Source organism: Pelomonas margarita (assembly GCF_043555875.1).
GTDB lineage: Bacteria > Pseudomonadota > Gammaproteobacteria > Burkholderiales > Burkholderiaceae_C > Pelomonas > Pelomonas margarita.
The window spans coordinates 1-57671 of sequence record NZ_JBIGHW010000007.1 but is presented as its reverse complement, the minus strand read 5'-3'; the positions used below and the strand labels follow the sequence as shown (position 1 = coordinate 57671).

The following is a 57671-nucleotide window of genomic DNA, read 5'->3' as shown; positions in this document are numbered from 1 at the left end:
ACACACCCAGCAGCTGCCAGCGATGGACGAACCAGCGACTGGCGATGGAAGACAAGAAGGCGGGCGACATGCGCAGTGAACTTAGGCGAACAACCCCGCGTACTGCTCCCTCAGCAACTTCTTCTGCACCTTGCCCATCGCGTTGCGCGGCAGCTCGGGCAGCACGACGATGCGCTTGGGCACCTTGAAACTGGCGATGCGGCCTTTCAGCGTGCGGATCAGTGCGTCCGGGTCGGGCTGACCCGCCGCTGTGATGACGGCCACCACGGCCTCGCCGAAGTCCGGGTGTGGCACGCCGATGACGGCGGACTCGCCCACGCCAGGCAGCTCGTTCAGGAAGCCTTCCACTTCGGCAGGGTAGACGTTGAAGCCGCCGCTGATGACGAGGTCCTTGCTGCGGCCGATCAGCGTCAGGTAGCCGCGCGCATCCAGCCGGCCGACGTCGCCGGTCTTGAACCAGCCGTCCGCGGTGAACTCCTCGGCCGTCTTCTCGGGCATCTGCCAGTAACCGCTGAATACGTTGGGCCCGCGCACCTGCACATGGCCGATCTCGTCTGCTGCACAGGGCTGGCCATCGTCGCGCAGCACGCGCAGGCCCACGCCGGGCAGCGCCGGGCCCACGGTGCCGCCCACGCGCTCGCCGTCTTCGGGGCGGCAGGGGTTGGAGGTCAGCATCAGCGTCTCGCTCATGCCGTAGCGCTCCAGGATGAGGTGGCCGGTGCGGTCCTGCCACTCGCGCCAGGTGTCGATCAGCAGCGGCGCCGAGCCGCTGACGAACAGCCGCATGCGCCGGGCGTCCAGCACCGGCTCCTGCAGCAGGCGCACATACATGGTCGGCACGCCCATGAAGAGCGTGGCCTCGGGCAGCCGCGCGGCGACAGCCTTGGCCTCGAACTTGTTCAGCCACAGCAGCTGGCTGCCATTCAGCAGCGCGCCGTTGATGGCGACGAACAGGCCGTGGATGTGGAAGATGGGCAGCGCGTGCAGCAGCACGTCGTCGGCCCGCCAGTCCCAGTGGCGCTGCAGCGTGCGGGCGCCCGACAGCAGGTTGCCGTGGCTGAGCATGGCGCCCTTGCTGCGGCCGGTGGTGCCACTGGTGTAGAGGATGGCGGCCAGGTCGCCCGGTGCGTTAGTAGCCGGCGTGTGCACATCGCTCATCTGGGCGGCGCGGTCCAGCAACGTGCCTGAGCGGTCGTCGTTGAGCGTGAAAACCCAGCGCACGCCGCGCTGGAATGCCAGCTTGCTGACCCAGCCGAAATGCTTGCCCGCGCAGACGACGACGCCCGGCGCCGCGTCTGTGATGAAGTGCTCCAGCTCGCTGGCCTGGTAGGCCGGGTTCAGCGGCAGGTACACCAGGCCTGCGCGCAGCACGGCGAGGTACAGGATCAGGCCCTCGACGCTCTTGTCGGCATGCACCGCGACGCGGCTGCCGGCGGGCAGGTCCAGCCGGCCCAGCCAGTTGGCCAGCATGGCGCTGCCGCGCTCCAGGTCGCGCCAGCTGTAGAGGGCGCCGTCGTGGTCGACGGCGGTGGAGTCCAGGTCGGCTGGAAAGCCGGCGCGCAGGGCCGCGTACAGGTTCATCGGGGATCAGTCCAGCTTGGCGTTGGAGCGCTTGACGACCTCGGCCCAGCGCTTGGTCTCGGCGCTGACGAACTGGCCAAAGGCGTCGCCATAGAGGTTGGGTGTCTCGGCGCCCAGGCCATGCCAGAGATTGCGGATCTCGTCGGTGGCGAACACCTTGCGCAGCTCGGCCTGCATCGTGCTGATGGCCTCACGCGGCGTGCCCTTGGGCGCCCAGAGGCCGTACCAGGTGGCCACCTCGTAACCGGGCACGCCGGCCTCGGCGACGGTGGGCACGTCCGGGAAGCCCACGGCGCGCTTGCTGCCGGCCACCGCCAGTGCCTTGACGCGGCCGGCCTTGATGTGGGCGGCCGACGAGCCCAGGCCGTCGAACATCAGGTCCACCTGGCCCGCGATCAGGTCCTGCAGCGCCGGGCCGGCACCTCGGTAGGGGATGTGCGTGATGAAGGTCTTGGTGTGCAGCTTGAACAGCTCGCCCGCGAGGTGGTGCGAGGTGCCGTTGCCGGCGGAGCCGTAGTTCAGTCGGCCGGGCTTGGCTCGCACGTCGGCAAGGAAGCCCTTGAGATCGGCCACTGGCACCTTGCCTGGGTGGACGACGATGACCTGCGGCACGCTGGCCAGCAGCGCCACGGGGATGAAGTCTTCCTCCAGCCGGTACTCCAGCCGGGGGTACATGGCTGGTGCGATGGTGTGGTGCACCGCACCCATGAAGAAGTTCGTGCCGTCCGGTGCCAGCTTGGCGGCCAGACCGGCGCCCACCGTGCCGCCGGCGCCGCCCTTGTTGTCAATCAGCACCTGGCGGCCCATCTGGCGCGTCAGGGCCGCCGTCAGCGGGCGCGCGAAGGCGTCGGTGCCGCCGCCGGCCGGGAAGGGCACGATCCATGTGTGGGGTTTGGTGCCCTGGGCCTGGGCCAGCCAGGGGCTCAACAGCACGGGCAGCAGCGTGCGGCGCTTCATCGGCTTGTCTCCGGTGGTTTTTGCGCACGATTATGGGCACGTGCCCCGGGCGGGCCGTCAGGGTTTACCGGCCGCGCCCGCTTGCGTTGAGCAGCGAGGCCCGGCGGGAGCTCAGTTCGGCTCGGGCAGCTTCAGCCAGCGCTGCAGGCGAGTGCGCAGCGCGACGAAGTCCAGCGGCTTGGTGAGGTGCTCGTCCATGCCGGCCTCCATGCTGGCGGCCACGTCGGCGTCCAGCGCGTGGGCGGTCAGGGCGAGGATGGGAAAGGCGGGCAGATGGCCGTCGCGCTGTTGCGCGCGCAGGCGGCGGGCACATTCCAGCCCGTCCATGCCGGGCATCTGGATGTCCATCAGCACGAGGTCGGGAGCAGACTCTGCGCAAGCGGTCAATGCCTCGATGCCATTGCGTGCCAGGCGCGACTGCACACCCATCAGCGCCAGGAACTCCAGTGCGACGACCTGGTTGATGTGGTTGTCTTCGACAAGCAGCACCTGGGGCTGGCGCTGCGTGGGCATGTACTCGTTGCCGGTCGATCGTGATGCGCCGGTTCCAGCAGCGTCGCCCGCAGCGTTCAGCCAGAGCGGTTGCGGCGGCACTTGATTCAGTTGCCTAGAGTTGTCCATCCCATGTCCTTGATTTGCGCTTTTTTCTTATGTCCCCTGGTGGGGGGTGGGCGATTGTTGCCGCAGGCGCTGCTGCCGCGCAACCACAGGGGCCGTCAAAATCACCGAGCCTTGGTCCGGCGCGTAGGCTCGGCAAGCGGGTCGTGCTGACAGTTTTCGTCGAAGCGCGTCCCTACACTGCTGGCCTTCGTCGTTTTGGCCCCCTTCCATGTCTGACGGTCTGATCCGCATCCGAGGCGCTCGACAGCACAACCTCAAGAACCTCGATCTCGACCTGCGCACGGCCGAGTTGACCGTCGTGACGGGCCCCAGCGGCTCGGGCAAGTCCAGCCTGGTGTTCGACACGCTCTATGCCGAGGGCCAGCGTCGCTATGTGGAGACCTTCTCCGCCTACGCGCGCCAGTTCCTGGATCGCATGGACCGCCCGGCGGTGGACAAGGTGGATGGCGTGCCGCCCGCCATCGCCATCGACCAGACCAACCCGGTGCGCACCAGCCGCTCCACGGTCGGCACCATGACGGAGCTCAACGACCACCTGAAGCTGCTGTACGCCCGCGCGGCGGAGCTTTTTGACCGCCAAACGGCGCTGCCCGTCAGGCATGACACCGCGCAAAGCATTTATGCGGAACTGATGGCGCGTGCCGAGGCCGCATCGGACCCCAGGATGGTGCTGACCTTCCCGGTGGAGCTGCCGGCCAACACGACGGCGGCGCAGGTCGAGCAATGGCTGTCGGCCAGCGGCTTCACGCGCGTGCAGGCCGAGCGAGAGGTCGACGGCAAGAAGGTGCTGGACGTGGTGGCCGACCGCTTCCGCATCCTGGGCGCCGGCAAGCAGCGGGCCATGGAGGCCATCGAGCTGTCGCTCAAAAGAGGGTCAGGCCGGCTGAGCGTCTACGTGGGTGACGAAGGGGCCACGCTGTGGCGGTTTTCCACGGGTCTGCACTGCCCGGAAAGCGACATCCGCTACGCCGACCCGCAGCCGGCACTGTTCTCGTTCAATTCGGCGTTCGGCGCCTGCGAGGCCTGCCGCGGCTTTGGCCGCGTCATCGGTGTGGACCTGGGGCTGGTCATTCCCGACGAGCGCAAGACGCTGCGCAACGGCGCCATCAAGCCCATGCAGACGCCGGCGTGGAAGGACTGCCAGGACGACCTGCTGAAGTACGCCGGCGAGGCCGGCATTCCGCGCGACACCGCGTGGAAGGACCTGAGCGCGGAGCACCGCCGCTGGGTCATCGACGGCACGCCGAACTGGAACGGCAACTGGAACAAGCAGTGGTACGGGGTCAAGCGCTTCTTCGACTACCTGGAGAGCAAGGCTTACAAGATGCACATCCGCGTGCTCTTGTCCAAGTACCGCAGCTACACGGAATGCCCGTCGTGCCGCGGCGCGCGTCTGAAGACCGAGGCGCTGCTGTGGCGCGTGGGTGCCAAGGCGCTGGCCGACGCAGCGTTGCCGGCCGGCCAGCGTTTCCTGCCCGTCGGTGTGGACTGGACGCGTGATCAACTGGAAGCGCTGCCGGGCCTGAGTCTGCACGACCTGATGCAGCTGCCCATCCAGCGCCTGCGCAATTTTGTCGACGGCCTGCAACTGCCCAGCACCATGCTGGACGAGGCACTGAAGCTGCTGCTGGACGAGATCCGCCACCGCAGCCGCTACCTGTGCGATGTGGGCCTGGGCTACCTGACGCTGGACCGCCAGAGCCGCACGCTGTCGGGCGGCGAGGTGCAACGCATCAACCTCACCACTGCTTTGGGCACCAGCCTGGTCAACACGCTGTTCGTGCTGGACGAGCCCAGCATCGGCCTGCACCCGCGCGACATGAATCGCATCGTGCAGGCGATGCAGCGGCTGCGCGATGCCGGCAACACGCTGGTGGTCGTGGAGCACGACCCCGCCGTCATGCTGGCGGCCGACCGGCTCATCGACATGGGCCCCGGCCCTGGCGAGCGCGGCGGGCAGATCGTGTTCGATGGCACGCCCGAATCCATCCGCGCAGCGGACACGCTGACCGGCGCCTACCTGGGCGCCCGCAAGCATGTGGGCATGGGCTTGAAGCGCCTGGTGGAAGACAGCACGCCCAAGCTCATCCTGCAGGGCGTGCGCGAGCACAACCTGAAGGACGTGTCGGTCGAGTTCCCGCTGCAGCGCCTGGTCGTCGTGACCGGCGTGTCGGGATCCGGCAAGAGCACGCTGATGCAGGACGTGCTCTACCCCGCGCTGGCCCGCCAGTTCGGCAAGGCCACCGAGACGCCCGGCACGCACGAATCGCTGCTGGGGGCGGACTTCCTGGCCGACGCGGTGTTCGTCGACCAGTCGCCCATCGGCAAGACGGCGCGCTCCAACCCGGCCAGCTACGTGGGCGCGTTCGACGAGATCCGCAAGCTGTTCGCCGTGGCCCCGCTGGCGGTCGAGCGCAGCTACAGCGCCGGCATGTTCAGCTTCAACGCCGGTGATGGCCGCTGCCCCACCTGCGGGGGCTCGGGCTTCGAACACGTGGAGATGCAGTTCCTCAGCGACGTCTACCTGCGCTGCCCGGATTGCGATGGCAAGCGTTTCCGCGCCGAGATGCTGGACGTGAAACTGTCGCTGAAGGATCGGGAATTGAGCGTCTCCGACGTGCTGGAGCTGACGGTGGCCGAGGCGGTGCACCTGTTCAGCGAGCACCGCGCCGTCCTGACCAAGCTCCAGCCCATCGTTGACGTGGGCCTGGAGTATGTGCGCCTGGGCCAGCCGGTGCCCACGCTGTCGGGTGGCGAGGCGCAGCGCCTGAAGCTCGCCGGCTTCTTGGCCGAGGCGGCATCCAACCCGCGCTTCGGCGTGGCCAAGAAGGGCACGCTGTTCCTGTTCGACGAGCCGACCACCGGCCTGCACTTCGACGACATCGCCAAGCTGATGCGCGCGATGCGCAAGCTGCTGACAGCGGGCCATTCGCTCATCCTCATCGAGCACAACCTGGATGTGATCCGCGCGGCCGACTGGCTCATCGACTTGGGCCCCGAGGGCGGCGATGCGGGGGGCGAAGTCGTCTGCGTCGGCACGCCGGAGGCCGTGGCCCAGCATCCCACCTCTCACACTGCGGCGGCGCTGCGTGACTACGCACTGCACATGGACCGCCCCGCCATGGCCGTGGAGGAAGGGCGCCCGCTGCAGCAGCTGATCCAGGCGCGCCGCCAGGCCGACGAGGCCATCAAGATCGTCAACGCCCGCGAGCACAACCTCAAGGGCGTGACGGTGGAGGTCCCGCGCGGCAAGTTCAACGTGGTGACCGGTGTGTCCGGCTCGGGCAAGAGCACGCTGGCCTTCGACATCCTGTTCAACGAAGGCCAGCGCCGTTACCTCGAATCGCTGAACGCCTACGCGCGCAGCATCGTGCAGCCGGCCGGCCGGCCCGAGGTGGACGCGGTGTGGGGCATTCCGCCCACCGTTGCCATCGAGCAGCGCCTCTCGCGCGGGGGGCGCAAGAGTACGGTCGCCACCACCACCGAGGTCTGGCACTTCCTGCGCCTGCTGTACGTGAAGCTGGGCGTGCAACACTGTGTGCACGACGGCGCGCCGGTGCGCCCGCAGAGCGTGGAAAGCATCGCCGCACAGCTGATGCGCGACTACCGGGGGCAGCACGTGGGCCTGCTGGCGCCGCTGGTGGTCAACCGCAAGGGGGTCTACACCGACCTCGCCAAATGGGCCAAGGGCCGGGGCCACACGCACCTGCGCGTGGACGGCGAATTCCTGCCCACGTCGCCGTGGCCGCGCATCGATCGATTCAAGGAACACACACTGGAGCTGCCGGTGGGCGATCTGGTGATCAGCCCGGACAAGGAGCCCGAGCTGCGCGAGCTGCTGGCCAGGGCGCTGGACGCCGGCAAGGGGGTGCTGCACCTGCTGGCGCCGCTGGATGGCCTCAACCTGGAAGACGGCGGCACGGGGGCCGGCGTCGGCAGCGTCAAAGTGTTCTCCACCAAGCGCGCCTGCCCGGCCTGCGGCACCAGCTACCCCGAGCTGGACCCGCGCCTGTTCTCGTACAACTCCAAGCACGGCTGGTGCCCCAGCTGCGTGGGCACGGGCCTGAGCCTGACGCGCGAGCAGCGCAAGGCGCTGGACGACAGCGCGCCCGCCGACGACAACCGTGGTCGCGAGCAGAGTTTCCCGTCGGAAGAGGCCGAGCTGGAAGGCCTGACTGACGCGCCGTGCCCGGATTGCCATGGCACGCGCCTGAACGCGACGGCGCGCTCGGTGGAGTTCGAGGACAAGGCCATTGGCGAGGTGGCCTCGTGGAGCGTGGGCCAGGCGCGCGCCTGGGTGCAGAGCCTGCACCTGGAAGGCCGCGACGCTGACATCGCGCGTGACGTGGTCAGCGAGATCCTGGGCCGGCTGGAGTTCCTGGAGGAGGTGGGCCTGGGCTACCTGACGCTGGATCGTGCCGCGCCGACGCTGTCGGGCGGCGAGGCACAGCGCATCCGCCTGGCCGCGCAACTGGGCAGCAACCTGCAGGGTGTCTGCTACGTGCTGGACGAGCCGACCATCGGTCTGCACCCGCGTGACAACCAGATCCTGCTGAAGGCCTTGTCCACGCTGGGTGACAAGGGCAACACGCTGGTGGTGGTGGAGCACGACGAGGACACCATCCGCCGCGCAGATCACATCATCGACATTGGCCCCGGTGCCGGCAAACGCGGCGGCCGCGTCGTGGCGCAAGGTACCGCCGCGGAACTGGCGGCGGTGGAGGACTCCACCACCGGCCGCATGCTGGCCCACCCGCTCATCCACCCGCTGCAGGAACGCCGCGCCATAGCCCCGACGGCGCCCAAGCTGACCGTTCTGAACGCCGCGCTGCACAACCTGCAGGGTGTGACGGTGGACGTGCCGCTGCACCGGCTGGTGGCGGTGACGGGGGTGTCGGGCTCCGGCAAGTCCACGCTGGCACGCGACGTGTTGCTGGCCAACATGGCGGTGGCGGTTCCGCTGCGCAAAGCGCCGGCCAAGTGGCAGGGCTGTGATGGCATCACGGGCCATGAGCAGGTCGACCGCGTGCTGGAGGTCGACCAGACCCCCATCGGCAAGACGCCGCGCTCCTGCCCGGCGACCTACATCGGCTTCTGGGATGCCATCCGCAAGCTATTCGCCGAGACCTTGGAGAGCAAGGCGCGCGGATATGCGCCGGGGCGCTTCAGCTTCAACACCGGCGAGGGCCGCTGCCCGGGTTGCGAAGGTCAGGGCATGAAGACCATCGAGATGAGCTTCCTGCCGGATGTGAAAGTGCCATGCGACCAGTGCCACGGCCAGCGCTTCAACCCCGAGACGCTGGGCGTGAGCTGGCGGGGAAAGAGCATCGGCGACGTGCTGCAGATGGAAGTGGACGAGGCGGTGGCGTTCTTTGCGTCCATGCCGTCCATCGCCCACCCGCTGCAGTTGCTGAAGGATGTGGGCCTGGGCTACCTGACGCTGGGCCAGCCGTCGCCCACCTTGTCCGGTGGCGAGGCGCAGCGCATCAAGCTCGTCAGCGAGCTGGTCAAGGTGCGCGACGACGTCACGCGTCGCGGCCAGAAGGCACCGCACACGCTGTACGTGCTGGACGAGCCGACGGTGGGCCTGCACATGGCCGACGTCGAGAAGCTGATCCGCGTGCTGCACCGGTTGGTGGCGGGCGGGCATTCGGTCGTGGTCATCGAACACGACCTGGACGTCATCGCCGAGGCCGACTGGGTGCTGGACCTGGGGCCGGAAGGCGGCACCGCCGGCGGCCGCATCGTCGTTGAAGGCACGCCGGAGCAGGTCGTGGCGAGCGGCAGCCACACTGGCGTTGCGCTGGCGCCGGTGCTGTCGCGCGAGGCGGGCTGAGGACGCTTCGGCTTTTCCGAAGCGGCGCTGCGAGGCCTGCTGCTGTCTAGGCCGGCCCGGCCCGCGCACACTGTGGGCTCTGTCATACGAAAGGGATGGCCATGATCTTGCTGGGATGGATGCTGGTGTTGCTGTTGCTGGCGCTGTGGAGCGGGCTGGTGTGGTCGGGCGAGGCGCTGCTGGCGGCGGTGCTGTCTCACGCCGGCAACCTGGGCTCGGGGGACTGGAGCCTGCCTGCCGCGTTGACGGCCTGGCTGCCCGTGCCGGTGACCGAGTGGCTGGCCGGCACGCTCGAAACGCTGACGCCCCAGTTGCAGGCACTGGTTGGCACGCTGCCGTGGCTGTCGGGCGGCGTCACCGTGCTGGCGTGGGTGGTGTGGAGCGTGGGCGCGCTGTGCCTGTTCGGCATCGGCGTGGCCATCCATGTCGGCGTGGCGCTGTGGCGCAAGTCGAGAAACTCCACGCTGCAGCCCTCTGTCATCGCGCTGCGCTGATGGCCGGCGTGACGAACGGGTTGGGCGACGCTCTTTCCTAGAATGCGTCGCCCCTAACCCTAGGGGGCAATTCAGGAGACCCCTTGAAGCCCGTGACTTTCGCTGCCGTTGGCAGCCTCGCCCTTGCATTGGCCATTGCGGCCGCCATGCCGCTGCAGGCGCAGACAGCGCCCGCCCAGGTTGTTCCCACCCTCGAACAGATCTTCCGCGCCCAGCCCTACCGCAACGATCCCGCCAAGGACGTCGCCTTCAGCCGCAGCGGCCGCTACCTGGCCTGGCTGTGGAGCCCCTTCGGCGAGCCCGGCAGCGACCTCTGGGTGCACGACACCCGCACGGGCAAGACCACGCGCATCACGTCGCCCGCCGTCATGGCGGCCTTCGACGCGCCGGAAGACCTGGCCCGCTTCGACAAGAAGCTGCAGCAGCGCAACACCGAATACGCCGAGCGCCAGGAGCGCGAAGTGGCGCAGCAGGCCTACCTGCGTGGCGAGCCGGTGGACCTGTCGCAGTGGGAAACCGCGGCGCTGGCCGTCGTGAAGCAGGAGCTGGCCGACAAGAAGGCCAAGGACGACGCGCAGAAGGCCGCCGAGAAGGCCGAGGCCGACGCCGAGAAGCATGCCGCCGCCGTTCTGGCCGCGCAGCGTGCGGGCAAGCCCATCCCAGCGGCGCCTGCCGCGTCTGCCGCCGACAAGAAGGCCGAGGACAAGCCCCGCGAGCTGTGGGAGCTGCGTGATGAGCTGAAGAAGAAGCAGGCCCGCGACAAGCTCAAGCCCACTGACCTCTACCCCGGCGCGGCGCAGTTCGCGTGGGCGCGCAAGGCCGACGAGTTGGTGTTCCAGTACCGCGGCGGGCTGTACCGTTGGAAGGCCGGCGACGCCGCGCCGGCGCAGGTGGTGGCCACGCAGCGCGACCTGCGCCTGGTGGGCTACACCGCCGATGACACGGCGGTGCTGTTTGCCGACGAGACCCGCGTGTTGCGGGCCGGGCTGCGGCAGCCGGGCGTGCAGGTGGTCAACCGCGAGCTCATCCATCCGGATGACGAGCAGAAGAAATACAAGATTGCCGAGACCGTGGTCAGCGAGGACGGTCGCTGGATGTCGCTGGTGGCGCGTGCGCTGGCGCGGGGCGCTGATGACAAGGCCCCGGCGCCGACCGGTCGGCAGGTGGAGATCATGAGCTACGGCGAGCGCTGGGCCACGGCTAAGAAGGTGCCGCGCGAAGTGTCGGATGACAAGCGCAGCGTGCCGCCCATGGCGCTGTACATCCGCCAGGTGCCGGCTGCCGGCGAGGCGCCGCGCCAGCAGCCGGCACCGGTGTTCACGAACAACGGCGGCGATGTGTGGTTCGAGATGAGCGACGTGGCCTGGGCGCGCGACGGTAGCCGCTACGCGTTCACGACCTGGGAGCGCGAAAAGGAGCTGCTGCGCGTCTACGTTGGCAGCGCGAGCGAGAACGCCAAGCCCGAGCTGGTGCTGGAGCGGCGCGGCGATGTCGGCCATGAGGTGGTCAACGTCATCAAGCCGCGCTTCACGCCGGACGGCAAGACGCTGGTGCTGGTGCTGGACGAATCCGGTTGGCGCCTGCCCTACGCCATCGACGTGGCCACGCGTGCGCTGCGGCCGCTGGTGAAGGGTGCGTTCGAGGCGCACCAGATTGCCGGCTTCACGGCCGACAGCAAGGCGCTGTTCGTGCTGGCCAACCAGGGCGACACGGCGGCAATGAACCTGCTGCGCGTGGACCTGGCCAGCGGCACCACGCAGGCGTTGGGCGCGGCCGGTGAGTTCCACCGCGCGGCCGCCGCGTCCGAGGACGGCCGCTGGGTGGCTGCCAACGCCGGCAACTGGGCGCAGCGCCCCGAGCTCAAGCTGCTGCCCACTGACGGCAAGGCCGCCGCGCGCACGCTGACCGACAGCAGCGACAAGGCCTGGAACGACCTGAAGCTGCTGCAGCCCGAGCGCTTCGCCTACACCAACCGTCACGGTGACCGCATCGAGGCCTATCTGTTCAAGCCCGCCGGCTGGCAGGCCACGGACAAGCGGCCTGGCGTCGTCTACGTCTACGGTGGCCCGCTGAACGACCGCCACATCGTGGAGGTGGACAGCTTCCAGAACACGGCCTACCTGTTCGGCCAGTACATGGCGGCGAAGCATGGGTTCGTGACCATTGCGGTTGACCCGCGCGGCCACAGCAACTACGGCCGCAAGTTCTCCGGCGCCAACTGGGAGCGCCCCGGCGAGCCACAGAGCGAGGACCTGGAAGACCTCGTCAAGCTGCTGCCCGGCTACGGCGTGGACACGGCGCGCGTGGGCCTGAACGGCTGGAGCTTCGGCGGCTTCCAGACCCAGTACACGATGTTCACCCGACCCGACCTGTTCGCTGCCGGCATTGCCGGTGCCGGCCCGACGGAATGGGAGAACTACAACAGCTGGTACAGCGGCCGCACCATTGGCAAGGTCGACCGGACCAAGCCCGTGCTGCGCAAGCATTCGCTGCTGCCGCTGGCCAAGGGCCTGCGCAAGCCGTTGCTGCTGGTGCACGGCATGCAGGACCCCAACGTGCTCTACCAGGACACCGTCAACGTCTACCGCGAGCTGCTGGATGCCGGCAAGGATGCTTTGGTTGAGCTCTACCTCGACCCCGACGGCGCGCACGCCATGGGCGGCGTCGTGAAGCCGGCCGGCTGGCACCGCAAGTACGAGTCGTTCTGGTTGAGGACTTTGGCCCCTCGTCCGGTCGAGCCGCGCTGAACGCGGGCTGGCCCGGTCGGCCCCCCGAGGGGGCGGCGATGCAAGCCGCATCGACCGGCTTGCACATCGCTCAACGGGCCGGCTTGGGGCGGCCCGGCGCTCGGCCCGCCTGAATCACCTGCGGCGGCGGCGCGCCGTGGCGCCGATGACGCCCAGGCCGCCCAGCAGCAGCGCATAGGTGCTGGGCTCGGGCACCGGTGCCAGTGCGAACAGCGCGGTGCCGGCGTTCACGCCGTCAGCACCCTCGGCCGACACGGCCAGGTAGTGCATGCCGTCCATGGTGAAGCCGGTGAGACCCTCGGGGGCGATGGCGCCGGTCATGGTCAGCATGCGCACGAAGCTGGTCTTGCTGGGGTCGTTGACGTCGATGTCGAACACCGCGACGGCGCCGGTCGTCGTGCGCTCCAGGCCGATGAAGGCGAAGGTCTTGCCGCCGATCTCCATCAGCACCACGCCCTCGGGCTCCACACCCTTGTCGCGGCTGCGGCCGTCGTTGTAGAGGCCCAGCGCATGGGCCTGGACGTCCAGGATGTTGCCGCTGTCGTAGACGAGGTTGCCGTCGGCATCGCGGATGGAGAAGGAGCGGGCTCCGGCGGCGTAGAGGTCGCCTGCCGACGAGTCCGTGGCGGAGACGCGCAGCGGATCAAGCACGCCCGTGGCGCCCAGTGACTTGCCGGTGATGCGGTCCTTGTCGTCCTCGCGGAAGTCGCCCTCGTTGGCCATTACGACATAGGTCTTGCTGCCGGACTGGAAGCTCGCCATGCCGTCGGGCATGTACAGGCCCTTGGCGGCAACGGTCTGGAAGCTGACCGTGCCGTTGTTGCTGGTGTCGATGGCATTGGCGGCCTGCGAGAAGTCCTTGGCGCCCAGGCCCACGACCTTGGTGAACTGGCCGCGTTGCAGGTCCAGCACGCCCATGGCGTTGGCTTCCTGCAGGCTGACGTAGGCCTGCGTGCCAGCCTTGTTGACGGTGATGTACTCGGGCTCGAAGTCCATGCCCGTGCCGGTGCGGATATGGCTGCCGGTCTGGGCCACGCCGGCCAGCGTCGCGGTGGCCGTGACCGTGCGGCTGGCGACGTCGATGATGCTGACACTGCCGACCGGGTCATTGGCGCTGCTGCCGAACACCTGCGGCACGCTGGTGCCGATGCGTGTGCCGTAGGTGGTGGGCGTGCCTTCGTTGGCCACCAGCAGGCGGCTGCCGTCCGGCGTGAAGGTCAACATGTCGGGCAGGGCGCCGACGGTGATGTTGTTGGCGCCGGCGAGCAGGCTGCGGCTGGCCGTGTCGTACAGCTGCACGAGGCCGGGCAGCGTGCGATCGCTGGCTTCGAGGGCGAAGGCAGCCACGCCGTTCTTGATGGCCACGCTGTTGATCGAGCCCCAGGCGCGGGTGTCGATGAAGCTCAGGGAGGTGCCGGTGCGGGCGTCCAACACATTGACGCCGCTGACGCCTGAGACCCACAGCGTCTTGGTCGCGGCGTCGAAGGCGACGATCTCGGACAGGAAGCCAGCCGGCGCGCTGGTGTGCGTGACGCCCCACAGCTGGCGGGCATCGTCGAGCAGGCCGGTCGCCCCGGCGGCGCTGGCGCCCAGCGTGAGGGCGAGGGAGGCGGCCAGGGCGGGGAGCGTGCGGGTGGGTTTCATGGCGAGGGCAGGGCTGGGGGCAGAACCGCGCATGCTGTGGCGTCGCCGTGACGCGCGCATGACACTGGCGAGCCGTCCCACCCGAAACCGGCGGGCCGGCGCGGCGCGCGGGGGCGGGCGGGCGTTCCTGTCGGGGTTTGTCCGCACAAATCACGGCGTTGCCATGTCGGTGTGCCGCTCAGAATGCCCGGGAGCTATCGTTTCTGCTGAAATTTCAAGTCGTTTGCGTCCGCCGGTTCTGCGCTGTCCGATCGGACGGCCGCTGGGCCCCGCGCGCCTTCATCAGAGGCTGTTCACCATGAAATTCTTGTGTCCCATCCCCCGCAGCAGGAGACAGCGATGAAGACGCTCGCCAAACGGTGGATTGCCGGCCCGTGCCTGCTGCGCGAGGCGGCTGGCGATGAGCTGGGTCAGGCCTCGCTGGCCGGCATCATGGGTGGCGCGTTGCTGAAGGCCCGGCTGGGCGACAGGCCGGTGGGCAGCGCGCTGGAGCCCCAGTTGCCGGGCAGGGGCTGAACTGCCCGTGCGACAAGCTGCAGCGCCGCGCGTCGGCGAGGTACGCTGTTCACCCCATTCACCTGCTTGTGCGTCAGCCTGAGCCATCTTGACCCGCAAGCCCTATTCCTCGTTGTTTGCCGCGCTGGCGCTGGGCGCCAGCATCGGCCTTCTGCTGCCGGCGCTCATCGTGGGCGGCCTGTTCATTGGCCTGCGCGAGTCGCAGGTCACGGAGCAGGCGCTGCAGCGCGAGGTCGACGCCAAGCTGGACGTGCTGGCCTCCAGCCTGCCCGAGCTGCTATGGAACCTGGATGCCGTGGCCGCGCGCGAGGTCGTGTCGGCCATCGTCAAGTCGCCCGAGGTGGTGCGCGTCAGCATCAGTGATGCCTCTCAGGGCGTGCCCTTCATCGAGAGTGAACTGCCCGAGCGGCGCCGTGGCCGCACGCTGACCGGCGAGCGCGACGTGATGCGTGGCGCCACGCGCATCGGCAGCATCCAGATCGAGATCGACGACCACCTCAGCCGCGCCGCGCTGCAGCGCCAGCGCCTGTTGTACGGCGCCACGGTGGGCGGGCAGCTGCTGGTGTCGCTGGCGCTGGTGCTGTGGCTGCTGAACTCGCGACTGTTCCGGCCGCTGCGCGAGCTGGGCGGCTTTGCCAACGACCTGGCACAGGGTCGCTTCAATGCCAAGCTGCAGCTGGCGCGGCATGACGAGATTGGCCAGTTGGGCGGTCATCTGGAGCACATGCGGTCGGCGCTGCAGCGCCAGTTCGAGGAGCAGCTCGCGCTGATCGAGCGCCTGCGCGGCATGGCTGAGACGGTGCCCGGCGTGGTGTTCCAGCTGCGGCTGGCGGCCGGCGGCGAGTTCTCGTTCGCCTACGTCAGCGAGGCGGTGCGCGAGTATTTCCCGGTGGGGGGCGCCGAGCTGGGGCGCAGTGCCACGCCGTGGTTCGATTGCATCAATGCCGATGACCGCGCCCAGGTGCGCGAGGGTCTGCTCGCGTCGGGGCGCTCGCTGAGCCCCTGGCAGCAGGAGTTCCGCACGCCTCAGCCCGACGGGGCTGAGCGCTGGATTTACGGCAACGCCATCCCGCGCCGCGAGGCCGATGGCGGCGTGCTGTGGCACGGCTTCCTGACCGACATCTCACGCGAGCGCCGTGACGCGCTGGAACTGGAGCGCTACCGCCACCACCTGGAGGAGCTGGTGGAGGCGCGCACGGCCGAGCTGGCCGAGGTCACGCAGGCCGCCCAGTCCGCGAGCCGCGCCAAGAGTGCGTTCCTGGCCAACATGAGCCATGAGATCCGCACGCCCATGAACGCGATCATCGGCCTGACCTACCTCGCGCAGAGCGACGCGGTCGAGCCGGAGCAGCAGACGCGGCTGCAGAAGGTGGCCAATGCGGCCGAGCACCTGCTGAGCGTCATCAACAACGTGCTCGACTTCTCCAAGATCGAGGCCGGCAAGCTGCTGCTGGAGCGGCGCCCTTTCACGGTCGACCAGGTGCTGGACAACATCGTCAACATGACGGCTCAGTCTGCCGCCGCCAAGCGCTTGCGCGTGGAGATCGACATCGCGCCCGAGCTCAGCGGCCGCACGCTGCTGGGCGACCCGCAACGCATCGCCGAGGTGCTGCTCAACTTCGCCGGCAATGCCGTCAAGTTCACCGAGCGCGGTTTCGTGCGCCTGGCCGTGCGCCTGGAGGGGCCGGCCGATGGGGCGTCGCTGCCGCTGCGCTTCGAGGTGCAGGACAGCGGCATCGGCATCTCGGCCGAGGCCCAGACGCGCCTGTTCCGGGACTTCGAGCAGGCCGACAGCTCCACCACGCGCCGCTACGGTGGCACCGGCCTGGGCCTGGCCATCTGCCGCCGGCTGGCGGAGTTGATGCACGGCCGCGTGGGTGTGGACAGCGAGTTGGGGCAGGGCAGCCGATTCTGGTTTGCCTTGGCGGTGCCGGCTGTGGCGCAGGCGCTGCCCGCACCGGTTGTGTCGCCGCGGCTGCACTCGGCGCGTGAGCGCCTGGCGAACCTGGCGCGCAGCCAGCCGCTGCGCATCCTGCTGGCCGAGGACAACGCGGTGAACCAGGAGGTGGCCGTGGCACTGATCGGCAGCGCCGGCCTGCCGGTGGATGTGGCGGCCGATGGCCGCCAGGCCGTCGACATGGTGAGCAGCGGCCACTACGCGCTGGTCCTGATGGATGTGCAGATGCCGGTCATGGACGGGCTGGACGCAACACGCGCCATCCGCCGGCTGCCGCAGGGCGCCGAGCTGCCCATCCTGGCCATGACGGCCAACGCCTTCGACGAGGAGCGCCAGCGCTGCCTGGAGGCCGGCATGGATGACCACGTGGCCAAGCCCGTCGTCGCCGAGCAGCTGTTCGCGACGCTGCATGACTGGCTGTCCGGCGCGCGCCGCACGGGCCGCGGGCCGGCTTAACCCACGGCGCCGAGCCGGCGCCTCACTGCGATTGTTTGATCAGGCGGCCCGAGCCGGCCTGCAGCGGCCGCGCGTTCATCGGGTACAGGCGCGCAAAGACGCTGATCTGCTGCTGCGTCACGGCCACCGGCTGGCGCATCACCATCCACAGCACGCCCTCGCTGCAGGGCGGCGTGGTCAGCGAGCCCATGTAGGTGTAGTAGCTGCGCTGCTCGGGCAGCAGCTGGTTCAGGTCGATCTGCCCCTGCGCCGGCAGGACCTCGTGCTTCTCCAGAGGCAGGTTGGCCCACACCGACTGCAGCACCGGCTGCGGCTTGTCGTCGGCGCCGCGCTCCAGCAGCACGGCCACCACGGCAAGGCGACCCTGGGCGTCGCGGTGAACCAGGTGGGCCACCATGTCGAACTGCTTGCCGCTGACGCGCTCCTCGGCCGGGCGGTGGAAGTGGAACTGCACCAGCTCGTAGCGGCGGCCCATCACCGTGAGGCCGTTGCCGGCGGGGACGTTGACCTGCACCGTGTGGCCGTTGTCCAGCACCGAGAAGCTGCTGGGCCGGTAGTCGAAGGCGATGGTTTCCAGCTCCACGGCGATGCCGTCGCGGATGTCGATGGGGCTTTGCCGCGTGCCGACGGCGCAGAGCTTGTTGTCGGGCGAAAGCTCGGCCCAGCGGTCCGGGCCGACCTCGCCCGTGTAGCCCCAGTGCGCATGCGCGGCCGCCGCGTGCGGCGTGGCCTTGGCCGGCGGGCGCGCAGCAGCACGTGCGGGTTTGGCGGCAGCCGGCGTCTCGGCCTTGGTGGCCAGTCGCTCGGCCAGCCGCTGGCGCAGCACGTCCACGGGCTCCTTGGCGTCGTGCTGCGCCTGGGCGGCCAGGGCGAGCATGCACGCCGCAACGGTCAGCGGCTTCTTCATGTTCATCCTGCAGATTTCGGCCATTGCGGCGTCAGCTTGAGCGCCCCGGCCTGACGGCGTCTCGGCGTGCAGGATGGGGGCACAGGCGTTCAGGCCGCGACGGAGCGCCGCACACCGTACCAGGCCAGCAGGCCCACGGCCATCATGGCGGCCGAGGCCAGCGCCAGCGCGACGGTGGAGTGCATGACCAGCGGCACCAGCAGGCCTGCCACCAGCCCGTTGGCCGCCGACCCGATGCTGGCCTGCAGCGACGACGCCATGCCGCGACGCTCGGGCACCTGGTCCAGCACGAGCAGCGTGACCACCGGCACCATCATTGCCCAGCCGAACGAGAACAGTCCGATCAGCGGCAGCGCCCACCAGGCGTTCAACGGCACGAACAGGTTCAGCGCCACATTCACCAGCGACACGGCCACCATGATGCGGAAGCCCCGCATGATCTGGCGCTTGGGTGCCATCTTGCCCGCCAGCCGCCCGCTGACCGCCGCGCCAGCCATGATGCCGCCGATGGTGGACAGGAAGAACCAGAAGAACTGCGTTGCCTCGAAGTGCAGGTGCTCGCCCAGGAACACCGGCGTGGCCAGCACGTACAGGAACATGCCGTTGAACGGGATGCCGCTGGCCAGCACCAGCATCATGAACTTGGGGCTGCTGCACAGCCGCCAGTAGTCGCGCATCAGCGCGCCGACCTGGAAGGGCTGGCGCATGTCGGCGTGCAGCGTCTCGGGCAGCAGCCGCCAGTTGGAGACGAACAGCGCCGCGCCGACGGCCGTGAGGAACCAGAAGATCGAGTGCCAGTCGGCATGCACGAACAGGAAGCCGCCCACCATCGGGGCGATGGCCGGCGCCACGCCGAAGAACAGCGTTACCTGCGACATCACCCGCTGTGCATCGGCGGGCGGGAACATGTCGCGGATGATGGCCCGCGACACCACGATGCCGGCGCCTGCCGACATGCCCTGCACCGTGCGCCAGAACACCAACTGGCCGATGCTGCCGGCCAGCGCGCAGCCCAGGCTGGCGCCGGTGAACACGGCCAACCCGATGAGCACGACGGGCCGGCGGCCGAAGCAGTCCGACAGCGCCCCGTGGAACAGGTTCATCAGCGCGAAGCCGAACAGGTAGCTGGAGAGCGTCTGCTGCATCTCCACCGGGGTCGCGTCCAGCGCTTTCGCAATGCCGGAGAAGGCCGGCAGGTAGGTGTCGATGGAGAAGGGCCCGACCATGGCCAGGCAGGCCAGCAGTACGGCCAAGGCCCAGCGGGGCGCGCGCCAGAGGCGGCTGGCGTCAGGATTCATCGGGGAGGCAGTCGGTGGACGAGCAAGGCGGTCGCGGGTTGCGGCCGGCGGGCAGTGTATCGACGGCGCCGCCGGCCCGCAGCCTCAGTGCCCCAAGCCCTTGCGCCCAGTCTTGAACTGCGCAATGACGTCCAGCAGTCCGGCCGCCTGCAACTTCAGGCTTTCCGCCGCCGCCGCGCTCTGCTCCACCAGGGCGGCGTTCTGCTGCGTGCCGCTGTCAATGGACGCGACGGCCTGGTTGACTTGTCCGATGCCGCTGCTCTGCTCTGACGCTGATGCATTGATCTCGGCCATCAGGTCGGTCATGCGCTGTACCTGCTGGACGACATCGTTCATGGTCGTGCCCGCTTCGCCGACGAGGCGGCTGCCCGTTTCCACCTTCTCGACGCTGGCTCCGATCAGGGCCTTGATCTCGCGCGCCGCCTGCGCGCTGCGCTGGGCCAGCCCACGCACCTCGCCGGCGACCACGGCGAAGCCGCGGCCCTGTTCGCCGGCCCGGGCAGCCTCCACGGCCGCGTTCAGCGCCAGGATGTTGGTCTGGAAGGCGATGCCGTCGATGGTGCCGATGATGTCGGCGATGCGGCGGCTGGAGTCGCTGATCTCGCCCATGGTCGCGACGACGCGTTGCACGACGTCGCCGCCGCGGCCGGCCACCTCGGTGGCGGCGCTGGCGAGCTGGCTGGCCTGGCGAGAACTTTCGGCCGTCTGCTGCACGGTGGACGTCATCTGCTGCATGGACGCCGCCGTCTGCTGCAGCGCACTGGCCTGCTGTTCGGTGCGGCTGGACAGGTCCAGGTTGCCGGTGGCGATCTGTTGCGAGGCCGTGGCGATGCTGTCGGCCGACTGGCGCACGCGGCCCACGATCTCCAGCAGGCCATCGTTCATGCGCTTGAGAGCGGCCAACAACTGGCCGGTCTCGTCGTCGCTGTCCACGACGATCTGGGAGCTCAGGTCGCCCGAGGCCACCGCCTCGGCCAGATGCACGGCGCGCCGCAGCGGACGCGTGATGGCATTGCTCAGCACCCAGCCCAGCCCCACGGCGGCGGCCACTGCGGCCGCACACACCAGCAGCATGACGATGCGGTCGCGGCCATAGCTGTGCTCGGCCTGCTGCACGCGCAGCGCGGCCTGTTGGCTTTCGTAGGCCAGGTAGTCCTCGGTCGCCTTCAGCAGCGCCGCCAGCAGCGGGCGGCATTCGGTGTTCATCTTGGTGATGGCCTCGTCGCGCTTGCCGTCCAGCGCCAGGCCGACGATGGCCAGCGCCACCGGGCCGTAGCTGGCCTCAATGCGCTCTATGTCGGCCACCAGCGCCGTGTCGCGCTCGCCCAGGTCGTCGGCCTTGGCCAGCATCTGCTTGAGCTTGGCCAGCGTTTGCTGCGTGTCCTCGTGTGCACGGCTGACCAGCGCCTTCTCGGCATCGCGGTCCGCTGCCGCCGTCACCAGCACAAGGTTGCGTGCTGCCACGGCACGCCGCTCGGCGGCGCCGCGCACCGCGTTGACCAAGCGTTCGCGTTCGCCTACGCCCTGCAGGTAGTCGGTGAAGCGCCCATTGGCGCGGCCGAGTGAATTCAGGGCCAGCCCCGATACCAGCAGCACGACGGCTGCCAGCAGGACGAACCCAAGCATCAGCTTGGCGCGCAAATGCAGATGGCTCAGCTTCATCGCGGACTCCCTTGGCTTGGCCCGACGCTTGGTGGTGGTGCTCGACTCGGGCCTGCCGGGCATCACGGGATCAGCTTCCAGGACGGACGACCGCAAGCTGAGCCCGCGACCATCCCATCAACCGTGAATCTAGCCCCTGCGCCCGGGGCTGGCGAGGAAAACAATGCGCCGGAAAGGGCCGTGCAAGAAAGAGTGAAGCAAGCCGATAGGCCGGATTCTGTGCACCGGGGTCGCCCCCGGCGTGACCGCCATTCCTCTGGGCCGGACATCGCTGCCCGGCTCGGTGCCACCTACCCGCCAGCTCTGCGAGCCGCATCGACGCTGGCCTACTTGGTGTTGCTGCGCGTAGAGATTGCCCGTTTCACCTCTGTCGGGCAGAGCCCGACAGAGGTGCTACTCGGTTCGGGCTTTCGCCCGACGGTGCGGAGCTTTCGCTCCACCCCACGCCAGCTTGCGCTGGCGCCTCATAGACCACCCGTCAGGGTGTCCCAACAGAACTCGTCTCTGTTGCTCTGATCCTCGGCTTTCGCCGGGCAGCCGTTAGCTGCTACGCCGCTCTATGCAGTCCGGACCTTCCTCCAGGGCCTCGTTTCCGAGATTGCCCCAGCGGCGGTCTGGCTTGCTTCACACTCGCGATTATCCCCGCACATTCGACAGGAGTTCCGCATGAAGGCTCACAGCGTCCTCGACACCATCGGCAACACGCCCCACATCCGCCTGCAACGCCTGTTTGGCGGCGCCCAGGTGTGGGTGAAGTCCGAGCGCAGCAACCCGGGCGGCTCCATCAAGGACCGCATCGCGCTGGCCATGGTGGAAGACGCCGAGGCGCAGGGCCTGCTCCAGCCCGGTGGCACCATCATCGAGCCCACCTCGGGCAATACTGGCGTGGGCCTGGCCATGGTGGCGGCCGTCAAGGGCTACAAGCTCATCCTCGTGATGCCCGACAGCATGAGCATTGAGCGCCGCCGGCTGATGCTGGCCTACGGCGCGAGCTTCGACCTGACCCCGCGCGAGAAGGGCATGAAGGGCGCCATCGCGCGCGCCAAGGAACTGCTGGAGCAGCACCCCGGCTCGTGGATGCCGCAGCAGTTCGAGAACGGCGCCAACCCGGCCGTGCATGTGAAAACGACGGCGCAGGAGATCCTGCGCGACTTCCCCGAGGGGCTGGACGCCCTCATCACCGGCGTGGGTACAGGGGGCCACATCACCGGCTGCGCGCAGGTGCTCAAACGCGCCTGGCCGCAGCTGAAGGTCTATGCGGTGGAGCCCACGGCGTCGCCCGTGCTCAGCGGCGGCCAGCCCAGCCCACACCCCATCCAGGGCATCGGAGCGGGCTTCGTGCCGGCCGTGCTGGACACCGGCCTGCTGGACGGCGTCATCCAGGTCGAAGCCGAGGCCGCGCGCGAGTACGCCCGCCGCAGTGCCCGCGAGGAAGGCCTGCTGGTGGGCATCTCCAGCGGCGCCACGCTGGCCGCCATTGCCCAGAAGCTGCCAGAGTTGCCCGCGAACGCGCGGGTGCTGGGCTTCAACTACGACACGGGCGAGCGCTACCTTTCGGTGGACGGCTTCCTGCCGCAGGCGAGCTGAGACTCAGTCGTCGCCGTCTTCTGCGTCGGCGCCTTCGTTGTCCTTGCGCGCCTGGCGCTGCAGCTCGGCCTGCAGCGGCTGCAGCGACTCGATCAGCTCGCTGGCCGGCCGGGGCGTGACCACGCGTAGCGCCGGTGGTGGCAGGCTGGCCAAGTAGGGCGGGCCGAAGAGGTGTTGGTGCTCCAGCCGCCCGCCGATCTGCAGGCCCAGGCCCAGCACCAGCAGCGCCGCGATGCCCAGGTTCAGCGTGCGGCGCGCCCCCGGCCACACCAGCTGCGCATGCCAGGCGACCAGCACTGAGCCCGCGACCGGCAGCGCCAGCCCGTCCAGCGCCATCAGGCGCGGCAGCGAGAGCGCGTAGGCAACGGCGGGCAGCAGCCATTCCAGTGCCTGCAGCGCGACGATGACCAGCAGCGCGCGGCGCAGGTGAGTCTTGAACGGGAAGCGGTGCTGGAAGATCTGGCTGGCTAGCGACCACAGTCCCGCCCACCCCAGCACGAAGGCCAGCGGGCCCAGCAGCGACCCGGCGTACTGGATCCAGCGGGCATCGGCGTCCAGCGCACTCCAGCGATCTACCCACTGGAAGAACAGCAGGGCGGCCAGCAGCAGCGGCAACAGAGCCCAGTGGCGCACGGGCTGCACGACCAGCGGCTGCTCTGGCGCGAGCGCATCGGCGCTGGTGCGCAGTCGCAGTGTGCTGCCGGCCAGCTGGAAGACGCCGCCGGGCGGCAGGGCAGCCTCGTCGCCCGCGGCCAGGCGGCGGCCTCCGAGGCTGCCGCCGTTGCGGGTCGGCAGCAGCCGCAGGCGGGTGCGCCCCTCGGCGTCGGCAAGCAGTTCGGCGTGGTGGGCGGCGAGGTGCGGGTCGTCCAACACCACGTCGCAGTCGGGCGAGCGCCCGATGCGCACGGGCCATTGCGTCACGCGCTGCACCAGTGCCACGCGGCCGTCACGGCCCAGCAGCTCGACGACAGCAGCGGGCATCACTTGGCCTTGGCGGTCGTCCACGCGAAGCCCTCCAGGTAGTGCGCTGCGAGCTTGAGCGCGTTGTCGAAGCTGACGCCACGGGCGTCGAAGCGGCCTAACGCGCCCTGCGTGGGCGCGTCCACCGTGGTCACGAGGATGCTGAGGTCGTGCAGCCCCTCCAGCTTGCGGTAGGCACGCAGGCACACGACGGCGCGCAGCGGGAGACCCTCGCGGTCCACGAAGCGCTCCTTGCAGAAGGCGCCGGTACGCATCTTGTCGGGGCTGCCGAGGCGCTCGTTGCGAAAGCTCGCCGAGTACTGCCGCGCGAAGCGCAGCGCGCCCAGTTTTTCGCCGTCGTAGGCCTCGTGCGACATGTCCAGCCAGCCGGTCTGCAGGTTCCCGCTGACGAAGACGGCATGGTCCATGCGGCACTGCGAGCGCTCGAAGTCCAGCCCCTTGGTGTCGGCCGGCGTGCTGCGGCCCCAGCAGCGCATGAACTGCTGCTGCGGCACCGGCAGGCGGTAGCGGTCGTGGTTGGCGCTCTGCCAGGGCAGGGACAGGAAGCGCGTGACCAGTTCGTCCTGGTAACGCGTCAACTGATCGCGCAGGCGGCTCCAGGCGGCTGTGCGGATGGGCTTGGCGCCCAGGCTGCGCTTGACCAGGCTTTCGGCGAACTCGCCGGGCACCAGGAAGCTGACCTGCTGCGAGAACATCATGCCGGACACGTTGACGCCGACGACCAGGCCGTCCTCGTCCAGCACCGGGCCGCCGCTCATGCCCGGGTTGATGCCGCCGGCGTAGTAGATCAGCGGGTCGAAGCTGCGGTCCACCAGGCCGTTGTAGTTGCCCTCGACGACGGCAAAGGCCACGTCGTGCGGGTTGCCCATGGAGTAGATGCGCTCGCCCTTGGCCAGCGGCTGCTGAACGGGGCGAAAGGCCAGCGCTCCGCGGCCCTGGAGGCCAGGGGCCTTGCCGTCGTTCACCGCGCGCAGCAGCGCCAGGTCGCGGCGGGCATCGAAGTCCAGCAGTTCCAGCGCGCCGCTCTGGCCGTCGGTGGTCGCGTAGCGCAGCCGGTAGCTGTCGGGCTCCAGCGCGAACTGACTGATGACGTGGTAGTTCGTGACGATGTGACCATCGTCGCTGACCAGGAAGCCCGAGCCCACCGAGGCCTGGCTGTCCTGGGTCTTGAGCAGCGTGCGGATCTGCAGCAGCTGGCTCTTGCTGCGCTCATACAGTCGGCGCGCGCTGGCCGACACGGCCGGCGGCTGCTGGGCCGAGGGCGCAGATGCTGGCGCCGCGGCGGCGGGCGGGGCCGGGCGGGTCTGCGCACCCGCCAGGGCGGCCAGGCCCGCCATGGCCAAGGCCAGCAAGGGCTTCAAACAGGACTTCATCAGCAAACGACACCTCCCGGGGCGGGCGCCGATGCTAGCCTGGGTTGGCGAAACACCTGCTCGTCCGTATAGAACCCGCGTGATGCATTGGGCGCCCACCAGCCCGGGATGCCCAGCACCGGCAGCGGCGGCAGGGTGGTAGGGGTCAGGTCTTGCGGCAGTGCCGGGGCCTGCAGGTCGTTGACGAGCAGCACGCGCGCGCACAGCGGCTTGCGCGGGCGCAGCAGCTTCTCCAGCAGCGCATGGCCCACGACCAGCGCCTGGGTGTGCTGCCACAGCGCGCGCCGGGTGATAAACAGCGTGGCCCAGTCGCGCGCGAGCAAGGCCTCGCGCAGCGGCGCTGGGGCGGCCAGCAGCAGGCCGCTCTCGTCCAGCAGCGTGAGCGCGTCGCGCAGCGGGCCGCGCCGGCCGGGCGGGGCCGGCGGCGCTAGCTGGTGCGCCCGGTTGAGCGCCGCTTTGAAGGCCGGGCAGCGCAGCCACACCAGGCCGTTGAACAGGTCGTGCACGTTGTGCCGCGTGGGCACGCGGCCGGTGGCGGCCACGTGCTGCTCGTAGCCGGTGGTGCGCGGCCCCTCTGGCTCGAAGCGCGGGTGGCCCAGGGCGGCGTGCACCGGCATGCCTTCGTCGAGCCTCTGGAACACCGGCGCGGCCACCTCGCGGTAGGGCGCGAACCAGGGCGCGGCCCAGTCCGGCGCGAGCTTCAAGTGGCGAAGCGCACGCGGTTGGGCTGCTTCTCGGGCTGCAGTTCGAAGGCGTGCGCGTGCTTGCGGAACAGCTTGGTGGCCGGCGCCGACTTGGCCAGCAGGCCGGCGTCCTTCAGCACTTTGGCTGCGGCGCCCAGATCGTGCCACTGGCCGTCGATGAGCTTGGGCAGCAGCGCCAGCACGGCGTTGATTTCCTTGGCGGCGGCGACCTGTGGGTCCTCCGCCGTGGCGGCCGCCTTGGCCGCCGGGCGTGCAGCAGACTTGTGCTCGGCCGGGAGCGCGTCTTTGGGCTTGGTGGCAGGCGCGGTGTCCGGTGGCACCTGCGCTGGGGCACTCGCGGCGGGCGCGGGTGCCTCGGCCGGCAAGGCCTTGGTGCTGCGGCCGGCCCGCTTGCCGGCGGGCTTGTTGGCTGTCTTTGCGGCGGGTTTGGCGGCGGGCTGCGCCACAGCCTGGGTCGGCGCATCGGCGACCGCGGCGGCCGCTGGTGCGATGTCGACCGGCAGCGCCGGAGGCACCGCAGACGCTGACTCCAGGGCCGCCGGCGCGGCCGTCACGGCAGCTGGCGTCAGCACCGGCTCGGCCATGGTGGGTGCGGGCAGGGGCGCACTGGCGTCCGTGCGCGGCGGGCGCGGTGCGGGCGTACCGCGCGGCGCGTCTGCCACTGGGCGTGTGCCGCCGGCCCGTCCGCCGTTGCGGCCGCGGCCGCGGCCCCCGCCCGCAGGCTTGGCCGGTGCGGCGTCACGGCTGCTGCGGCCAGTGCCGTGGGCCAGTTCGTTGAACTGGTCGTAGATCTGGATGACGCCGTCGCCCGTCTTGCCGTACTGGCCGAAGCCGCGCAGCCAGGCGCCTTTTTCTCGCAGGCGCAGCACCAGCGGCGCGAAGTCACTGTCCGAGGACACGAGAACGATGACGTCGGGGCGCTCGGTGATGGCGATGTCCATCGCGTCGGCGGCCAGCGCGATATCCGTCGAGTTTTTGCCGATGGCCAGGTTGACGATGGCGCGCAGGCCCAGGCGCTTCATGAAGGCCTGCTGGTGGTGTGCCTGCTCGGCATTGCAGTAGGCACGGCGGATGTGGGCCGTGCCGTAGTCCTTGAACACCATGTTCAGCGCCTGCTCGATGACGTCGGTGGCGACGTTGTCGAAGTCCACCAGGAAGGCGACTTTCTTGTCGGACATGCTCATGCGACCAGCTTCCAGTTCAGGGTGTCACCGCCGCGCAGCGGCTTGAGTTGGGCCTCGCCAAAGGGCACGGCGTCCGGCAGCGTCCAGGCCTCGCGCTTGATGGTAACGGTGCCGGTGTTGCGCGGCAGGCCGTAGAAATCGGGGCCGTGGTGGCCAGCGAAGGCGTCCAGCTTGTCCAGCGCGCCGATGGCCTCGAAGGCCTCGGCGTAGAGCTCCAGCGCCGACACGGCGGTGAAGCAGCCGGCGCCGCAGACTGAGTTCTCCTTCAGCTGCGCGGCGTGGGGCGCGCTGTCGGTGCCGAGGAAGAACTTCGGCAACCCGGAGGCCGCTGCCTTCAGCAGGGCTTGGCGGTGCTCTTCGCGCTTGAGCACGGGCAGGCAGTAGTAGTGCGGACGCAGGCCGCCGGTGAAGATGGCGTTGCGGTTGTAGAGCAGGTGCTGCGGCGTGATGGTGGCGGCCGTGAATCGGTCGCTGTCGGTCACGTACTGCGCGGCCTCCTTGGTGGTGATGTGCTCGAACACCACCTTCAGCTCGGGCATGGCCGCGCGCAGCGGGGTCATCACGCGGTCGACGAACACGGCCTCGCGGTCGAACACGTCGATGTCGGCATCCGTCACCTCGCCGTGGACGAGGAAGAGCAGGCCTTCGCGCTGCATGGCCTCCAGCGTCGCGTAAGTCTTGCGGATGTCGGTGACGCCAGCGTCGCTGTTGGTCGTCGCGCCCGCGGGGTAGAGCTTGAGTGCCACGACGCCGGCATCCTTGGCGCGCTTGATCTCGTCCGGCGGCGTGTTGTCCGTCAGGTACATGGTCATCAGCGGCTGGAAGTCGGACCCTTCCGGTAGCGCGGCCAGGATGCGCTCGCGGTAGGCCACGGCCTGCGCGGCGGTGGTGACCGGCGGGCGCAGGTTGGGCATGACGATGGCGCGGGCGAACTGGCGCGCGGTGTAGGGCAGCACGCTGGCCAGCGCCGCCTCGTCGCGCAGGTGCAGATGCCAGTCGTCGGGGCGGGTGAGGGTGAGGGTGTCGGTCATGATGGGTCGGGATTGTCGTCGGCCAGATGAGTCAGCAGCAGCGCTGTCAACCAGTCCATGAAGAGGCGCACGCGGCGCGGGGTGTGGCGGCGCTGGCTCATGACCAGCCGCACAGGCAGCGGCGCGGGCTCGAAGCCGGGCAGCACACGCACCAGCCGGCCCTGGGCCAGGGCCGCGCGCATGCCCACGCAGGGGGCCTGGATGAGGCCCATGCCCGCCAGTGCGGCGGTCTCGTAGGCATCCGTGTGATTGACGCTGATGCGCGCCGGCAGGGCCAGGCTGTGGGAGCGGCCGTCGGCGTCCACCCAGTCGAAGCGCGGGCGGCGGTCGGCCCAGGTCTGGCTGTAGTGGACCAGCATGTGGCCCTGGGTCAGTAGCTCGTCGGGGTGGCGCGGCGTGCCGTGCGCGGCCAGGTAGGCGGGGCTGGCGAGGTTGAGCATGCGCAGCTCGCCCACGGGCCGCGCCACCAGCATGGCGTCGTGCACGGCACCCACGCGCAGCACGCAGTCGAAGCCTTCCTCGACGAGGTCCACCCGCCGGTCGGTGCAGCTGAGTTCCACCTGCAGCGCCGGGTGCGCCGCCAGGAAGCCGGGCAGCGCGGGCAGCACCACATCCAGCGCCAGCCGCACGGGCAGGTCCACGCGCAGCCGGCCGCCGAGCTGCTGGTCCTGCTGGAACAGCGCTTCGATCTCGCCGGCGTCCGCCAGCAGCGCCCGCGCGCGCTCGGCCAGCAGCTCGCCGTCGGGCGTGAGGCTGACGCGCCGCGTCGTGCGCTGGAACAGCCGACTGCCCAGGCGGGCCTCCAGCTCGCGCACGATCTGGCTGACGCGGCCCTTGGGCAGGCCCAGCTCGTCCGCGGCGCGGCTGAAGTGCGCCAGTTCGGCCACCTGCAGGAAGACGCGCAGTGCGGTCAGATCCAAATTGGTTTCCATTCAGAGCACAGTCAATTCAATTTGGCGGACTTTATGTGCTGAACGGTGGCCAATAGATTGGCTGCTCTTCTCAACACCGCAAGACGGAGCCTGTCATGACCTCTCCCATCACCTTGATCACCGGCGGCAGTCGCGGCCTGGGCGCGCAGATGGCGCTGGCCCTGGCCCGCGAGGGCCACGATATCGTGTTCACCTACCGCGAGGCGGCCGCTGCGGCCGATGCGGTCGCAGCGCAGATCCAGGCGCTCGGGCGGCGGGCGCTGGCGCTGCGGCTGGAGGTGGCCGACGTCGCGGGCTACCCGGCCTTTGTTGACGCGCTGACGCAGGGACTGGCCGCCTGGGGCGCAACGCGGCTGGAAGGCTTGGTCAACAACGCCGGCATGGGTGTGCATGCGATGTTTGCCGACACCACGCCGGCCCAGTTCGATGCGCTGGTGGCCGTGCACCTGAAGGCGCCGTTCTTCCTGACGCAGGCGCTGCTGCCGCTGCTGGCCGATGGGGCGAGCGTGCTCAACATCTCCAGCGGGTTGGCGCGCTTCTCGTTGCCGGGCTATGCCGCCTATGCGGCCATGAAGGGCGGTGTGGAGGTGCTGACGCGCTACCAGGCCCGCGAGCTGGCGGCGCGCGGCATCCGCGTCAACACGCTGGCACCTGGTGCCGTGGCGACCGACTTCGGCGGCGGCGCGGTGCGCGACAACGCGGAGCTCAACCGCATGGTCGCGTCGCTGACGGCCCTGGGCCGCGTGGGCGAGGCCGAAGACATCGGTGGCGCGGTGGCGGCGCTGATGCGGCCAGGCGCGGGCTGGATCACGGGCCAGCGCGTCGAGGCGTCTGGCGGTATGTTCCTGTGAAGCCGTGAGGAATGCGCTGCGGCAGCCCGTGCTCTTGTGGGGGCATGGTGCCGTGGCCGGCGGTGGCCGCGTATAAACCGGCCGACTCAACCCTGGAGACGCCATGAGCCGCCACGCCCTGACCCTCATTGCCGCGAGTGCGCTGCTCGCCGCCTGCGCCACCACCGAGCCGCTGGGCCCGCTGGCCAAGGAGACCATCTATGCGGTGACCACGGGCAATCAGCTCGTGCAGTTCAATGCCGGCCAGCCGCAGAAGACGCTGGCGAGCAAGCCGCTGACCGGGCTGGCGGCGGGCGACACGCTGCTGGGCATCGACTACCGCGTGGCCAAGGGCCAGCTGTTCGGTCTGGGCGCCAGCGGCCAGCTCTACCGCATCGACACCAAGACCGGCGCCGCCACCGCCGTGGGCGCGCCGGTGGGGCTGCCGGTCGGCGCCAGCGAGTGGGGGTTCGACTTCAACCCGACGGTGGACCGCATCCGCGTCGTCAGCGACACGGGCTTCAACCTGCGACTGCATCCGGACACCGGGGCCATCGTCGACAGCGACCCCAACCAGCCCGGCCTGCAGCTGGATGGGCGCCTGGCCTTTGATGCTGCCGACGTCAACGCCAGCCAGCCGGCGACACTGGTGGCGGCCGGCTACACCTACAACAAGGACAACGAGAAGATCACCACCAACTATGCGTTGGACGGCAAGCTGGGTGTGCTGGTGCACCAGGGCACCAAGGAGGGTGTGCAGCCCATGGTGTCGCCCAACACCGGCCGGCTCTACACCGTGGGCACGCTGGGCGTGGGGAGCTTCGGCAAGGCGACGCTGGACATCTCGGATGTGTCCAACGCCGCGTACTCGGCCATCACGACGGGCGGGCAGTCGGTCTGGTACCGCATCGATCTCGCCAGCGGCAAGGCCACGCGCATCGGCAGCATCGCGGCCGGGGCGGTCGTCGGCGCGGCCATCGAGCCCTGAATGACTCAGGCCCGCGTTCGCGGGCCTGAGCAGGAACAAGGGGCGCCGCGGCGCCCTTTTTCAATGCTGAAGAATCTTGGCGAGGAAGTCCTTGGCTCGCGGCGAGCGCTCCTCGGGCTTGCCGAAGAAGTCGGCGCTGCTGCAGTCCTCGACGATCTTGCCGGCGTCCATGAAGATGACGCGGTTGCTGACGCGCTTGGCGAAGCCCATCTCGTGCGTCACGCACATCATGGTCATGCCTTCCTGGGCCAGCTGCACCATCACGTCCAGCACCTCGCCGACCATCTCGGGGTCCAGCGCCGAGGTCGGCTCGTCGAACAGCATGACGATGGGGTCCATGGACAGCGCACGGGCAATCGCCACGCGCTGCTGCTGGCCGCCGGAGAGCTGGCCTGGAAACTTGTCCTTGTGTGCCGACAGGCCCACGCGGTCCAGCATCTTCAGGCCGCGCACCTTGGCGTCGTCCAGTGAGCGGCCCAGCACCTTGACCTGGGCGATGGTCAGGTTCTCGGTCACCGACAGGTGCGGGAACAGCTCGAAATGCTGGAACACCATGCCCACGCGTGAGCGTAGCTTGGGCAGGTTGGTCTTGGGGTCGGCAATGGAGATGCCGTCCACGACGATGTCGCCCTTCTGGAAGGGTTCCAGCGCATTGACCGTCTTGATCAGCGTGGACTTGCCCGAGCCCGACGGGCCACACACCACCACGACCTCACCCTTCTGGATGGACGTCGTGCAGTCGGTCAGCACCTGGAAGCTGCCGTACCACTTGGAAACGTTCTTGATGTCGATCATGGGAGCCTCCGACGAGCCGCCTCTAGGAGGCGCAGCGCCCCCTTGGGGGGCAGCGAACGAATGTGAGCGTGGGGGTACATGGATCTCTCTCAGCGAATGATTTGGATGCGGGCCTGCAGGCGGCGCACCGTCATGGACAGGCCGAAGCAGATGACGAAGTAGACGGCGGTGGCGACGAGGTAGGTCTCGACCGGCCGATTGAAGTTCTTGCCGGCCACCTCGAAGCCCTTGAGCAGGTCGTAGGCGCCGATGGCGTAGACCAGAGAGGTGTCCTGGAACAGGATGATGGTCTGCGTCAGCAGCACCGGCAGCATGTTGCGGAAGGCCTGCGGCAGCACCACCAGCTGCATGGTCTGGCGGTAGGTCATGCCCACGGCGTAGCCGGCGTAGACCTGGCCCTTGGGCACGCTCTGGATGCCGGCGCGCATGATCTCGGAGTAGTAGGCCGCCTCGAACAGCGTGAAGGTGATGATGGCCGACAGCTCCGCGCCCATGGGCTTGCCCGTCATCAGCGGGATCAGCAGGAAGAACCACAGGATGACCATCACCAGTGGGATGGAGCGCAGCGTGTTGACGTAGGCCGCCGCGGGCATCTCAAGCCAGGGCTTGCCGGACAGGCGCATCAGCGCCAGCAGCGTGCCCAGCAGGATGCCGCCGATCATGGCGATCAGCGTCAGTTGTAGCGAGAAGAAGAAGCCTTTGGCGACGAAGCCGGTGACGACGTCCCAGCTGAGGAAGGCGAAATCGAGTTGCAGCATCATTTGCCCCCCACCATGCCGGGCACGCGCGCCCGGTTCTCGATGACGAGGGCCACGCGGTTGATCGCAAACGCGGAGATGAAGTACAGCGCCGTCGCGCCAAGGTAGATCTCGATGCTGCGCGAGGTTTCCTCGCTGGCCTGGATGGAGAACATCGTCAGCTCGGCGATGCTGACCGCGAAGGCCACCGACGAGTTCTTGATGATGTTCATGCTCTCGCTGGTCAGTGGCGGGATGACGATGCGAAAGGCCATGGGCAGCAACACGTAGCGGTAGGTCTGCGGCAGCGTGAAGCCCATCGCCAAGCCGGCGTAGCGCTGGCCCTTGGGCAGGCTCTGGATGCCGGCCTTGACCTGTTCGGCGATGCGCGCCGACGTGAAGAAACCCAGCGCGAACACCACCAGGATGAAGCTGGGCACCTCCCGCAACAACGGGAAGACGGACGGCAGCACGTGGTACCAGAGGAAGAGCTGCACCAGCAGCGGGATGTTGCGGAACAGCTCAGTCCAGGCGTTCCCCAGGAACACCAGGCCGCGGCTGGGCGCCGTGCGCAGGATGCCCATCAGCGAGCCCATCGCCAGTGCCAGCACCAACGCCAGCAGCGCAACGCTCAGCGTCCAGCCCCAGGCCGAAATCATCCATTGCAGATAGGTGATGTCGCCGTTGCTGCCAAAGCAGCTGGCGACCACCTCCCCATCAAGCGTGTTCTTGCAGAACACCTGCCAGTCCCAACTCATCGCCTCTCCTTGCACCCTCTAGAACAAAGCGGGTGCCAGGCACCCGCTTTGCATCAGCTCAAAACGTGCCAGCGTTTACTTCTTGGCGGCGTAGTCTTCCGCCGGCTTGTCGTTCGGATTGGCCCAGGCGTCCTTGGTGGCGGCCGACAGAGGCAGGCCGATCTTGGCATTGGTGGGCGGGATGGGCTGCAGGAACCACTTGTCGTAGGTCTTCGCCAGCTCGCCCGACTTGATCTGGGCCTTGATGCTGTCGTCCACGGCCTTCTTGAAGGCCGGGTCGTCCTTGCGCATCATGATGGCGATGGGCTCGACGGCCAGCACCTCGCCGACGATCTTGAAGTCGGCCGGGGCCTTGGACGTGGCGATGTTCTTGGCCAGGATGGAGCCGTCCATCACGAAGGCGTCGGCGCGGCCGGAGTCCAGCAGCAGGAAGCTGTCGGCGTGGTCTTTGCCGAACACTTCCTTGAAATCCACGCCCGCGGCGCGCTCGTGCTTGCGCAGCGTCTGCACCGAGGTGGTGCCGGTGGTCGTGGCCAGGGTCTTGCCGGCCAACTGGTTGATGGAGGTGATGCCCGAGGCCGCCTTCACGGCGATGCGCACTTCCTCGACGTAGGTGGTCACGGCGAAGGCGACATCCTTCTGGCGGGCGACGTTGTTGGTCGTCGAGCCGCACTCCAGATCGATGGTGCCGTTGACCGTCAGCGGGATGCGGTTTGCGGACGTGACCGGTTGCAGCTTCACCTCCAGCTTGCCACCCAGCTGCTTGCGCAGGTCGGCGACGACACGGTCGCAAACGTCGATGTGATAGCCGACGAACTTGCCGTCGCCGATGGTGTAGGACAGGCCGGAGGACTCTCGCACACCCAGCGTGATGACGCCGCTGTCCTTGATCTTCTTCAGCGTGTCGGCATGGGCAGCGACCGAAGCGGCAGCCAGAGCGGCGACGAGCAGAACTTTCTTCATGGGGACTCCAACAACAGGAATGGGGGTGTCAATGATGGCGGCGAGCAGACCACGCCGTGTGAATTGCCCGAATACGGGTTTTCACCGTGAAGGGCATGTGGAAAGTCCTTACGGTGTGGCCGCCAAGTAGTCCCACAACGCCTGGGCGGCGGGCTTGTGCCGGCGCGAGGCCTCGGGGCGCTCGCGGTACATGCGCAGCTCCATGCTGACGCTGAACGTGCCCGGCGGTGCGGCTGCCACGAGGCGGCCCCCGGCCAGTTCCTTCTGAACCGAGCTGGCGGGCAGGAAGGCGCAGCCGTGGCCTTCCAGGGCCATGGCCTTCAGGCCCTCGGCCATGTCGGTCTCATAGATGGCGTCCAGGTTCAGCGCGCAGTCGGCTTCCTTGACGATGAGCTCGACGATGCGCCCCAGGTAGGCGCCCGCCGCGTAACTCAGGAAGGGAATCTTCTGGCCGGGCCGCCCGGGCAGGCGGAACAGCGGCTCGCCCTGCGTGTCGGGTTTGGCGTAGGGCGACAGCGTTTCGTGGCCCAGCGACACCATCTGGTAGCGCTCCGGGTCCAGTTGCAGTGGCTGGCTGGCGTGGTGGTAGACCAGCAGCAGGTCGCAGTTGCCCTCGCTGAGCTGCAGCATCGCGTCGTGCACATTGGCCGCATTGAGCCGGCACTTGATGGCACCGAAGCCGCGCCGCAGCCCCATCAGCCAGTGCGGGAAGAAGCTGAACGCCAGCGAGTGCGGCACGGCGAACTCGATCATGTCCTGGTCGGCCGCCTGGTGGCTGCGCAGCATGTTGCGCGTGGCCTGCAGGTTGCCCAGCAGTTCCACCGCCTGGGCCAGCAGCGTTGCGCCGGCAGCGGTCAGCCGGGTCGGGTAGGACGAGCGATCCACCAAGTCAACACCCGCCCAGGCCTCCAGCGCCTGGATGCGGCGCGAGAACGCAGGCTGGGTCACATGCCGGAGCTGGGCGGAGCGGGAGAAGCTGCGCGTCTCGGCGAGGCTGACGAAGTCTTCAAGCCATTTGGTTTCCACCGCAGGCAGTGTAGCCAAGCCCTCCGCTACCCCCTTGATGACGGGTGCGGCCTCGGCCTCACCCCTCAACTGAAGGGGCAGGGCGCGGCCCAGGACAGAAAGGCTTGTTTACATTTCGGGCCACAGATCAACTCGAACGACCCGACGGAGAGCGCCATGCGTGCAACGAGCAAACTTCTGGCCATTGCCTTGGCGGCCCTGGTGCAACCGGCGTTCGCGGCGCTGGAACCTGTCACCATCGATTTCGAGAAGATCACGCTGGATCTTGACCAGTGGGGCATGGTCGCGCTGGCGTCCAACAACCCGTATGCCGAGTTGGGCGTGGCGTTCACGGGCGATGCCTGGGGTGTTCGCAGCAACGCGCGCGGTTGCGGCGGTTTCTCCAGCTTCGCACCGGTCGGGGGGGCGGGTTGTGGCGCGCTGCTGCTGGCCAGCAACCCCAGTATCGAGGATCCCGCCACGATCGGTGTTGCGGCCGCCACCCAGAGCCCCAGCTTTACGATCAACTTCGCCGAGGGATTTGTTGCCGGGTCGTCGCTGTCTTACAAGGCGCTCGTGAGCTCCAATGTCCGCATCGAGCTGTTCTCGGGCCTGGACGGCGTCGGCTCGCTCGGCACGGTGGATGGCCTGGCTGCGGGCAAGTGCGGCATCGCCGCTGTTGAGTTCTGTGACTGGGGTGATCCCCTGACGCTGAATTTCGGTGGTGTCGCCAAGTCCATGGTCGTGACGGGCGGCGATGAGTTGTTCATGCTGGACAACCTCTCTTTCGCGCGCCAGGATGCTTCCGTGCCCGGCCAACTGCCCGAGCCTGCCAGCCTGGCGCTGGCCCTGAGCGCGCTGGGCGTGCTGGGCTGGAGCCGCAAGCGCGCCGGCGCCCGCTGACCCGCGTTCCGGCTGCTGCCGGTGACATGACAGACGACCGCTCAGGCGGTCGTTGTCGTTTTTGGACCGTGCTCGCGCACCTGCCCTAAGCTCGCGGTCATGCGCAATCCCGCCCCGCCGCCTGACGAGGATCGCCGCCTGGCCCGACTGGCCGCGCTGGCGGTCATGGACTCCGAGCCCGAACCGCTGTTCGATCACCTGACCGCGCTGGCCGCGCAGATTTGCGGCACGCCGGTCGCGTTGCTCGGGCTGCTGGACGAGCACCGGCAATGGTTCAAGGCGGCGGTCGGCTTTGGCCGCAGCGAGACGCCGAGGGCGCTGACCTTCTGTGCGCATACCTTGCTGGCCGACGGGCTGTTCGAGGTCAACGACGCGCGGCTGGATCCGCGGTTCGAGGACCACCCGGATGTGTTGGCCAGCCCGCCGCTGCGCTTCTATGCCGGCGTGCCCGTGAGGCTGGACGATGGCAGTCACCCGGGCACGCTGTGCGTCGTGGACTACCGGCCCCGCGAGCTCAGCGAGGCGCAGCGCGAGGCGCTGACGCGGCTGGCCGGCGCGGCGGCCGAGGCTTTGATGATGCGCGAGCGTGCGCAGAGCCGGGCCGACCGGGACGAGCAGCCGTTCCGACTGCTGGCCGAGACGGCGCCGCTGGGCGTTTTTCGTGCCGACACGGCCGGGCGTTGCATCTACACCAACCTGGTCTGGCAGCGCGTGCACGGGCTGGCGGCCGGCCAGGCGTTGGGGGAGGGATGGATGGCGACCCTGTCGACGCAGGATCTCGCGTCGGTGCGCAGCCACTGGCAGCGCTGCGTGCAGCGTCGCCAGCCCTTCGAAATGCGTTATCGCGCCGGCCCGGCGGGTGCCCAGGCGCGCCAGATCTGGGCACGCGCCCAGCCGCTGCTGACGCCGCAGGGCGAGCTGGCTGGCTACGTCGGCATCGCCGAGGACGTGACCGACCGCCTCAGCGCCGAGCGCGAGTTGCGGGAGAGCAAGGCGTTGCTGGACCGCACGGGCCGGGTTGCCGGGGTTGGCGGCTGGAGCCTGGACCTGCAGACCCATGAGCTGCTCTGGAGTGACCAGACCTGTCGCATCCATGACCTGCCGCCCGGCCATCGACCCACGTTGGACGAAGCAGTCGGCTACTACCAGCCCGAGGCGCGCGCCATCATCGAGGCCGCCGTGCAGCGCGGCATCCTGCAGGGCGAGCCCTGGAGCCTGGAACTGCCCCTACTCACCGCCACCGGGCGCGAGATCTGGGTGCTGGCCCAAGGGCAGGTGGATTGGCAGGATGGCGTGCCGGTGCGGCTGGTGGGCGCGTTCCAGGATGTCACGGCCCACCACCGTGCCTCGCTGGAACTGGAGCACAACCGCCAGCGGCTGCGCGTGCTGTACGAGTCGACTCCGGCGCTGATGCATTCGGTGGACGTGGCCGGGCGGTTGCTCAGCGTCTCGGACCGCTGGCTGGAGCGGCTGGGCTACCGGCGTGAGCAGGTCATCGGCCGGCTGCTGGATGACTTCATGACGCCGCATTCCAGTCGCCAGATGCGCGAGGCCCACAACCCGGCTGTCTGGCGCGACGGCCATGTGGACGATTGCGCGGTGCAGTTGATCTGCGCCAACGGCAGCCTGCGGGATGTGCGGGTGTCGGCGGTGGCCGAGTTCGACGCCCTGGGGCGGCCACAGCGAGCGCTCGCGCTGGTGGACGACATCACCGAGGAACTGCAGCGCCGCGCCGAGCTGGCGCAGGAGCAGCAGATGCGCCGCCAGACCGAGCGCCATGTGCGGGAGCTGGATCAGCTGCTGCGCGAGCGCTCGGAGATGCTGGACGTGCTGGCCCATGAGGTGCGCCAGCCACTGAACAATGCCAGCGCGGCGCTGCAGAGTGCAGCCGCCAGCCTGGCCGGGCGCGGCGAGCGTCAGGCGCAGGAGCGGCTGACGCGCGCGCAGGCCGTGCTGGGCCAGGTGCTGGCCGGCGTGGACAACACGCTGGCGGCAGCCAGCCTGCTGGCGGGCGCCGGCAGCATCGCGCGGCTGGACACCGACATCGACACGCTGGTCGCCGTCACCATCGCCGACCTGCCGCGCGACCAGCGCGAGCGCGTGGCCGTGCGCCGCCACACGGCCACGCGCACGGCGCTGATGGACATGAGCCTGATGCGGCTGGCGCTGCGCAACCTGCTGTCCAACGCGCTGAAGTACGCGCCCGGTGCGAGCCCGGTGACGCTGCACGTGATGGACTTCGATGAGCCGGCCGCGCTGCAGTTCGAGGTGGCCGATGGCGGGCCGGGCATCCCACGCGAGCTGCTGCCACGCCTGTTCTCGCGGGGCGCGCGCGGCGGCGGGCAGGAGTCGGCCCATGGCCTGGGCCTGTACATCGTGCGCCGCGTGATGGACCTGCATGGGGGAAGCGCGGAGCTGTTGCGCACGGGGCCGCTGGGCACGGTCATGCGGCTGACGCTGCCGCAGGCTGGCTGACGCGGCTTAGACTGCGCCGGCCGGTCGAGCCGGCCTATGCCGACGCCGATGCCCGACGCTCCAACCCTTCCCGCAGCCCGCCCGCCCCATTCCCGCCTGCCCAGCCTGCGCGGCCAGCTCAGCCTGGTGTTGGGCGGCCTGGTTCTGGCCGTCCTGACCTCGGTCGGCGGCTACCTGGGCAGCCTGGCCACACATGAGCTCTACACGGCCCAGGCGGCTGCCGTGCGGGCCACGGCCCAGGCGGCCGCCGAGCTGCTGGCCAGCCAGCTGCGCGATCGCGAGCGCGAGATTGAGTTGCTCAGCCTGTCGCCACACCTGATGGAGGGGCCGCTGGACTCCCGGCAGGCGCGCGATGCACTGGACCGCCGCAAGGCGCTGCATGACGAGTTCGCCTGGCTGGGTGTGGTGGCCGCGGACGGCACCGTGCTGCAAGCCAGCGGCGGCCTGCTGGTGGGCCGCTCGGTGGCGCAGCGCGAGTGGTTCATCGCCGGTCGTGAACGCGTCTACGTGGGCGACATGCACGAGGCCAAGCTGCTGGCCAAGCTGTTGCCGGTGTTGCCCGACGGTGAGCCCACGCGGTTCATCGATTTCTCCGCGCCCATCCGTGACGCCGAGGGGCGTCTGCGTGGTGTCGTCGGCACGCATGCGCACTGGCGCTGGGTCACCACGCTGCTGGACAGCGTCACCCGCCGCCAGCAGCCGGGCAGCGGCATCGATGCCCTCATCGTCGACCGCCGTGGCCGCGTGCTCTACCCCGAGGCGATGAAGCTGGCACAGGCCCGGGGCGACGCCGTGTTGCCCAGGCTGTCCAACGGGCGCTTCGAGGGCGAGCTGGACTTCGACGGCAAGACCTACCTGACCAGCGAAGCGCCGCTGCAAGCGCGCACCAGCGCGGAGCTAGGCTGGCGCATCGTGGCCCGCCAGCCGCTGGAGCTGGCCATGCGGCCGGTGCGTGACCTGCGGCGCGAGCTGGTGCTGCTGGGCGCGCTGGCTGCGGGCGTGCTGACGCTGGCCGCCTTGCTGCTGGCGCGGCGCATCAGCCGGCCCGTCGAGCAACTGGCCGACATCGCCGAGCGCGTCAGGGCTGAGCGCCGCATGCCGGAGTTCCCGCAGGACCCCGGTGCGCACGAGCTGGCCCGGCTGAGCCAGGCCATGCAGTCCATGGCCCGCTCGCTGCTGGCCACCGAGCAGGAGCTGCAACAGGCCAACGCCGGCCTGGAGGCCCAGGTGCAGCAGCGCACCCTGGAGTTGCAGGCCGCCAACGCGGCGCTGGAGCATCTGGCCACGCGCGACCCGCTGACCGGCCTGCACAACCGCCGCAGCCTGGATGCGCGGCTGGCCGATGCGCTGGCGCTGGACCGCCGGTACGGGCATGGTGGCCGCGTGCACGGGCTGCTGCTCATCGACGCGGACCACTTCAAGAACGTCAACGACCAGCACGGCCACGCGGCCGGCGACGCGGTGCTGCGCCAGCTCGCGGCGCTGCTGCAGGCCTCGGTGCGCACCACCGACGTGGCCGCGCGTTTCGGCGGCGAGGAGTTCGCCGTGCTGCTGCCGGAGCTCTCCGGCCCGCAGGAGGCGGTCATGGTGGCCGAGAAGATCCGCAGTGCGGTGCAGGACGCGGTATTCCCCGCCGCGGGCCGGCTCACGGTCAGCATCGGCGTGAGTCTGGCCTCGCCGCAGGATGCCGATGTGCGGCCGCTGCTGGAGCGCGCTGACGAGGCACTCTACGAGGCCAAGCGCGGCGGCCGTAACGCGGTGAGGCTCAAGAGCTTAGGTGGCTGAGCGGGCGAGCGTTCAGAGGATCTGCAGCGGCGCGCGGAACACGTAGCCCACGCGCGACTTGCTCTGCAGCGGCACCAGCGTGGGTGTGGCGCGCTCGATGCGGCGGCGCAGCCGGTAGATGGTGGCCGACAGGCCGTCATCGGCCTCGCCTTCGGGCACCTCGCGGCCCAGCTTGTTCAGCAGCGCCTCGCGCGTGACGGGCTCGCCACCGGCCTGCGCAAAGCACTCCAGCAGCTGGCGATCGGCCTCGCTGAGCTGGATGCGCGTGCCGTCCGGCACGACGAGTTCGCCGCTGGCGCGGTCCAGCTTCCAGGCCGACTCGGTGGTGGCCGGCTTGGCGACGCGGCGCTGCACGGCGGCGATGGCCAGCGCTACCTGCTCGAACTGCACGGGCTTGACGAGGTACATGTCGGCCCCGGCCGTGATGACCTCGCGGAACACCTCCGGCCCCAGCCGGCCCGAGACCACCACGACGCCGGCATCGGTGCGGCGGCGCAGGATCTTGATCAGCTCCACGCCGTTGACGCCGGGCAGCATCAGGTCCACGAGGTAGAAGTCGAACGAGAACGCCTCGGGCGCGGCCAGCAAGGCATTGCTGTCGTCGAAGTGGCTGACCGCGATGCCCTGCTGCTCCTGCAGGAACTGCGTCAGGAACTCGGAGTACTCGGCGTCGTCGTCGATCAGGGCAAGGGTCTTGGGTTGCATGGGGCTGAGCAGGGATGCAGCCGGCGAGTTTGCCGCATGACGGCCAGGGCTTGATCGTCTGGCACGCTATCGCGTGTCGATTTGCGCGCTCTGTCGCTTGAGTTGCGCGCCAACTGACCGCAGTGTCGTGACAATCCGGGGCCGACAAGAGGACAGGAGACCGACGCGATGGATGATGCTGCGCAAGACGAGCACGCCGACGGGCTGTGCTGGCTGATGCCGGGCCACCGTGCCGCGCCGGCCGAGGCGCTGAGGCGTATCCAGGCGCTGTGCGCCGCCTGGCCCGATCTGCATGCGGCCCTGTTCGTGGTGCTGGCCACGCACCAGGAGCTGCCGCGCGACATGCTGGCGGCCGCCGTCAAGCAGTTCCGCACCGACCTGGACCCCCACTCGCGCGAGGACGTCCTCAGCCTGCTGACGGCGATCTGGAACGGTGGCAAGAGCGGCTTCGACGCGGTGCTGCGCACGCGCGCCAACTCGCCCAAGAAGGGCAACAACCTGTCCTGGCTGAAGGAGTAGCTAGGTCTTCAGCCCCAGCGCGGCCCAGCCTGCGTGTCCCAGCTTGTCCAGCGTGTCGAGGTTGCCCTCGAAGATGGCCGCCGTGTCGGGCATGGCCTCCACCGCCCGCGTGATGCTCTCCTCGCGCAGCAGGTGCAGCGTGGGGTAGGGCGAGCGGTTGCTGTAGTTGGCGATGTCGTCCGGCGCGCTGCCGTCGAACTGGTAGCTAGGGTGGAAGTCGGCGATCTGCAGGATGCCGTCCAGCTGCAGCTCATCTACCAGCGCGTCGGCGGCGTCCAGGAAGTCGTTGAAGTCCAGGAAGTCGTCGAGCACCTGCGGGTGGATGAGCAGGGTCGTGTCGATCTCATCCGGGTCGGCGCGGTTCAGCGCCAGCAGCTCGCGGGCCAGGTCTTTCAGCAGTGCCTCGGGCTCGGTGGCGTCGCTGACCACATAGCGGATGCGCTCGTTGACGTGCACCGCTTTCGCAAACGGGCACAGGTTCAGGCCGATGACGGCCTTGACGACCCAGTCGCGGGTGTCGGTGATGACTTGATCGTGGTTCATGGCTTGGGGCTGTTGAGCCACTGTTCGGCGAGCCTCACCCACATGGAGCCTCCCAGCGGAATCAGGTCGTCGTTGAAGTCGTAGCTCGGGTTGTGCAGCGTGCACGGCCCCAGGCCGTGGCCGCCGGTGCGGTGTTCGCCGTCGCCGTTGCCGATGAGGAAATAGCAGCCGGGCTTGTCCAGCAGGTAGTAGCTGAAATCCTCGGCGCCCATCGTGGGCTCGAATTCCTGCACGTTGTCGGCGTCCACCATGTCGGTCAGCACGCGGCGCACGAACTCGGTCTCGGCGGGGTGGTTGATCGTCGGCGGGTAGTTGCGGCGGAACTCGAACTCGGCCTTCAGCTCGAAGGCACCCGCCAGTTGTTCCGTCATGTCCTTCATGCGGCGCTCCAGCAGGTCCAGCAGCTCCAGTGTGAAGGTGCGTACCGTGCCTTCCATGACGACCGAGTCCGGCACGACGTTGGTGGCCTCGCCGGCGTGGATCATCGTCACGGAGATGACGCCGGGGTCGATGGGCCGCTTGTTGCGGCTGATGATGGTCTGGAAGGCCGACACCAGCTGGCAGGCCGCTGGCACCGGGTCCACGCCCAGGTGTGGCATGGCGGCGTGCGAGCCCTTGCCGCGCAGCGTGATCTTGAACTCGTTGCTGCTGGCGAATACCGGGCCGGACTTCAGTGCGAACTGGCCGGCCTTCATGCCGGGCCAGTTGTGGGCGCCGAACATGGCTTCCATCGGGAACTTCTCGAACAGGCCGTCCTTGATCATCTCGCGGGCGCCGCCGCCACCTTCCTCGGCGGGCTGGAAGACAAGGTAGACCGTGCCGTCGAAGTTGCGGTTCGTCGCCAGGTGCTTGGCTGCGGCCAGCAGCATGGCGGTGTGGCCGTCGTGACCGCAGGCATGCATGCGGCCCAAGTACGAGCTGGCGTGCGGGAACTGATTGCGCTCGGTCATGGGCAGCGCGTCGATGTCGGCTCGCAGGCCAACGGCTCGGTCCGACGTGCCGTTCTTGACGATGCCGACGATGCCGGTCTTGCCCAGGCCGCGATGAACCGGGATGCCCCAGTCGGTCAGGGCTTTTGCAATGACGTCGGCAGTGCGTTCTTCGTGGAAGCAGAGTTCCGGGTGCTTGTGCAGGTCGCGGCGGATGGCCGTGATCTCGGGCGCGTCGGCCAGGATGGTGTCGATGAGCTTCATGAGCGGGTGACTTCAGGCTCTGTGAGGGGCCCGAGTTTAGGATTGCGGCCGTGAACCTCCGTCGCAACATCCGCGGCTGGCTGCTCTGGCTGGCTCTGATTCTGCCCATCGCCCAGGCGATGGCGGATGTGCACGCGCTGTCGCATGTGGGCGACCGGCAGGACGATGGCCTCGTCCACGTGGTCGATTGCGACCTCTGCCTGACTGCCGCCCACCTGGCCGGTGGCGTGCCGACGGCCACGCCCGGGCCGCTGCCTGCCCGCGTGGCGGGCGATGTGCTGGCGACGGCTTGCTCGGCCCCGGCCATCGCGAGCGACACGACCTGGCGGCCGCCCGCGCGCGCGCCGCCCGATTCCGTCTGAACCCCAAGCTCTCTGCGCATACCGCCTGTGCTGGCGGTGTGCGCGCCTTGCGTTTTCAGTTTCGGAATTCCTCCCCATGCGTTCCCACGTCCTGGCGCCCATCGCGGCTGCCTGCTTCACCCTGGCCGCCCAGGCCAATCCCGCGCCCACCGAGTCCCTGGACAAGGTCGTCGTCACCGGCAACCCGCTGAAGAGCCAGGTGCTGGCCCAGCCCAGCGATTCGCTGTCTGGAGACCAGCTCGTGCTGACCCGCGCCGCCACCCTCGGCGACACGCTGCAGGGCTTGCCCGGCGTGTCGGCCACCAACTTCGGCCCCAACGCGAGCCGCCCCGTCATCCGCGGGCTGGACGGCGATCGCGTGCGCATCCTGAGCAACTCCGGCGCGTCGGTCGATGCGTCCAGCCTCAGCTTCGACCATGGCGTGGCCATCGACCCGCTGGTCATCGACAAGGTTGAGGTGTTGCGCGGCGCCGCGGCGCTGTTGTATGGCGGCAACGCGGTGGGCGGCGTCGTCAACACGCTGGACAACCGCATCCCGCGCAGCTTCACGCCAGGCCTGAGCGGTGCGGCCGAGGTGCGGCTGGGCGGCGCCAGCAACGACAAGAGCGGCGCCGTCGTGCTGGACGGCGGCAGCGGCTCGGCCCATATGGGCTTTGGCTGGCACGTGGACCTGGCCGGCCGTGACGCCGGCGATCAGCGCACGCCGCGCTTCAGCAGCCCCACCGACGACGGCGCCGAGAGCCGCACCAGCGTGCGCAACGCCGCCGCGCGCAGCCATGGCGGCGCGGTGGGCGGCTCGGTGTTCTTCCAGGGCGGCTATGCCGGCGTGTCGGTGGACGACTTCCATACCGACTACGGCACGACGGCCGAGGCAGACGTGACCATCCGCATGCAGCGCCAGCGGGTCGCGACGGCGGGCGAGTGGGCCACCGCCAGCGGCCCGGTGCGCCGCATCGGCTGGCAGCTCAGCCGCAATCGCTACGAGCACACCGAGATGGAGGGCGAGGAGGTCGGCACCACCTTCAGGAGCCGGGGCACGGACGGTCGGCTGGAGGTGGAACATGCGCCCCTGGGTCCGCTGAAGGGCCTGGTCGGCGTGCAGACCGAGTCGCTGGATTTCTCGGCATTGGGCGAGGAGGCCTTCGTGCCCAGCACGCGCACGCGCAGCACCGGTGTCTTCTTGCTGGAGCAGGCGCGCCTGGCGGGCGTGGACTGGTCGGCCGGCGTGCGCACCGAGCGTGTGACAGTTGATTCCGATGGGAGCGAGCGCTTCGGCCCCGCGCAGCAGCGCAAGTTCAGTCCGCTGAGCCTGGCGTTGAGCGGCGTGCTGTCGCTGGATGGAACCTGGAGCCTGAGCGCCAACCTGAACCGCACGCAGCGTGCACCGGCCTATTACGAGCTTTTTGCCAACGGTCTGCACGTGGCGACGGCGGCCTTCGAGGTGGGCGACGCCAGTCTGGGCCTGGAGCGCTCTCGCGGCGCAGACGTGGGCCTGAAGTGGGAAGGCGGCCAGAGTCACGCCCACATCAACGTCTACGAGACGCGCTTCAGCAACTACATCGCGCTGCAGGCCAATGGCCAGACGGTGGAGGACGAGGGCGAGGCGCTGCCGGTCTACGCCTTCCAGGCCGTGCCCGCGCGCTTGCGCGGCGTGGAGATCGAGGGGCGCTGGCAGGCGCACCCGGCCGTCGCGCTGCTGGGCCAGCTGGACGCCGTGCGGGGCGAGAACACGCAGACCAGCGAGCCGCTGCCGCGCCTGGCGCCGCTGCGCGCCATGCTGGGCCTGGAGGCCAGGCAGGGTGAGTGGTCGGGGCGGCTGGAATGGCGCGGTGCAGCCCGGCAGACCCGCGCGGCGCCGTTCGACATCGCAACGGCCGGCTACGGCACGCTGCGGCTCAGCCTGGCACGCCAGTTCAACTGGGGCCAGGGCGACGCACTGTGGTATCTGAAGCTGGACAACCTCGGCAACAAGCTGGCCTACAACGCGACGGCGGTGCCCGCGCTGCGTGCGCTGGCGCCGCAGCCGGGGCGCTCGGTGAGCACAGGTTTGCAGCTGCGTTTCTAACGGCCGAAGGGCAGCATTGCGGGGCACCGGTATAACTCTGGTGCCCCGATGCGCCGGTGTCGGGCCCGCCTGCACTGCGGCGGTGCCTGAACGCACCAGATTTGGCGCTCGTTGTGGGCGCGGTTTTTGCGTCGGTGGCTGTGAGAGGAGCAACGATGCAGACCGCCTTCGATGAAATGCACGCCGCCCGCGGGGCCCAGGCCCGCGCGCACTACGAGGCCTACGCCCGCTGGCTGGCCGAGCAGCCCGAGAGCCTGATGCGCGAACGGCGCGAACAGGCCGAGCTGATCTTCCGCCGCGTGGGCATCACCTTCGCCGTCTATGGCGACAAGGACTCGGGCGAGGGCACCGAGCGCCTGATCCCGTTCGACCTGATTCCGCGCGTCATCCCGGCGTCCGAGTGGACGTCTATGCAGGCGGGCCTGGCGCAGCGTGTGACGGCGCTGAACCGCTTCATCCATGACGTCTATCACGACCAGGAGATCCTGAAGGCCGGCATCGTGCCCGCCGACGAAATCCTGAACAACGCCCAGTTCCGCAAGGAGATGATGGGCGTGGACGTGCCGGGCAACGTCTACAGCCACATCGCCGGTGTCGACATCGTGCGTGCCGGCAATGCCGACGGCTCGGGCGACTACTACGTGCTAGAGGACAACCTGCGCGTGCCCAGCGGCGTGAGCTACATGCTGGAGAACCGCAAGATGATGATGCGGCTCTTCCCGGAGCTGTTCGTCAACCACCGCATCGCGCCGGTGGCGCATTACCCTGACCTGCTGCTGGACACGCTGCGCAGCGTGGCGCCGTCCGGCGTGTCGGACCCCACCGTCGTCGTGCTGACGCCGGGCATGTACAACTCGGCCTACTTCGAGCACGCCTTCCTGGCGCAGCAGATGGGCGTGGAGCTGGTCGAGGGGCAGGACTTGTTCGTCGACGGCGGTTTCGTCTACATGCGCACGACGCGCGGGCCGAAGCGCGTGGACGTCATCTACCGCCGGCTGGACGACGACTTCCTCGACCCGCAGGTCTTTCGCGCCGATTCGCAGCTGGGCTGTGCCGGCCTGGTGGATGCGTACAAGGCTGGCAAGGTGACGCTGTCCAACGCCATCGGCACGGGAATCGCGGACGACAAGTCCATCTACCCCTACGTGCCCAAGATGATCGAGTTCTATCTTGGCGAGAAGCCCATTCTGCAGAACGTGCCCACCTACGTTTGTCGCGAGAAAGATGATCTGGCCTACACGCTGGCGCATCTGTCCGAGCTGGTTGTGAAGGAGGTGCATGGCGCCGGTGGCTACGGCATGCTGGTTGGGCCTGCGGCCACCCAGGCCGAGATCGAGGCCTTCCGTGCGCAGCTCGTGGCCAACCCGAGCAACTACATCGCGCAGCCGACGCTGTCGCTGTCGACCTGCCCGACCTTCGTTGAATCGGGCATCGCGCCCCGTCACATTGATCTGCGACCCTTTGTGCTGTCAGGCTCGTCGGTGCGCATGGTGCCCGGCGGGCTCACCCGCGTGGCGTTGAAGGAAGGCTCACTCGTGGTCAACAGCAGCCAGGGCGGCGGGACCAAGGACACCTGGGTGCTGGAAGACTGAGGGAGACGACAAGATGCTTTCAAGAACCGCTGACCACCTCTTCTGGCTGAGCCGCTACATCGAGCGGGCCGAGAACACGGCCCGCATGCTGGACATCGCCTACCAGACCTCGCTGCAGCCCCAGTCCACCGAGGAGTCCGAGCAGACATGGCGCAGCCTGGTGTCCATCTCCGAACTGAACGGCCTGTACGGTGCGAAGTACGCGGACATCAACGCGCGTAACGTCATGGAATTCATGGTGGCCGACGAGAGCAACCTCTCGTCCATCTTCAACTGCCTGCGCGCGGCGCGTGAGAACGCGCGGGCCGTGCGCGGCGCGTTGACGACCGAGGTCTGGGAGACGATGAACCAGACCTGGCTGGAGTTCCGCCGGCTGCTGCGCGAAGGCGCGCTGGCGCGCGACCCGTCGCAGCTGTTCGAGTGGGTCAAGTACCGCTCGCACCTGTCGCGCGGCGTGACGGTGGGCACCATGCTGCAGGACGAGGCCTTTCACTTCATCCGCATCGGCTCCTTCCTGGAGCGGGCTGACAACACGGCGCGGCTGCTGGACGTGAAGTTCTATCGCCACGATGGCGTCGGCAGCGAACGCGATGCGGCGCGCGACTTCTACTACTGGTCGGCCGTGCTGCGCTCGGTGTCGGGCTTCGAGATCTACCGCAAGGTCTACAGCAACGTCATCCAGCCCGACAAGGTGGCGGAACTGCTGATCCTGCGGCCCGACATGCCGCGCTCGCTGTCGCACTGCGTGACGCGCATGTTGGCCAACCTGAAGCGGGTGGCGAACCCGCAGTCGGCCGAGACGCTGCGGCGAGTGGGGCGGCTGGAGGCGGAGCTGAGCTTCGGTCGCATCGACGAGATCCTGGCGGAGGGCATGCATCCCTTCCTCGATGGGTTCTTGGCCGAGGTGGCGGACCTGGGGGCGCGGATCAGCCGGGACTTTCTGGTGCCGTCGGCCTGAGGTGAGCTTCGTGACCGATCTTTCGATGTGTCGCTCGGAGGGTTGGTTGCCGCACAGGCCCAGCCGGGACGTCGCCCCGGCGGGCGACCTTCTTTTTGAGCGACCAAAAAGAAGGCAAAAAGTCGCCCCTGACCGCGACGCCCTCCGCTGCGCTGCGGGTCCCTTGCGGTGCTCGCGGCTTGCAACCCCGCCCGGAACTCGCTTCGCTACGCTGCGCTCAAACAGCCGTGCGGAGTCAGAGCACAAAGCGCGCTGCGCGCGCGGTTGCAAGCCGCTGCGCTCCTCGGCGTCGCTAAAAGGGGGGTGAATGAACAGCCGAACCCCAACAGCCCAACAGCCAACAGCCAGGCCCGCAAGCCGGCTGGCGCCGGCTGTTCGGTATGCCCCCTTGAGCACCGCCGAGGAACGCAAGACCCGAAGCCCGCGAGCGCAGCTCGCCTCGACAACTGACTCACGACGACTGTTTGAGCAGAGCGTAGCGGCGCGAGTTCGGCGTGGGGCTTCGGGGCTTGCGTTGCTCGGGCATCCGAGCGCAGCGAGGGCGGTGCGGTCGGGGGGAGCTCTTTGCCTACTTTCTGGCGGTCCAGAAAGTAGGTCGCCCGCCGGGGCGAAATCCCGGCACGGGCCTGGCCATCAATCCAATCTCAGAGAAAGCATCGCCTTGCAGCGATGACCCACCCATGAGCATCCACGTCGCCCTCAAACACGTCACCCGCTACAAGTACGACCGCCCCGTGCAGCTCGGCCCGCAGGTCATCCGCCTGCGCCCCGCGCCGCACTGCCGTACGCCCATCCTCAGCTACTCGCTGCGGGTCGAGCCCGTCAAACACTTCATCAACTGGCAGCAGGACCCGTTCGCTAACTACCTGGCCCGCCTCGTCTTCCCCGAAAAGACGACCGAGTTCACCGTCACGGTGGACCTTGTCGCCGAGATGGCCGTCTACAACCCGTTCGACTTCTTCCTGGAACCCCACGCACAGACCGTCCCGTTCACCTACGACGAGTCCCAGCAGGTCGAGCTGGCGCCCTATCTGCAGGCACAGCCGGCCACGCCGCTGCTGGCGGCCTACCTGAAGGACATCCCCCGCACCGAGCGCGCCACCATCGACTTCCTCGTCGATTTGAACCAGCGCGTGCAGAACAGCGTGTCCTATCTGATCCGCCTGGAACCCGGCGTCCAGACGCCCGAGGAGACACTGCAGAAGGGCTCCGGCTCCTGCCGCGACTCCGGCTGGCTGCTCGTCGAGCTGCTGCGCCACCTGGGCTTGGCGGCGCGCTTCGTGTCCGGCTACCTGATTCAGCTCACGCCCGACGAGAAGGCGCTGGACGGCCCCAGCGGTACAGAAGTCGACTTTACGGATCTGCACGCCTGGTGCGAGGTCTACCTGCCCGGCGCCGGATGGATAGGCCTGGACCCGACGTCGGGTTTGCTGGCCGGCGAGGGCCACATCCCGCTCGCGGCCACGCCCACGCCCGGCAGCGCGGCGCCCATCAGCGGCGCGGTGGACGAGAGCGAGGTCGAGTTCGGCCATGAGATGAACGTCACGCGCATCTACGAGTCGCCGCGCGTGACCAAGCCTTACACCGACGCCCAATGGGCCGACGTTCTCAAGCTCGGCGAGCAGGTCGACGCCGAGCTGCGAGCTGGCGACGTGCGCCTGACGATGGGCGGTGAGCCCACCTTCGTGGCCGTGGAAGACCGCGACGCGCCCGAATGGAACACCGAGGCGCTGGGCCCCACCAAGCGGCTGTACGCCCAGCAGCTCACGCACCGCCTGCGTGACGAATACGGCCAGGGCGGCTTCCTGCATTTCGGCCAGGGCAAGTGGTACCCCGGCGAGCAGTTGCCGCGCTGGGCGCTGTCCATCTACTGGCGCGCCGATGGCCAGCCCTGCTGGCGCAACCCCGACTGGTTCGCCGACGAGCGCGAAGGCCACGCCTACACCAGCGAGCACGCCGAGACTTTCATGGGCGCGCTGACCGCGCGGCTGGGTGTGCCCGACACCCACGTGCGGCCTGGCTACGAGGACACCTTCTACTACCTGTGGCGGGAGCGCCGGCTGCCCGTCAACGTCGACCCGTTCGACTCGCGCGTCGACGACGAGATGGAGCGCACGCGCCTGCGCCGCGTGTTCGACCAGGGCTTGACCCACGTCGTCGGCTACGTGCTGCCGCTGCGCCACAGCGGCGATGCGCCAGCGCTGGCTGGCCCACGCTGGCAGACCGGCCCTTGGTTCCTGCGTGACGACCGCCTGTATTTGCACCCTGGCGACTCGCCGATGGGCTGGCGGCTGCCGTTGGATTCGCTGCCGTGGGTGGGCAAGAGCGACTTCCCCTACCTGATAGCGCAGGACCCGTTCGCGCCGCGCGGCATGCTGCCGGCCTCGGCCGCGCTGAAGGCGCAGGTGCAGGGCGTCACATCCACCGGCCCTGCACAGGGGCTGCGGCTCGGTGTGGGAGCGGCGGCTGCGGGCAGCGCCAGCGCCGGCTTCGCGCCGGGCGATTCGCCCTGGCCGCCGTCGGCCGATGCCAGCGCGCCGGTGCGCTTCGAGAGCGCGCACTGGATCACGCGCACGGCGCTGTGCGTCGAGGCGCGCGATCCGCGTCGTGCCAACGGCCCCGCGGCCGAGGCCACCGGCCAGGCCAGCGGCGTGCTGTACGTCTTCATGCCGCCGCTGGAAAAGCTGGAGCACTACTTGGAGCTGCTGGCTGCCGTGGAGGCCGCCTGCGAGGACACCGGCTTCAAGATCGTGCTGGAGGGCTACCCGCCGCCGCGTGACCCGCGCCTGAAGCTGCTGGCCGTCACGCCGGACCCCGGCGTCATCGAGGTCAACATCCACCCGGCGCACAACTGGTGCGAGCTGGTGCAGCACACCGAGTTCCTGTATGAGGCCGCGCGGCAGACCCGCCTGTCCAGCGAGAAGTTCATGATGGACGGCCGCCACAGCGGCACCGGCGGCGGCAACCACTTCGTGCTGGGCGGCGCCACGCCGGCGGACTCGCCCTTTCTGCGGCGCCCGTCGCTGCTGGCCTCGCTGCTGGCCTACTGGCACAACCACCCGTCGCTGAGCTACCTCTTCAGCGGCCTCTTCATCGGCCCGACCAGCCAGGCGCCGCGCGTGGACGAGGCGCGCAACGACCAGCTGCGCGAGCTGGAGATCGCGCTGGCCGAGATCCACAAGCTGGCCGATCGCCACGGCGAGGATGTGCCGCCCTGGCTCATCGACCGTACGCTGCGCAACGTGCTGGTTGACGTGACCGGCAACACGCACCGCAGCGAGTTCTGCATCGACAAGCTCTACTCGCCGGACTCGTCGACCGGCCGCCTGGGCCTGCTGGAGTTGCGTGCCTTCGAGATGCCGCCGCATGCGCGCATGAGCATCGTGCAGCAGCTGCTACTGCGCGCGCTGATCGCCCGCTTCTGGAAGGCGCCCTACCGCGCGCCGCTGGTGCGCTGGGGCACTGAGCTGCACGACCGCTGGCTGCTGCCGCACTTCGTGCGCGACGACTTTGCCGACGTCATGCAGGACATGCAGGACGCCGGCTACGCGCTGGATGCCGCCTGGTTCGCGCCGCATGTCGAGTTCCGCTTCCCCAAGCTGGGCGAGTTCGCTGCGCGCGGCGTGCACGTGACGCTGCGCGGCGCGCTCGAGCCCTGGCATGTGATGGGCGAGGAGGGCTCGGCTGGCGGCACGGTGCGCTATGTGGACGCATCGCTGGAGCGGCTGGAGGTGCACGTCAGCGGCCTCGTCGATCCGCGCCACCGCATCACCGTCAACGGCCAGCCGCTGCCGCTGCAGCCCACCGGCCGCGTCGGTGAGTTCGTGGCCGGCGTGCGCTACCGCGCGTGGCTGCCGCCGTCGGCGCTGCACCCCACCATCGGCATCCACGCGCCGCTGACGCTGGACCTCGTCGACACCTGGCAGCAGAAGTCGCTGGGGGGCTGCCGCTACTACGTCGCCCACCCGGGCGGCCGCAACTACGCGACGCTGCCCGTCAACGCCTACGAGGCCGAGAGCCGCCGCTTGGCGCGCTTCACGTCGCACGGCCACACGCCTGGTCGCGTCGAGGTGGGCGAGCCGCAACGCAGCCTGGAGTTCCCGTTCACGCTGGATCTGCGCAAAGTATCCTGACGCGCTGCCAACCTGCCACGACCACTCTTTCGCCGCCGGGCCGCTTGGCCGCGCGCGGTGTCCGAGCGCTTCCGCCATGCACATCGAGATCCAACCCGGCGTCCGCCTGTTCTTCGACATCGAAGGCCTGGGTCACGTGCCCGAGGGGCGTGCGCTGAAGGAGCGGCCGACGCTGCTGCTCATCCATGGCGGCCCCGGCTTCGACCACACGGGCTTCCGGCCCTTCTTCAGCCGCTTCACGGACCTCTGCCAGGTCGTCTACTTCGACCAGCGCGGCCATGGCCGCAGCAGCCCGCGGCCGCTGGACGAGATGCGGCTGGACGTCTTCGCCGATGATGTCGTGCGACTGTGCGAGGCGCTGGGCATCGAGAAGCCCATCGTGCTGGGCCAGAGCTTCGGCGGCTTCGTCGCGCAGCACTATCTTGCGCGTCACCCGGCGCACCCGAGCAAGGTCGTGCTGTCCAGCACCTCGCACCACTTCGGCCTGGCGCGCAAGATCGAGCGCTTCGGTGCCCTGGGCGGGCCGGCCGCGGCCCAGGCCACGCGCGACTTCTGGGAGCGCCCGGGCCCCGACACCTGGGCGGCGTACGAGCAGCACTGCCGCCATCTCTACAACACGCAGCCCAAGCCGCCTGACGCCGGTGGCTGGATGCAGTTCAAGCCCGACATCCTGTTCGAGCACACCCGCACCGAGCTGCCCGGCATGGACCTGCGGCCCGGTCTGGCGAATGTGCAATGTCCCGTGTTGGTGATGGCGGGTGAACAGGACCCCGTCACGCCGCCGGAGGACGCGGCCGAGATCGCGGCCGCCATACCGCCGCAGTGGCTGGCCGGCTTGGTGCGCTTTCCCGGCGTGGGCCATGGCGCCTGGCGCGACGACCCGGCTGCGGCCGAGTGCGTGCTGCGCGGCTTCCTCGCCTAGCCGTGGTCAGGGATTGCTTGACAATCCCGTCCCTCCCCAGATCCGCGCCATGTCCGAGCCCACCCCCAGCCAGTGGAGCCTGCTCCCCGATGAGCCGGACGACCCCGGTGCGCCCGATCCGCTGGTGCAGGCGGGCGCTAGCGCGCTGCGCAGCCGCGACGGGCACTTCTATGAGCTGACCGGCCAGGTCAACCAACCGGGCGAGCCGCAGGCCGGCCTGGCGCCGCGCTGGCAGCGCTTTTTCCAGGCCGGCGCGGCCGCCGGCTGGCAGGAGCTGTCGGCCAAGACGCTGCGCGTGCAGCGCCGCGTGCTGGAAGATGGCGCCAGCTACAACGTGCACAGCGACGCCCCCCCGCTGCCCGGCCAGGAGGGCACCGAAGGTGCGCTGGCCCGCCACTGGCCGCTGGAGCTGCTGCCCATGCTTATCGAGCCGGGCGAGTGGCGCGACATCGAGGCCGGCATCCTGCAGCGCGCGCGGCTGCTGGAGGCCGTCATGGCCGACACCTACGGCGAGCGCCACCTGCTCAAGGAAGGGCTGCTGCCGGCGTCGCTGGTGCTGGCCCATCCGCAATACCTGCGTGCTATGCACGGCAGCCGCCCGCCCGGGGACGTGCACCTGCACGTGCTTGCCTTTGACCTGACCCGCGCCAGCGACGGCCACTGGTGGGTGGTGGGCCAGCGCACGCAGGCAGCGTCGGGCCTGGGCTATGTGCTGGAGAACCGGCTCATCATTGCGCAGCAGTTCCCCGAGGCCTTTCGGCAGATGCAGGTGCAGCGGCTGGCCGCCAGCTACCGCGACTTCATCCAGGCGCTGGTGAAGCTGTCGCCCGCCGGGGAGCGCAGCCCCCAGGCCCGCGTGGCGCTGCTGACGCCGGGGCCGCGCAACGAAACCTACTTCGAGCAGGCCTTCCTCGCGCGCTACCTCGGTATCACGCTGGTGGAAGGCGCCGACCTGACCGTGCGCGCCGACAAGGTCTACCTGAAGACGCTGGCCGGCCTCGAGCGCGTGCACGTGCTGCTGCGCCGCGTGGACGACACCTGGCTGGACCCACTGGAGCTGCGCCCCGAGTCCATCCTCGGCGTGCCGGGCCTGCTGCAGGCGGCACGCGCGGGCGAGGTCGTCATCGCCAACGTGCCGGGCGCCGGCTGGCTGGAGAGCCCCGGCCTCACCGCCTTCTGGCCCGCCGTGGCCGAGCGGCTGCTGGGCGAGCCGCTGAAGCTGCCGGCCATCCAGAGCTGGTGGTGCGGCGAGGAAAGTGCATGGCGCGCGCTGCGGCCGCGCCTGGCGGAGTTTGTTGTCGTGCCCACCTTCTCGGCCAGCGCCACCACGCGGCATTTCGCGCCGGTGGTGGCGGCCGAGCTGGGCGAGCGCGAACTGCAGGCGCTTGCCGAGCGCATCGACGCCGACCCCACGGCCTACACGCTGCAGGCGCGCGTCAAGCCGACCAAGCAGCCCGTGTGGGTGCGCGGCGCGCTGGAGCCGCGCGTGGCCGTGCTGCGCGTGTTCGCGCTGACCGACGGGCAGGGCGGCTGGAAGGTGCTGCCTGGCGGCCTCACGCGCGTAGCGCCGCGGCGCGACCCGCTGGCCGACGCGTGGCTGTCCATCCAGCGTGGGTCCTTGAGCGCCGACACCTGGGTCATGACCGACGGCGAGGTGGACCGCACCACCTTGCTGTCGCAACCGTTGCAGGCTACCGACCTGCGTGACGCGCACTGGACCGTCACCAGCCGCGCCGCCGAGAACCTGTTCTGGCTGGGCCGCTACGCCGAGCGGGCCGAGAACAGCGCGCGGCTGGCGCGCCATGTCATCGAGGCCAGCGTCATGGTGCAGCGCGGCGCCATGCCGGCACCCATGCTGCCGCTGCTGGATGCGCTGGCGCGCCGCCACAGCCTCGTCGGCGCGGACGCACCGCATGCGCAGGACGACCCGCGCGGCTTCGAGCGCGCGCTGCTGGGCGCGCTGCTGCCGGGCTCGGGCATCCACAGCGTGGGCTGGAACCTGCGCGCGCTGCAGGGCTGCGCCCAGGCGCTGCGCGAGCGGCTGTCGCCCGAGGCCTGGCGGCTCATCCACGAGGCGGCGGCCCAGTTCGAGCAGCACCTGCGCGCTGTGCTGGACCGCCCGGCCCACGCCCTGCCGATGACCGACGTGCTCAACGTGCTGGCGCGCGCCGACACCCACCTGGCCGCCATCACCGGTGTGCAGACCGACCGCATGACCCGCGACGACGGCTGGCGGCTGCTGTCCATCGGCCGGCAGATCGAGCGGCTGTCCTTCCACGCCGAGGTGCTGGCCGAGGCCTTCGAGCAGACCGGCCCGGGCGCACAGCCCCTGGCCCTCACCGAGGACGGCTTCGCGCTGCTGCTGGGTGTGTTCGACTCCACCATCACCTTCCGCGCCCAGTTCCAGGCCCGCCGGGAGGCCGCGCCGCTGCTGCACCTGCTGGTGCACAACACCGACAACCCACGCTCGCTGGCCTGGGTGGCACGCACGCTGCGCGAGCGATTCAACAAGCTGGCCCGTCACGACCCCGCCTGGGCCGCCGGCGTCGTGAGTGAGCTGCCCGTCCCCGAGGCCTGGCCGCTGGCCGGGCTGACCGCATCCGCGCCGCTGCTCGTGCAGCAACTGCGTCGCGCGGCCGCGCAGGCGGGCGAGTTGTCGTCGGTGCTGAGCCACCGCTATTTCGCGCATGTCACAGGCGCCGAGCAGCGGGTGTGGCAATGACGGTGACGCTGTCTGTCCACCACGTCACCGACTACACCTACGGGGCTGCGGTGGAGTGGGCGCACCACACCGCCTGCCTGGCCCCGCGCGAGACGCCCTGGCAGCGTGTGGCCGGCTGGCAGCTATCCATCGACCCGCTGCCCGACGCCTGGGGCATCGAGAGTGTCGCGCTGGACGCCGCCGCGCTGGCGCCCCATCTGCGCCGCGACCCCTGGGGCAACCGCCACCTGAGCTTCGGCCATGCGCGCGTGCATGAGGAGCTCATCGTCGACAGCCGCTTCGTCGTCGAGCTGCAGGACCGTCCCGCCCCGGATCCAAACCGCGGCCCGGCGTGGGAGGCTGTCGCGCGTGGCTTGCGCTATCGCGCCGGCCGGGGGCTGCAGGAGGCCGATGAGTTCGCGCTGGCCTCGGCCTATGCGTCGCCCGACGAGGCGCTGGCCGCCTATGCTCGCCGCGCCTTCCTGCCCGGCCGCACGCTGGCCGCAGCGGGTCTGGCGCTGATGCACCAGATCCACGCCGACCTGCGCTACCTGCCGCACAGCACGACGGTGGTCACGCGCGCTGCCGACGCGCTGGCGCAGCGCAGCGGCGTTTGCCAGGACTTCGCCCATGTCTTCATTGCCGCCTGCCGCGCGCTGGGGCTGGCGGCGCGCTATGTGTCGGGCTATCTGCTGACGCGGCCGCTGCCGGGCGTTCCCAAGCTGGTGGGTGCCGACGCGTCGCACGCCTGGGTGGAGCTGTGGTGCCCCGAGCAGGGCTGGCTGGCGCTGGACCCGACCAACGCCGTGCCTGCCAATCTGGACCATGTGACGCTGGCCTGGGGGCGGGACTACGCGGACGTGGCGCCGCTGCGTGGGGTGCTGCGGGGGGGCGGCGTGGCGACGTTGAAGGTCGGGGTGACGGTGGAGCCGGTGGCGGCCTGAGCGAGCGTGCCGTTGCGACTCTCCAGCGCATCGGCGCCCCAGCTGGAGGCCCGCTGCTGCCACACCGGGCCGGCATGATCACTCGCTACATCGGCACGGAAGAGCCTGCAGGCCCTCGTGGCTCAAGCGCACGCCCGCTGCCGGCGGCGCCACCACAGCCAGGCGCCCGTGCCCAGCAGCGTGGCGGGCAGCAGGCCGAATCCCGTCCAGATCAGCCGTGCCGTCAGGCCGAGCGCTTCGCCGCTGTGCAGGGGGAACAGGCTGTCGACCACCTGGTTGCCGGCCGGTGCGGCCAGCGGGTCGTAGCGCTCCAGCACGCGGCCTTGGCGGTCCAGGCGCACACGCGTGTAGCCGGTGGCTGCGCGCAGCTCGCCCGGTTGAAGCAGCCGCACCTCGACCGCGCCCTTGGCCGACAGCGTGAGGCGGGACCAGCGGGCTGCCGGAAACTCGCGCTGCGCGGCCGCTATCCAGGCGTCCGGACCTGGCGTGTCTGATGCTCTCGGCGTCGCCTCGGGCGCGCGCAGGGTCGACAGCTTGACAAGGCGCTGCAACGGCAGCACGGCGGCTACGCCGTCGCGGGTCGGGTTGGGGAAGACGAGGGCGGCGCCCGTCACCGAGAGCACGAGCGCCACCGGCAGCAGCCACAACCCTGCGGCCCGGTGCAGCTCATACCAACGGCGCGCCGGCGGGCCTTGCCAGCGCACCCTCAGCGCCTGGGCCCAGGCCTTCAGCCGCGGCCCGGTCGCGCGTGGCCACGACAGCCACAGCCCGGTGAGCGTGAGCCCGGCGAAAAGCAGGGCCGCGATGCCGGCGATGACATGCCCGGTCTCGCCGCCGAGCAGCCGGCTGTGCAGCTCATACAGCAGCGGGACGGCATGGGCTGCATCCAGGCGCAGGGCGCCGCGCTCGCGCGCGCCCAGGTAGCGGCCGCAGTCGGGGTCGATGAAATGCTCGGTGCGCCAGCCGCTGGCCGCGTCACGGTCCTCCCACACCTGGAAGGTGGCGCCGGGTTCGCGTGGGGCGACCACGGTCTGCGCCCGCGCGCGCGGGGCGTGCTCGGCCAGCAGGCTCAGCGTGCTGGCCACCGGTGTGGCCGAAGCAGCGCAGGCCGAGGCGGGCGCGCGAAACCAGGCCGGGTTGAGCGCCGCGTCCAGCGAGGCCTGCCAGACCATCAGGCTGCCTGTCAGCCCCAGCAGCACCTGCGTATTTCAGCGATCGTGGACGCCCATTTCAGGCTGATCGTGGACGGCAAAACTGAGCTTGCCGTGGCGGCGCCGGGGAGGCGCGCAGGAACTGGTTTGAATGTAGCTGAATCGTCCACGATGAG

42 protein-coding genes, 1 other RNA gene and 2 pseudogenes (1 of these 45 running past the window's edge) are annotated in these 57671 nt (G+C 69.4%); 20 read left to right on the top strand and 25 right to left on the bottom strand.

Annotated elements, in window-relative coordinates; all coding sequences use genetic code 11:
* The 4 genes from ACG0Z3_RS13835 to ACG0Z3_RS13820 form a co-directional block, all read right to left on the bottom strand.
* On the bottom strand, window positions 1-70 hold the beginning of the coding sequence (locus tag ACG0Z3_RS13835) for a hypothetical protein (protein WP_394398331.1). The gene continues 290 nt to the left of window position 1, outside the view; 70 of the gene's 360 nt are visible here — the first part of the coding sequence; it begins with the start codon at window positions 68-70; the stop codon falls past the left edge of the window.
* An 11-nt stretch (window positions 71-81) separates the two neighbouring features.
* Window positions 82-1581 (bottom strand): malonate--CoA ligase, encoded by a 1500-nt coding sequence (locus ACG0Z3_RS13830; protein WP_394398329.1) that lies wholly within the window; start codon window positions 1579-1581, stop codon window positions 82-84.
* A gap of 6 nt (window positions 1582-1587) precedes the next feature.
* Window positions 1588-2538 (bottom strand): Bug family tripartite tricarboxylate transporter substrate binding protein, encoded by a 951-nt coding sequence (locus ACG0Z3_RS13825; RefSeq protein WP_394398327.1) that lies wholly within the window; start codon window positions 2536-2538, stop codon window positions 1588-1590.
* Between the two features lie 111 nt (window positions 2539-2649).
* Window positions 2650-3051 carry a response regulator gene (locus ACG0Z3_RS13820; RefSeq protein WP_394398325.1) on the bottom strand — a complete coding sequence of 134 codons (402 nt, stop codon included), beginning with the start codon at window positions 3049-3051 and terminating at the stop codon, window positions 2650-2652.
* A gap of 316 nt (window positions 3052-3367) precedes the next feature.
* Here ACG0Z3_RS13820 and uvrA point away from each other — a divergent pair, with 316 nt between their 5' ends.
* The 3 genes from uvrA (at window position 3368) to ACG0Z3_RS13805 (ending at window position 12236) form a co-directional block, all read left to right on the top strand.
* Entirely contained in the window at window positions 3368-8995 is a 5628-nt protein-coding gene (gene uvrA, locus ACG0Z3_RS13815) for an excinuclease ABC subunit UvrA (RefSeq protein WP_394398323.1), read from the top strand.
* Between the two features lie 101 nt (window positions 8996-9096).
* Window positions 9097-9489 carry a hypothetical protein gene (locus ACG0Z3_RS13810; protein WP_394398321.1) on the top strand — a complete coding sequence of 131 codons (393 nt, stop codon included), beginning with the start codon at window positions 9097-9099 and terminating at the stop codon, window positions 9487-9489.
* A 92-nt stretch (window positions 9490-9581) separates the two neighbouring features.
* Window positions 9582-12236, top strand: a complete 2655-nt coding sequence (locus ACG0Z3_RS13805) for a S9 family peptidase (protein WP_394398754.1) — start codon at window positions 9582-9584, stop codon at window positions 12234-12236.
* Window positions 12237-12350: 114 nt separating this feature from the next.
* On the opposite strand, the pseudogene ACG0Z3_RS13800 reads toward ACG0Z3_RS13805, so the two are convergent.
* A pseudogene (locus ACG0Z3_RS13800) lies at window positions 12351-12437 on the bottom strand (PEPxxWA-CTERM sorting domain-containing protein); the annotation flags it as partial.
* Window positions 12438-12491: 54 nt separating this feature from the next.
* Window positions 12492-13880 (bottom strand): annotated as a pseudogene (locus ACG0Z3_RS13795) (choice-of-anchor I family protein); the annotation flags it as partial.
* A gap of 339 nt (window positions 13881-14219) precedes the next feature.
* Between ACG0Z3_RS13795 and ACG0Z3_RS13790 the strand changes: the two are divergent.
* Window positions 14220-14396, top strand: coding sequence for a hypothetical protein (locus ACG0Z3_RS13790; RefSeq protein WP_394398319.1), 177 nt, complete (start codon window positions 14220-14222; stop codon window positions 14394-14396).
* 88 nt (window positions 14397-14484) lie between these two features.
* Window positions 14485-16809 (top strand): ATP-binding protein, encoded by a 2325-nt coding sequence (locus ACG0Z3_RS13785; RefSeq protein WP_394398317.1) that lies wholly within the window; start codon window positions 14485-14487, stop codon window positions 16807-16809.
* A 22-nt stretch (window positions 16810-16831) separates the two neighbouring features.
* On the opposite strand, the gene ACG0Z3_RS13780 is transcribed toward ACG0Z3_RS13785, so the two are convergent.
* The 4 genes from ACG0Z3_RS13780 to rnpB all read right to left on the bottom strand — a co-directional run bounded on the left by ACG0Z3_RS13780 (window position 16832) and on the right by rnpB (window position 21302).
* Window positions 16832-17716 carry a carbonic anhydrase gene (locus ACG0Z3_RS13780; protein WP_394398315.1) on the bottom strand — a complete coding sequence of 295 codons (885 nt, stop codon included), beginning with the start codon at window positions 17714-17716 and terminating at the stop codon, window positions 16832-16834.
* An 89-nt stretch (window positions 17717-17805) separates the two neighbouring features.
* Window positions 17806-19014: a multidrug effflux MFS transporter gene (locus ACG0Z3_RS13775; RefSeq protein WP_394398313.1), complete on the bottom strand. Its 1209-nt coding sequence runs from the start codon at window positions 19012-19014 to the stop codon at window positions 17806-17808.
* A gap of 84 nt (window positions 19015-19098) precedes the next feature.
* Entirely contained in the window at window positions 19099-20676 is a 1578-nt protein-coding gene (locus tag ACG0Z3_RS13770) for a methyl-accepting chemotaxis protein (protein WP_394398311.1), read from the bottom strand.
* Window positions 20677-20866: 190 nt separating this feature from the next.
* Window positions 20867-21302, bottom strand: an RNA gene (rnpB, locus tag ACG0Z3_RS13765) — RNase P RNA component class A.
* Window positions 21303-21342: 40 nt separating this feature from the next.
* On the opposite strand from rnpB, the gene cysK reads away from it, so the two are divergent.
* Entirely contained in the window at window positions 21343-22263 is a 921-nt protein-coding gene (gene cysK, locus ACG0Z3_RS13760) for a cysteine synthase A (protein WP_394398309.1), read from the top strand.
* Window positions 22264-22266: 3 nt separating this feature from the next.
* Here cysK and ACG0Z3_RS13755 read toward each other — a convergent pair whose 3' ends face one another.
* From ACG0Z3_RS13755 to ACG0Z3_RS13730, 6 genes are read right to left on the bottom strand one after another with little or no spacing between them, the layout of a single operon-like run.
* Window positions 22267-23268, bottom strand: coding sequence for an FHA domain-containing protein (locus ACG0Z3_RS13755; RefSeq protein WP_394398307.1), 1002 nt, complete (start codon window positions 23266-23268; stop codon window positions 22267-22269).
* The gene (locus ACG0Z3_RS13750; protein ID WP_394398305.1) at window positions 23244-24617 is read right to left on the bottom strand and encodes a S1 family peptidase; all 1374 of its coding nucleotides are present in this window, start codon (window positions 24615-24617) and stop codon (window positions 23244-23246) included. The genes ACG0Z3_RS13755 and ACG0Z3_RS13750 overlap by 25 nt, the downstream gene beginning before the upstream one ends.
* A complete protein-coding gene (locus ACG0Z3_RS13745) occupies window positions 24617-25321 on the bottom strand; it encodes a DUF3025 domain-containing protein (RefSeq protein WP_394398304.1) in 705 nt (234 codons plus the stop codon). The genes ACG0Z3_RS13750 and ACG0Z3_RS13745 overlap by 1 nt, the downstream gene beginning before the upstream one ends.
* On the bottom strand, window positions 25318-26505 hold the full coding sequence (locus ACG0Z3_RS13740) for an NYN domain-containing protein (RefSeq protein WP_394398303.1): 1188 nt from the start codon (window positions 26503-26505) through the stop codon (window positions 25318-25320). Before ACG0Z3_RS13740 ends, ACG0Z3_RS13745 begins: the two co-directional genes overlap by 4 nt.
* A complete protein-coding gene (pyrC, locus tag ACG0Z3_RS13735) occupies window positions 26502-27536 on the bottom strand; it encodes a dihydroorotase (protein WP_394398301.1) in 1035 nt (344 codons plus the stop codon). The genes ACG0Z3_RS13740 and pyrC overlap by 4 nt, the downstream gene beginning before the upstream one ends.
* Window positions 27533-28468 carry a LysR family transcriptional regulator gene (locus tag ACG0Z3_RS13730; RefSeq protein WP_394398299.1) on the bottom strand — a complete coding sequence of 312 codons (936 nt, stop codon included), beginning with the start codon at window positions 28466-28468 and terminating at the stop codon, window positions 27533-27535. The genes pyrC and ACG0Z3_RS13730 overlap by 4 nt, the downstream gene beginning before the upstream one ends.
* A gap of 95 nt (window positions 28469-28563) precedes the next feature.
* On the opposite strand from ACG0Z3_RS13730, the gene ACG0Z3_RS13725 reads away from it, so the two are divergent.
* Both ACG0Z3_RS13725 and ACG0Z3_RS13720 read left to right on the top strand, forming a co-directional pair.
* The gene (locus ACG0Z3_RS13725) at window positions 28564-29319 is read left to right on the top strand and encodes an SDR family NAD(P)-dependent oxidoreductase (protein WP_394398297.1); all 756 of its coding nucleotides are present in this window, start codon (window positions 28564-28566) and stop codon (window positions 29317-29319) included.
* A 103-nt stretch (window positions 29320-29422) separates the two neighbouring features.
* The gene (locus ACG0Z3_RS13720; RefSeq protein WP_394398295.1) at window positions 29423-30286 is read left to right on the top strand and encodes a DUF4394 domain-containing protein; all 864 of its coding nucleotides are present in this window, start codon (window positions 29423-29425) and stop codon (window positions 30284-30286) included.
* A 60-nt stretch (window positions 30287-30346) separates the two neighbouring features.
* Here the strand turns inward: ACG0Z3_RS13720 and ACG0Z3_RS13715 are convergent, their stop codons facing one another.
* From ACG0Z3_RS13715 to ACG0Z3_RS13695, 5 genes are all read right to left on the bottom strand, one after another.
* A complete protein-coding gene (locus tag ACG0Z3_RS13715) occupies window positions 30347-31081 on the bottom strand; it encodes an amino acid ABC transporter ATP-binding protein (protein WP_394398293.1) in 735 nt (244 codons plus the stop codon).
* Window positions 31082-31170: 89 nt separating this feature from the next.
* Window positions 31171-31842 carry an amino acid ABC transporter permease gene (locus tag ACG0Z3_RS13710; RefSeq protein WP_394398291.1) on the bottom strand — a complete coding sequence of 224 codons (672 nt, stop codon included), beginning with the start codon at window positions 31840-31842 and terminating at the stop codon, window positions 31171-31173.
* Window positions 31839-32576, bottom strand: coding sequence for an amino acid ABC transporter permease (locus tag ACG0Z3_RS13705; RefSeq protein WP_394398289.1), 738 nt, complete (start codon window positions 32574-32576; stop codon window positions 31839-31841). Before ACG0Z3_RS13705 ends, ACG0Z3_RS13710 begins: the two co-directional genes overlap by 4 nt.
* Before the next feature lie 75 nt (window positions 32577-32651).
* Window positions 32652-33539: an amino acid ABC transporter substrate-binding protein gene (locus ACG0Z3_RS13700; RefSeq protein ID WP_394398287.1), complete on the bottom strand. Its 888-nt coding sequence runs from the start codon at window positions 33537-33539 to the stop codon at window positions 32652-32654.
* Window positions 33540-33647: 108 nt separating this feature from the next.
* The gene (locus ACG0Z3_RS13695) at window positions 33648-34565 is read right to left on the bottom strand and encodes a LysR substrate-binding domain-containing protein (protein WP_394398285.1); all 918 of its coding nucleotides are present in this window, start codon (window positions 34563-34565) and stop codon (window positions 33648-33650) included.
* On the opposite strand from ACG0Z3_RS13695, the gene ACG0Z3_RS13690 reads away from it, so the two are divergent.
* The 3 genes from ACG0Z3_RS13690 to ACG0Z3_RS13680 all read left to right on the top strand — a co-directional run bounded on the left by ACG0Z3_RS13690 (window position 34488) and on the right by ACG0Z3_RS13680 (window position 39707).
* Window positions 34488-35447 carry a PEP-CTERM sorting domain-containing protein gene (locus ACG0Z3_RS13690; RefSeq protein ID WP_394398283.1) on the top strand — a complete coding sequence of 320 codons (960 nt, stop codon included), beginning with the start codon at window positions 34488-34490 and terminating at the stop codon, window positions 35445-35447. The two genes, ACG0Z3_RS13695 and ACG0Z3_RS13690, sit on opposite strands and share 78 nt — an antisense overlap.
* A 99-nt stretch (window positions 35448-35546) precedes the next feature.
* On the top strand, window positions 35547-37922 hold the full coding sequence (locus ACG0Z3_RS13685) for a sensor histidine kinase (protein WP_394398281.1): 2376 nt from the start codon (window positions 35547-35549) through the stop codon (window positions 37920-37922).
* Window positions 37923-37970: 48 nt separating this feature from the next.
* Window positions 37971-39707, top strand: coding sequence for a diguanylate cyclase (locus ACG0Z3_RS13680; protein ID WP_394398279.1), 1737 nt, complete (start codon window positions 37971-37973; stop codon window positions 39705-39707).
* Between the two features lie 12 nt (window positions 39708-39719).
* Here the strand turns inward: ACG0Z3_RS13680 and ACG0Z3_RS13675 are convergent, their stop codons facing one another.
* The gene (locus tag ACG0Z3_RS13675) at window positions 39720-40412 is read right to left on the bottom strand and encodes a response regulator transcription factor (protein WP_394398277.1); all 693 of its coding nucleotides are present in this window, start codon (window positions 40410-40412) and stop codon (window positions 39720-39722) included.
* 168 nt (window positions 40413-40580) lie between these two features.
* Between ACG0Z3_RS13675 and ACG0Z3_RS13670 the strand changes: the two genes are divergently transcribed.
* Window positions 40581-40931, top strand: a complete 351-nt coding sequence (locus tag ACG0Z3_RS13670; RefSeq protein WP_394398275.1) for a hypothetical protein — start codon at window positions 40581-40583, stop codon at window positions 40929-40931.
* Here the strand turns inward: ACG0Z3_RS13670 and ACG0Z3_RS13665 are convergent, their stop codons facing one another.
* Together ACG0Z3_RS13665 and ACG0Z3_RS13660 are read right to left on the bottom strand one after the other, a co-directional pair.
* Window positions 40932-41474: a DUF1415 domain-containing protein gene (locus tag ACG0Z3_RS13665; RefSeq protein ID WP_394398272.1), complete on the bottom strand. Its 543-nt coding sequence runs from the start codon at window positions 41472-41474 to the stop codon at window positions 40932-40934.
* Window positions 41471-42667, bottom strand: coding sequence for a M20 aminoacylase family protein (locus tag ACG0Z3_RS13660; protein ID WP_394398270.1), 1197 nt, complete (start codon window positions 42665-42667; stop codon window positions 41471-41473). The genes ACG0Z3_RS13665 and ACG0Z3_RS13660 overlap by 4 nt, the downstream gene beginning before the upstream one ends.
* Window positions 42668-42717: 50 nt before the next feature.
* On the opposite strand from ACG0Z3_RS13660, the gene ACG0Z3_RS13655 reads away from it, so the two are divergent.
* The 8 genes from ACG0Z3_RS13655 to ACG0Z3_RS13620 all read left to right on the top strand — a co-directional run bounded on the left by ACG0Z3_RS13655 (window position 42718) and on the right by ACG0Z3_RS13620 (window position 56344).
* Window positions 42718-43029, top strand: a complete 312-nt coding sequence (locus ACG0Z3_RS13655; protein ID WP_394398268.1) for a hypothetical protein — start codon at window positions 42718-42720, stop codon at window positions 43027-43029.
* 76 nt (window positions 43030-43105) lie between these two features.
* On the top strand, window positions 43106-45094 hold the full coding sequence (locus ACG0Z3_RS13650) for a TonB-dependent receptor (protein WP_394398266.1): 1989 nt from the start codon (window positions 43106-43108) through the stop codon (window positions 45092-45094).
* Between the two features lie 155 nt (window positions 45095-45249).
* Window positions 45250-46686, top strand: coding sequence for a circularly permuted type 2 ATP-grasp protein (locus tag ACG0Z3_RS13645; protein WP_394398264.1), 1437 nt, complete (start codon window positions 45250-45252; stop codon window positions 46684-46686).
* A gap of 13 nt (window positions 46687-46699) precedes the next feature.
* A complete protein-coding gene (locus ACG0Z3_RS13640; RefSeq protein ID WP_394398262.1) occupies window positions 46700-47644 on the top strand; it encodes an alpha-E domain-containing protein in 945 nt (314 codons plus the stop codon).
* Between the two features lie 680 nt (window positions 47645-48324).
* Complete coding sequence (locus ACG0Z3_RS13635; RefSeq protein ID WP_394398260.1) at window positions 48325-51777, top strand: transglutaminase family protein; 3453 nt, start codon at window positions 48325-48327, stop codon at window positions 51775-51777.
* Window positions 51778-51853: 76 nt separating this feature from the next.
* A complete protein-coding gene (locus ACG0Z3_RS13630) occupies window positions 51854-52699 on the top strand; it encodes an alpha/beta fold hydrolase (protein ID WP_394398258.1) in 846 nt (281 codons plus the stop codon).
* A 49-nt stretch (window positions 52700-52748) separates the two neighbouring features.
* Entirely contained in the window at window positions 52749-55421 is a 2673-nt protein-coding gene (locus ACG0Z3_RS13625; RefSeq protein WP_394398256.1) for a circularly permuted type 2 ATP-grasp protein, read from the top strand.
* Window positions 55418-56344: a transglutaminase family protein gene (locus tag ACG0Z3_RS13620; protein WP_394398254.1), complete on the top strand. Its 927-nt coding sequence runs from the start codon at window positions 55418-55420 to the stop codon at window positions 56342-56344. Before ACG0Z3_RS13625 ends, ACG0Z3_RS13620 begins: the two co-directional genes overlap by 4 nt.
* Window positions 56345-56466: 122 nt before the next feature.
* Here the strand turns inward: ACG0Z3_RS13620 and ACG0Z3_RS13615 are convergent, their stop codons facing one another.
* On the bottom strand, window positions 56467-57543 hold the full coding sequence (locus ACG0Z3_RS13615; RefSeq protein WP_394398252.1) for a PepSY-associated TM helix domain-containing protein: 1077 nt from the start codon (window positions 57541-57543) through the stop codon (window positions 56467-56469).
* Window positions 57544-57671: the final 128 nt, after the last annotated feature.

Coding starts and splice junctions, on each gene's coding strand:
- ACG0Z3_RS13750 (WP_394398305.1), bottom strand. CDS start 24,617: ATGAAGTCCTGTTTGAAGCCCTTGCTGGCCTTGGCCATGGCGGGCCTG.
- ACG0Z3_RS13770 (WP_394398311.1), bottom strand. CDS start 20,676: ATGAAGCTGAGCCATCTGCATTTGCGCGCCAAGCTGATGCTTGGGTTC.
- ACG0Z3_RS13635 (WP_394398260.1), top strand. CDS start 48,325: ATGAGCATCCACGTCGCCCTCAAACACGTCACCCGCTACAAGTACGAC.
- ACG0Z3_RS13690 (WP_394398283.1), top strand. CDS start 34,488: ATGCCGGAGCTGGGCGGAGCGGGAGAAGCTGCGCGTCTCGGCGAGGCT.
- ACG0Z3_RS13740 (WP_394398303.1), bottom strand. CDS start 26,505: ATGAGCATGTCCGACAAGAAAGTCGCCTTCCTGGTGGACTTCGACAAC.
- ACG0Z3_RS13675 (WP_394398277.1), bottom strand. CDS start 40,412: ATGCAACCCAAGACCCTTGCCCTGATCGACGACGACGCCGAGTACTCC.
- ACG0Z3_RS13730 (WP_394398299.1), bottom strand. CDS start 28,468: ATGGAAACCAATTTGGATCTGACCGCACTGCGCGTCTTCCTGCAGGTG.
- ACG0Z3_RS13620 (WP_394398254.1), top strand. CDS start 55,418: ATGACGGTGACGCTGTCTGTCCACCACGTCACCGACTACACCTACGGG.
- ACG0Z3_RS13810 (WP_394398321.1), top strand. CDS start 9,097: ATGATCTTGCTGGGATGGATGCTGGTGTTGCTGTTGCTGGCGCTGTGG.
- ACG0Z3_RS13830 (WP_394398329.1), bottom strand. CDS start 1,581: ATGAACCTGTACGCGGCCCTGCGCGCCGGCTTTCCAGCCGACCTGGAC.
- ACG0Z3_RS13725 (WP_394398297.1), top strand. CDS start 28,564: ATGACCTCTCCCATCACCTTGATCACCGGCGGCAGTCGCGGCCTGGGC.
- ACG0Z3_RS13685 (WP_394398281.1), top strand. CDS start 35,547: ATGCGCAATCCCGCCCCGCCGCCTGACGAGGATCGCCGCCTGGCCCGA.
- ACG0Z3_RS13630 (WP_394398258.1), top strand. CDS start 51,854: ATGCACATCGAGATCCAACCCGGCGTCCGCCTGTTCTTCGACATCGAA.
- ACG0Z3_RS13660 (WP_394398270.1), bottom strand. CDS start 42,667: ATGAAGCTCATCGACACCATCCTGGCCGACGCGCCCGAGATCACGGCC.
- ACG0Z3_RS13820 (WP_394398325.1), bottom strand. CDS start 3,051: ATGCCCACGCAGCGCCAGCCCCAGGTGCTGCTTGTCGAAGACAACCAC.
- cysK (WP_394398309.1), top strand. CDS start 21,343: ATGAAGGCTCACAGCGTCCTCGACACCATCGGCAACACGCCCCACATC.
- ACG0Z3_RS13650 (WP_394398266.1), top strand. CDS start 43,106: ATGCGTTCCCACGTCCTGGCGCCCATCGCGGCTGCCTGCTTCACCCTG.
- ACG0Z3_RS13645 (WP_394398264.1), top strand. CDS start 45,250: ATGCAGACCGCCTTCGATGAAATGCACGCCGCCCGCGGGGCCCAGGCC.
- ACG0Z3_RS13715 (WP_394398293.1), bottom strand. CDS start 31,081: ATGATCGACATCAAGAACGTTTCCAAGTGGTACGGCAGCTTCCAGGTG.
- ACG0Z3_RS13775 (WP_394398313.1), bottom strand. CDS start 19,014: ATGAATCCTGACGCCAGCCGCCTCTGGCGCGCGCCCCGCTGGGCCTTG.
- pyrC (WP_394398301.1), bottom strand. CDS start 27,536: ATGACCGACACCCTCACCCTCACCCGCCCCGACGACTGGCATCTGCAC.
- ACG0Z3_RS13665 (WP_394398272.1), bottom strand. CDS start 41,474: ATGAACCACGATCAAGTCATCACCGACACCCGCGACTGGGTCGTCAAG.
- ACG0Z3_RS13680 (WP_394398279.1), top strand. CDS start 37,971: ATGCCCGACGCTCCAACCCTTCCCGCAGCCCGCCCGCCCCATTCCCGC.
- ACG0Z3_RS13825 (WP_394398327.1), bottom strand. CDS start 2,538: ATGAAGCGCCGCACGCTGCTGCCCGTGCTGTTGAGCCCCTGGCTGGCC.
- ACG0Z3_RS13710 (WP_394398291.1), bottom strand. CDS start 31,842: ATGATGCTGCAACTCGATTTCGCCTTCCTCAGCTGGGACGTCGTCACC.
- ACG0Z3_RS13790 (WP_394398319.1), top strand. CDS start 14,220: ATGAAGACGCTCGCCAAACGGTGGATTGCCGGCCCGTGCCTGCTGCGC.
- ACG0Z3_RS13670 (WP_394398275.1), top strand. CDS start 40,581: ATGGATGATGCTGCGCAAGACGAGCACGCCGACGGGCTGTGCTGGCTG.
- ACG0Z3_RS13700 (WP_394398287.1), bottom strand. CDS start 33,539: ATGAAGAAAGTTCTGCTCGTCGCCGCTCTGGCTGCCGCTTCGGTCGCT.
- ACG0Z3_RS13625 (WP_394398256.1), top strand. CDS start 52,749: ATGTCCGAGCCCACCCCCAGCCAGTGGAGCCTGCTCCCCGATGAGCCG.
- uvrA (WP_394398323.1), top strand. CDS start 3,368: ATGTCTGACGGTCTGATCCGCATCCGAGGCGCTCGACAGCACAACCTC.
- ACG0Z3_RS13640 (WP_394398262.1), top strand. CDS start 46,700: ATGCTTTCAAGAACCGCTGACCACCTCTTCTGGCTGAGCCGCTACATC.
- ACG0Z3_RS13780 (WP_394398315.1), bottom strand. CDS start 17,716: ATGAAGAAGCCGCTGACCGTTGCGGCGTGCATGCTCGCCCTGGCCGCC.
- ACG0Z3_RS13705 (WP_394398289.1), bottom strand. CDS start 32,576: ATGAGTTGGGACTGGCAGGTGTTCTGCAAGAACACGCTTGATGGGGAG.
- ACG0Z3_RS13720 (WP_394398295.1), top strand. CDS start 29,423: ATGAGCCGCCACGCCCTGACCCTCATTGCCGCGAGTGCGCTGCTCGCC.